Consider the following 53,812-nt stretch of genomic DNA (forward strand, 5'->3'; position numbering starts at 1 on the left):
CCGCTGGCACCTGGCGAATGTAACCTTTGGCGTGGAGTATGCCGACTTGACCCGTTTTGGCGAGACCGTGATGTGGGGCGGCGGCGGCGGCGTCGTTGTGATGTTTGATCGCAATAATTCTCCACGGGGAGGAGCGGATTTCAACGTTGATGGGGATCTGACAATCCGTCGGGACTATTATCCGTGGTTGAGTGAAGCCTTTATTGGCGGCTATAGAAAACGCATCAGTCTTGCCGGGGAGGGCGATATTTATCTGATGTATCGGGCATTACAAGCTCGCAATGTGTACTTCGAACCCGTGTTTCACTCCGACTTCCTAGTAAAGTCAGAGGGCGTAAAGGTTAAGAGCGAGAGGAACTACATTACATTCACCTATCCCGACGGCAGTGTCGTATCCGATCGCCGATCACAACCCGACTTCTTAAAACTCCAAACCCTACGCACCGGCCGCGCCCGCGAGTGTTTTTCCATCATTCGCTACTACAAATGCCCTGACCGCCGCCCCCAACTCTTACCCGAATGGCTCCCTGACCCCGACAAACCCGGCTTCGGCCGTTACTTCATCGCGGACGAATGGGGCAATGAACTGCCGCGTTACCACTATCGCCTGCTCGGCAAGAGCGGTCAGTCATTCCAGGGCCGGACGGATCCTTCGGGGCGCACACAGCCTTTGCCGGACAGCGCCCACCCACCGCTCGAAGTCCAGTTCCCCGAGCGGAAATGGTGACACCGACTATGCGAATCCAGGCACCCGAGCCCGTTGATACCCAGAAGGACCTCGCCATGTTCTCCCGCATGCCCATGCTGTTATGCGCACTGTTTTTTGGCCTAAGCGGTTGCCGTCAGGATTACAGCTTGTCACCGCCTGCCGACAGTGAAAAGGTCTCAGTAACGGTTAAGTTGCCAAAGGAGTTGGCGCTTAGAAGCTTACAGGTCATGTATCGCTCAGCCTCCTGCAAAAGAGCCTCTCGTGGCGCCAGCGGCCAGCCGCTTGAGGAAGATGGTTTTCACAGCATCGATATGCCACTTGAGCGTCAAGGACAAAGTGATCTTTACCAAGCCAGCCTGCCGGTGAATGGGGGTGGTGCTTGCAGTTGGCATTTGAGCAATGTGGTTTTTGGCGTTACTTATGGCATGCCGACTTTTTTTGGTGAGCGAGTAACGTGGGGGGCCGGCGGCGGAGTTTTAGTCAAATTTGATCGTAACCGTTCCATGAGAGGTTCTGGTTCTCCAGTTGTAGTGGATGGCGATTTGACGATAAGGAAAGACTACTACCCTTGGTTGCATGAAAGGTTTTTAGGTGGGTACGCCAAGACCATCAGTTTGGCGAGAGAGGGCGATATTTTTCTGGAGTATCAGGCGTTGCAGGCTCGCCAAGTATACTTCGAACCCATGTTTCACTCCGACTTCCTAGTAAAGTCAGAGGGCGTAAAGGTTAAGAGCGAGAGGAACTACATTACATTCACCTATCCCGACGGCAGTGTCGTATCCGATCGCCGATCACAACCCGACTTCTTAAAACTCCAAACCCTACGCACCGGCCGCGCCCGCGAGTGTTTTTCTATCATTCGCTACTACAAATGCCCGGACCGCCGCCCCCAACTCTTACCCGAATGGCTCCCTGACCCCGACAAACCCGGCTTCGGCCGTTACTTCATCGCGGACGAATGGGGCAATGAACTGCCGCGTTACCACTACCGCCTGCTCGGCAAGAGCGGTCAGTCATTCCAGGGCAGGACGGATCCTTCGGGGCGCACACAACCTTTGCCGGACAGCGCCCACCCACCACTCGAAGTTCAGTTTCCCGAGCGGAAATGGTGAGTACTTCCCCCACTGAAGCAGGCTGAAATTACTCGTGCCAACTTAAACGCACTGTTTGACCCACGGAGTTCAAACCTTATGTCACAAGGACTGGTTTTATTAGGTGATAAGACGACCCACGGCGGAGAAGTGATATCGGCTTCCTCCACAACCATCGTCAACGGCAAGCGAGCAGCGTTGGTTGGCGATAAAGTGCGTTGCCCGCTACCCGGACATGGTGTCAATCGAATTATCGAAGGCTGCCCGGACTGGTCCGAAGAGGGGCGGGCGATGGTGGTCAACGGTTGTCGGAGTGAGTGCGGTTGCCAGGTCATCTCCAGCGCTCCTGATTGTGGGGTTATCTAGTCATGGGCTGGGATCGTCGGACCCCTTTGGGGGTGAAAGCGCCAGTGCCGCCTGTGTTGGGGCGTTGGGTGTTCGCGGCAATCGTGGCGGTGCTGGTCGGTGTGCTGCTGTTTTTGCTGCATGCCGCCGAACGCCTGTGGTTACTGCAAACCCTTGATATCTGGTCTTTGTCCGCTACGCCACTGTTGGCCTGGACCCTGGCGTTTGGTGCAAAGGCCTATACCTACGGCAGCGCGTTGAGCCATTACCGGTTTCTGGAAGAGGAGGCGCAAAACGCGCAGCGATCCTGGCAGGACTGGGCACAGCGTTACCTGGCGGTGTCCGCCAGTTGTGTGCTGCTGCCGGATCAAGTATCGGCCGGCGTAATGATGCGTTCCTCCTCTGGTTTGCCCCCTCGCACAGGGCTGGTCCTGCGTATTGCGGCGCTGCCCGCGCAGGCGGAGCGGGCCCAGGTCGGATTGCAGCGGTTGATCCAGGCCATCGCGCCCGCGCTTGAGGCATTGCCGCTGGAGCAAGAACTGCGGGTGACCCTGCTGAGTGACGTTGCTCCCGCTCAGTACGATGGCTTACGCAGTGACTGGCAGCGGCTCTGGAGCAGCACGATGAGCCGGACTGCGCCCGCTACGGTCACCTTGGCCGGCGAATTGTCCTACCGCTGGGGCGATGACACGTTGAAGGCCGCCAGTGCCGCCGTTGACCTGCTCCTGGTCCTTCAGGTGCACGGCAAGGGCGCTTACTCCGACGGGCTTGCGGCGCTGCTCCTATGCCCGGACAGCCTGGCACACGCGTTGAAGTTGCCGATAACCGCTGGCTTGTTACGGCCAATGCCACTGGATATCGATGCACCGGAGCGCGAGTTTTCGCTCTTCCTCGAAACCCAACTACAAGCTTGTCAGGCAACGGGCCTCTTGGCCGACGATACGGGCTGGCAGCCACTGATCGGCAAAGTGCTGGCGGCCACAAGCACGCAGGGCGCATCGCTTAAAGCGGATCAGCAATGGATTCTGGAACACCTGTGCGGGCGACCTGGGCCGCTCGGTCACTGGCTGGTGACCGCGCTTGGTGTGGAAATGGTCCGGCATCAGCGTAGGCCTTTGTTGGTGTTGGCCCGAGAAGCGTCGCGGTATTGGGTGGGTACTGTCAGTACAGGGGAGTTGGCATGAACGTATGGAGCAATGCATGGCGCCGCGCCGGCGCCGCAATCTGGATCATTGCACTATTGGCCGTGCTTGCCTGGCTGATCTGGCGATTCGGTACGCCGATAGGTCTGGTGGAGAACCGCCATAAGCTGCTGGTTTTTTTGCTGGTCATCCTCATCGTCATAGCGGCCCGCCTGCTGCCCCGGCTGCTGGCACATCTGAAACGGCAAAGCCACCGCGAGAGAGGACAGGCAGAAAAGGTCTATGCCCCGTCAGAGCAGAAAATCAGCATGCCTCGGCAACCCGCGTTTGACGTTTCGGCCTTACGTGACCGCTTACGTGATCAGCATGGTGTGTTCTGGCGCCGCAGAGTTCGCCTGCTATTGGTCATCGGCGAGCCTGATCAAATCCACGCCATCGCCCCGACATTGGCCAGCCGTTTATGCCTGGAAGGGCAAGGAACCGTGCTGTTGTGGGGCGGTAGTGCTCAGACGATGCTGGATCAGCCTTTCCTGCAGCAATGGGCCGAGCTATGCCGCTGGCGCGCGCTGGACGGTGTGGTCTGGGCGCTGAACAAAACCCAGCTTGCCGATGACACCTTGATGGGCGAGGGCGCACAGCAAGTACAGCGCCTGGCCAATGCCCTACGCTGGCACCTCCCCCTACACCTCTGGCAAATCACCACCCCCCCATTTCCCCAACCCACCCGCAATCGCCAACCCATCGGCTGCCTCCTCCCGCCACGCCTCACCCCCGAGGTATTGGCAAGCAGCCTGGAAAACCTTCTCGACCCTCTGCGTAGCGCCGGTCTGGCGCAGATGCAGGAGGCCTCTCATCATGACTTCCTCCTCCGCCTGTCCCGGGACTTGCAGGCCGAGGGCATTGCCCGTTGGCGCCAGGCCCTGACCCCGCTGCTGGGCGTATTTTCCCGAGGCGTGCCGTTGCGCGGCCTGTGGTTCAGCCCGCCGTTGCCGCCTACCGGGAGCAGCTTCGAGATGGACAAGGCCTGGCAAGGCGTTTTCAGCGACAAACCCGTCAAGCGCCGACTGGGCTGGGGTACCTACCGAATCGCCTACACCCTGACCCTATCCCTGACGCTGCTGTGGACCGCAGGCCTGCTCCTGTCCTTCACCCACAACCGTACGCAGATCACGCGCGTACAAACTGTTCTCCACACCCTGCAAAGCACTCCCCAAGGCGACGCCCAACTACCGGCCCTCAACGATCTGGCCCACGAACTAGCCCGCCTGGACTACCGCGCCGCCCACGGCACGCCTTGGTATCAACGTTTCGGCCTCAATCAAAATCAACTACTGCTGGAAACCCTCTGGCCCCATTACGTCGAAGCCAACAACCGCCTGATCCGCGATCCCTTGGCCGCGATCCTGCACCAGCAGCTCACTGCGCTGCTCAAACTGGCACCGGACAACCCCGGGCGGACAAAGGATGCCTACGCCAAGCTCAAGGCCTACCTGATGATGGCGCGCCCCGAAAAAACCGACGCCACATTCTTGCTCAAAACCCTCAACGCACTTGACCCCGCACGCCCAGGCATGCCGCCCGGCCTGCGCCAGTTCTATGCCGAGCACCTGCCCGCCAACCCATCGTGGCGCATCCCGCTCGACCCCCGCCTGGTCGCGCAAGTCCGGCAGCTTTTGCTGCGCCAGCTGGGCCAACGCAACGCCGAGGCCAGCCTCTACCAGCAAGTCCTCGATGATGCCGTCCATCACTATCCCGCACTGGGCCTGCGCCAATTGGTGGGCGACACCGAGGCCTTCGCGCTGTTCGCCACCGACGCCAGCGTGCCCGGCGTGTTCACCCGCCAGGCCTGGGAAGGGCAGGTGCGTGATGCCATCGACAGGATCGCCGAGGCGCGGCGTGAGGAGATCGACTGGGTACTCAGTGACCACCCCGCTGACCTCGACACTCGATTGAGCCCGGCGCAACTGCGCGAGCGCCTCACCGAGCGCTATTTCCAGGATTACGCCAGCGCCTGGCTGGACATGCTCAACAGCCTGCGCTGGCAGGCGGCGGGCAGTCTTGATGAGGTGATCGACCAGTTGACGTTGATGAGCGATGTACGCCAATCGCCGTTGATAGCGTTGATGAACACCCTCGCTTACCAGGGGCAGGCAGGGGCGCGGACGCAGGCCTTGGCGGATGCGCTGGTGAAGTCCGCACAAAAGCTCATCGGGCAAGACAAGGCGCCGCGGATCGACCCATTGGCCGATGTGCCCGGCAGCCCGCTGGACGCAACCTTCGGCCCGCTCCTGGCACTGCTCGACAAGCGCAACGATGACGGCTTGAGCCTGCAAACCTTCCTCACCCGCGTGACCCGGGTACGCCTGAAGCTGCAACAAGTCAGCACTGCACCTGATCCGCTGGAAATGACCCAAACGTTGGCGCAAAGCGTGTTTCAGGGCCGCAGCATCGACCTCACCGACACCCAGTCCTACGGCAGCCTGCTGGCCGCCAGCCTTGGTGCGCAGTGGGGCGGGGTGGCGCAAACCGTGTTTGTGCAGCCGCTTGAGCAAGCCTGGCAGCGCGTGCTGCAACCCTCGGCGGCCGGGCTCAACAGCCAATGGCAACGCTCCATCGTCAATCATTGGGACAGCGCTTTTGCCCGCCGCTATCCGTTTGCGGCCACTGCCAGCGACGCGTCCTTGCCCATGCTCGGGCAGATGATCCGCGCCGACTCTGGGCGCATCGAACAGTTCTTGCAGCAGCAATTGAGCGGCGTATTACGCAAAGAGGGCAACCGCTGGCTGGCCGATCCGCGCCACAGCCAGGGCCTGCGTTTCAATCCGCAGTTCCTCAGTGCGATCAACCAACTCAGCGAACTGGCCGACGTGCTCTACACCGATGGCGGCATGGGCCTGCGCTTTGAGCTGCAAGGCAAGCCGGTGCGCGATGTGGTGCAAACCCGCTTCATCCTCAATGGCGAAACACATGACTATTTCAACCAAAAGGAAAGCTGGCAGCGCTTCAACTGGCCGGGGCGAGGTGACTATCCCGGCGCCAGCCTGAGCTGGACCAGCGTGCATACCGGCGAGCGCTTGTTCGGCGATTACCCCGGCACCTGGGGCCTGTTGCGCCTGCTGGAAAAAGCCCAGGTCACGCCGCTGGACGATGCCGACAGCCGCTACCGCGTGGTGCTCAAGGCGCCGGATGGCTTGAATCTGGTCTGGCATCTGCGCACCGAACTGCAGGCAGGGCCGTTCGCACTGCTCAAGTTGCGAGGGTTCAAATTGCCCCGGCAGATCTTTCTCCGCGAGCAAGGGATGGACACGCCCTATGCGCAAAACGGGAGCGTGCCATGAGCCTGCAAAACCTGATCGATCGCTGCCTGGGTGAGGCTGACGCGTTGTCCATTGCCCGGGCCGAGGCAGGCCATTGGCAGCCCTGGTTGTTGCCGATCAACGCTGACTGCGCCGTTGGCGAAGACCCGGCCTATAACGACGACTTCCAACGCATGCGCGAAGAGGTTAACAAGCTCTCGGGGGCGGATGCCGAACAGGTTGCCGAGCTGGCGCAGAACTTGTTGCTCCACCATTGCAAGGACCTGCGCGTGGCCACGTACTACTTGTGGGCGCGCTTGCAGCAGGGCGGCGAAGCCGGGCTGGCCGACGGTCTCTGTTTGCTGGCGGCACTGGTGGAACGCTTCGGCGCCGAGGTGTTGCCCACTCGCGCCAACAGCCGCAAGCTGGCACTGGAATGGCTGGCCAGCGCCAAGGTGCTGGACACGCTGTTGCTGTACCCGGAAGTGGTCAAGGCCGAGGCCAGCCGTACCGCCGCGGCGCTGGCCTGGCTGGAGCGGGGCGTGAGTGCGTGGCCGCAGGCGCAGCGGCCGGTGCTGGGCCCGCTCTATGTTGCGTTGACCGCCCGGCTGACGCAGTCCGGTGGCATGGACGCACTGGTGCCGCAGAACAGCGCCAGCCCGGCGTCGCCCGCGCCGATGATCCGCTCCGGTCGTGACCTGCTGGACAGCGGCCGCGCCTTGGCGGGTTACCTGCGCGAGCAACCCCAGGGCTGGCTGGCCGCCCACCGTCTGATGAAAAGCCTGCGCTGGGACACGGTGCATCAGGCGCCCCCGCAAGAGGCCAATGGCAACACCCGCCTGGCGCCGCCGCGGGGGGACTATCGTGCCCAGCTCAAGCGCCTGTACCTGCAACAGGGCTGGAGCGAGCTGCTCGATCAGGTCGAGCGGATCTACGCCGAGGGCGTGAACCATTTCTGGCTCGACCTGCAATGGTATCTGTACCAGGCCCTGAGCCGGCAACCGCCGCCCCAGGATGGCTGGGCGGAGATTGCCAAGCGTGACCTGGGCATGTTCCTTGAGCGCCTGCCGGGGTTGGAAGACCTGCGCTGGAGCGACGCCAGCCCGTTCGCCGATGAGACCACCCGCGAGTGGATCGCCCAGCACGTCTGCGGCAATCGCCCCCAGGCCTGGCTTCCGGTTGCACCCGTCGCGCCAACGACGGACGCCGCCGACATCCTGCTGCTGGAGAGCGAAGCACTGGCCCAGGCCGACAGCGACGGCGTGGACCAGGCCCTGGCCTGGCTGGCGGCTCGCCCAGGCATCAACACCGGGCGCCAGCGCTGGTTGCTGCGGCTGTTGATGGCGCGTGTCGCCGAGCAACACGGCAAGGGCGACCTGGCCATCCACCTGCTGGGCGAACTGGATGCCACCGCGCAACGCCAGGCCCTGGCCGAGTGGGAGCCCGAGCTGCACTTCGAGGTCAAGGCGCGGCTGCTCAAGCTGCTGCGCATCAAAGCCCAGCGCAACGACGCCGACAAACCCAGCCTGGCCCGCCGGATGGAAGCCTTGCTGGCGGCGCTGGTGGTCATCGACCCGGTACGCGCCGCCGTGCTGTGTGGCTGAACGTCAACAATCAGGAGGATAGCGATGGACATGGACAATCTGACACTGCGCTACTTCGACGCCGAGATGCGCTACCTGCGCGAGGCGGGCAAGGAGTTCGCCGACGCGTTTCCAGACCGCGCGGCGCAACTCAACCTGGATCGGCCGGGCGCGCAGGACCCTTATGTGGAGCGCCTGTTCGAAGGCTTCGCATTCTTGATGGGGCGCCTGCGGGAAAAGCTCGACGACGATCTGCCGGAACTGACCGAAGGCCTGGTCAGCCTGTTATGGCCGCACTACCTGCGCACGATTCCGTCGCTGTCGGTAATCGAACTGGTGCCCGAACTGGAACAGATGAAGCGCAGTGAATCCATCGCCCAGGGCTTTGAAGTGCTGTCGCAGCCGATTGGGCCGCAGGGTACCCGGTGTCGTTACACCACCACCCAGGACCTGACCCTGCGGCCGCTGGCCCTGACGACAGTAGGGCGCGGCTACGACGCCGACGGCCGCTCACGCCTGCGCCTGCGGTTTGCCTGCGGGCCGCAAAGCGATTGGAGCCAGATCGACCTGGGCTGCCTGCCGTTGTACCTCAACGCCGACGCGCCGCTGGCCAGCGCGCTGCACCAGGCGCTGACCCTCAATGTCCAAGGGGTGTATGTGCGTTGGCCGGGCCAGACCGAACGTCAACCGCTGGCGGGGCATTTCAGCCCCAAGGGCTTTGCCGATGAGGACCGGTTGTGGCCCAAGGGCGACAGCGCCTTCAGCGGTTACCAGTTGTTGTTGGAGTACTTCGCCTTTCGCGAGAAGTTCATGTTCGTGACCCTGTGCGGGCTGGAGCAAATGCAGATCACACCCGGCACCGCCTGGTTCGAACTGGAAGTGGTGCTGCGCGAGCCTTGGCCGGCCACGTTCGAGCTGAACAGCGAACATATCCGCCTGCACGCCGTGCCGGTGATCAATCTGTTTACGCTGGAAGCGGACCCGCTGACCCTGGCGCCGCTGCAAACCGACTACCTGCTGCGCCCTATGCGGGTCCAGGACGGCCACACGGAAATCTATTCGGTGGATCGGGTCACCGTCTCGGAAAACGCCGAGCGCGAGGATTACGTGCCGTTCACCAGCTTTCGGCACAAGGGCGGCATGTTGCGCGACGAAGCGCCCGAGCGGTATTTCCATTCGCGCCTCAAGCGGGCGCCCAATGGCCTGCACGACACCTGGTTGATCCTCGGCGGCGAGGGCTTCGACAAGGACCGTTTGCTGGCGCACAAAAGCCTGTCGTTGCGCCTCACCGGCACCCACGGCCAACTGCCCCGCAAGGCCCTGCAAAGCACCTTGCTCGACACCGTGGTGCAATCCACCCAGGCCGGCGTGCGCGTGCGCAACCTGTGTGCGCCGACCATGCCCTGTTATCCGCCGAACCGCGACCGCTTCCACTGGCGGGTGCTCAGCCACCTGGGTTCGAACTTCCTGCCGATGCTCGACAACGCCGAAGTGCTGCGCGGCACGCTGGCGCTCTATGACTGGACGGGCAGCGAGCTGAATCGGCGACGCCTGGCGGCGATTGCCGAGGTCCGCCATCACCTGGTGCAGCGCTTTGAAAAGGGCTTCCTGCTACGCGGCGTAGATATCGAAATCGTCCTGGATGCCAACGGCTTTTCAGGGGAGGGCGATATCAGCCTGTTTGGCGAAATGCTCAACCGCTTTTTCGCGCTCTACGCGGATGTGCATTTGTACACCCAGCTCACACTGGTCCTGCAACCCACCGGAAAGTGCCTGCGATGGAACGAGAACCACAATCAACGTATTCCCGGCTGACCGCCAGCGGTTTGCTGCAGGTGCTGCGCGGGCCGGTGGCCGAAGCCAACCTGTACCGGTTTTGCCAGTTGCTGGAGCAGGCCTTGCCCGGCCATCCGCCCCTGGGCAGTACGGCGCATCCGGGCGATGACGCGGTGCGCTTTCGGCCCGACCCCGGCATGGGCTTTCCCGGCGGTGAGTTGCGGGGGATTGAAACGGATGCCGATCACCCCGAACGCCCGGCCACGGTGCGCACCCGCCTGCTTGGCTTGTACGGGGTGGATTCACCGCTGCCGGGCACCTATCTGGATGACATTGCACAACGCCGTGAAGGGCATGAGGCGCTGGAAGCCTTCCTGGACATGTTCAACCACCGCATCTTCACCCAGTTCTATCGGATCTGGCGCAAGTACTCCTACCCGGCCACCTTTGAGCCGGGGGGTGTAGATGCGACCTCACAGTGCCTGCTGGGGCTTATCGGCCTGGGCATTCCCGGCACCGCCGAACAGGTCGGCACGCCGCTTTCGCGTTTCCTGGCCTTGCTCAGCGTGATGCGCCTGCCCACGCGCAATGCCGAAGGCATCCGTGCGTTGGTCAAGTTGCTGGCCCCCAACACCCGGGTGCACGTCACCGCGCATTGGCCCCAGGACATCGTGCTTGCGTGGCCCGCAAGTCTTTGCCCACAGCGTCCGGTGCGCCTGACCCAGCAAGCCCCCCTGGGCCGTGTCGGCCGCGATGCCAACAGCCAGTTGCGGCTGGAAATCAACTCCGACGACCCACAGGAAGCGCGTGATTGGTTGCCAGCGGGCCCGTTGCACAAGGATCTGCTGGTGCTGTTGCGCGTCTACCTGGGGTGGCGCTGTACGGCGAAGCTGCAACTGACCCTGCCGCTGCGCAGCTTGCCGGTACCGCTGCTGGGGCACGCGCCGATCCGGCTGGGCATGACCGCTGTGCTGGGCCTGGGCGCCGATGCCTGGCAAGCGCCAGAGCAGCAGCGCCTGACCATCAACCTGGGCCGCTACCAGGGCCTGTCGATAAACCCTTGCAAGCGGGAGACTCAGCATGTCGCGTACTCTTTTTAGCCTGATCATGCTTGCGCTACCCCTCGGTGGCTGTGGGCTGGTCCAGACCGTGGCCGACGGCACGGCCGCCACCACCCAGGCGATTTTCTACAAGCAGGTGAAAACCCTGCACCTGGATTTCAGTGCACGCGCGGCCCTGAACACCGACGGCGGTGACATGAATGCCTTGTCGGTGCCGACCCTGGTGCGGGTGTACCAATTGCGTGACGACACCGCCGTGGCGCAAGCGACCTACGACCGCTTGCTGGGCGATGACGCGCAACTGCTGGCAGGCGCGTTACTGGACAAACGCACGGTGGTGGTCAAGCCCGAAGCGGGTGCGCCGCTCAGCGTGCCCATGGACAAAGAGGCACGGTTCGTCACGGTGGTGGCGCTGTTTCGCAGCCCGGATACCCGCACAAACAGCTGGCGCCTGACACTGGCCCGCGCCGACCTGAACCCTGACCGGCCACGGGTGATTGAACTGGCGGATAACCGCTTGACCCTGCGCCCATTGGCGGAGGACTGACCGATGGGCGAATCCAACCCGTCCCTGTACGAGTTGCTGTTGCAAAATTTTGCTGGTGAGTTGCCCCTGCATCACGCCAGCGAAGCCGACCAGTACAGCCTGTCAGTCCTGGACAACCTGCAACGCATCCTCAACAGCCGTGCAGGTGCGCTCAGCCATTTGCCCGACTACGGCCTGCCGGACATGAGCCTGATCCTGCAAGGCCTGCCCGCCACGGCCCACAGCCTGATGGGGATCATGCGCGACACCTTGCTCAAGCACGAACCGCGCCTGGAGGCGCTCGCCATTGAGCTGCTGCCCCAGGTGTTGCCGGGGCATCTTGAATACGCCCTGGAGCTGCAATTGAAGGACGGGCAGCACGTGAGTGTGGGCACCACCCTGGCGCCAGCGGGCAAAGTCACGCTCAACCGATAAGGACGGTCGAATGACGGCACTGTTTGAAATGCATATCCAGGTCGGTGGCGACCCACGCCACCGCGCCGAATTCACGGCCGTGCACAGCGAGATGGCAAAGCTCGGCCATCCTGCCCGGCCCGATGTGGACTGGGCAAAAGTCGAGCAAGGCTGCCTGGCGCTGTTCAAGGAACATGGTGTGGAGCTCAATAGCGCGTGCTTCTACACCCTGGCGCGCGGCCAGCGATACGGGCCCGAGGGCGCACTCCAAGGTGTGGTGTTGATCGCGGCACTGAGCGGTGAGTGGTCACGGGTTTGGCCGCCCATGGCCACGGTGCGCGTGGGGCTGCTTGAATGGCTGTTCGAGCATCTGCACCTGCTGTTGCGCAGCCACGCGGTGACGTCGCCAAGCGTTGCCGTGCTGGTGCAACTGGACGCCGAACTGGCGCGTTTGCAAGCGTGCTTGTCTCCTCAGCTCAGTGCGCCGTTGGTGAAATTGGCGGCACTGCGGCAGCACATCAGCCAGATGAGCCAACGCTTGGAACCACCGCCCGCCCCAGGCGAACTACCCTTGGCGCCGGTGGTGGTCCTGCCACCGCCCACCCTGACCACGCGCACATCGCGCCGTGGCCTGTGGCTGTGCGCCGGCGCGCTCGCTATCGCGATGGGGGCTGGATGGCAGCTATGGCGCACGCCCGCGGTGACTGAAACCCCGATGCCCGAACCGATCCGGCTGGACAGCCTGGCGCTGTTCGAAGGCGGCAGCTCAACCCTGAAACCGGGCTCGACCAAGGTCCTGATCAACGCCCTGGTCGGCATCAAGGCCCGGCCGGGCTGGTTGATCGTCATTGCCGGGCATACCGATGGGAGCGGTGCGCTTGAGCACAACCTGGCCCTGTCCCACGCCCGCGCCGCGGCGGTGCGGGACTGGATGCAACGCATGGGCGACCTCGCCGACAGCTGCTTTGCGGTGCAAGGGTTGGCCGCGAGCCAACCGATTGCGAGCAACCAAACCGAGGCCGGGCGCGCGGCCAATCGGCGCGTGGATATTCAGCTGGTGCCGCAGCTGGGGGCATGCGAATAACCTCGGCGCTGCGCCGAATTCCCCTTGTCCCCGCTTCCCATGTCACCTCCGTCCCGCCAAATCCCTTAGTTTTTCACCCCTACCGGAAGCCCTTTCAGGCACCCGGCTGCGTCCGCATTTTTTAATCGATACCCCGAACCAAGCGGCAGCTGAAAACGGACTTTCTCCTCAACCGTGACTTACCAGGCAGGTTACCCCCATGCAGTTCAGCGAATTATTGGCAGTGATTTCCACCCATGCGATCCGGCTGCAACGGGAAGACGACGACCTGATCGTGCTGGGTGACGACGAGGCACTGGAGGAGGGCGTTTGGGACCAGCTGATCGCCCACAAGCCCCGGCTGCTGGCGCTGGTGGCCGAGCATGGCGGCGACTGGCTGAGCCCGGCGTATCGCATCACCCCGGACATGCTCGCGCTGGTCAGCCTCGACCAGGCCGCCCTCGACCGCATCGTCGCCGCCATCCCCGGTGGCGCGGCGAACGTGCAGGACATCTACCCGCTGGCGCCGCTCCAAGAGGGCATGCTCTATCACCACCTATCGGCGCAGCAGGGCGACCCCTACGTGTTGCACGCGCAGTTTGTGTTCGACAGCCGCGCCCGTCTGCACGCCTTTGCCGAGGCGCTGCAATGGGTGATCGACCGCCACGACATCCTGCGCACCTCGATGGCCTGGGAGCGCCTCGACGAGCCGCTGCAAGTGGTGTGGCGCAAGGCGCCACTGGTGTGCGAAGCGGCGCACGTTGACCCACGCAACGTGCGCCTGGACCTCGGCCAGGCACCGCTGTTGCGCCTGGTGTACCGCGAAACCCCCGGCAACGCTCGTGTGGACGCGATGCTGTTGTTCCACCACACCATCCTCGATCACACCGCGCTTGATGTGGTGCGCGAAGAAATCCAGCTGTACCTCGCGGGCCAGCAAGCGCAAGCGGCCGAGCCCGTGCCGTTTCGCAACTACATCGCCCAAGTGCGCAATGGTGTCAGCGAGCAGGCCCATGAAGGGTTTTTCCGCGAGATGCTGGCAGACATCGACGCGCCAACGCTGCCCTTCGGTTTGCAGGATGTGCAGGGCGACGGCCGCGGCATCAACGAAGCGCGCATCCCCGTCGATAGCAGCCTGAGCCGGCGCCTGCGCGCCCTGGCACGTCCGCTGGGCGTCAGCGTGGCGAGCATGATGCACCTGGCGTTCGCCCGTGTCCTGGGAGTGGTGTGCGCGCGCGACGCCGTGGTCTTCGGCACTGTGATGCTCGGCCGCATGGGTGCCGGCGCAGGCGGTGAACGGGCCTTGGGCATGTTCATCAACACTTTGCCGCTGCGCGTGGATGTGGGCGGGCAGGGCGTGCGCGCCGGGGTCCAGGCGACCCATGCGCGCCTCACCACCTTGCTCCAGCACGAGCACGCGTCCCTGGCGCTGGCCCAGCGTTGCAGCGGCGTGGTGGCCCCCGCGCCGTTGTTCAGCGCCATGCTCAATTACCGTCACAGCGCGGCCACGGACATGGCGGCCATCATCGAGGTCGCCGCAGGCATCCAGGTGCTGGGCGCCGAAGAACGCACCAACTACCCGCTGACGGTCAATGTCGACGACCTCGGGGAAGATTTTGCGCTGACGGTGATGGTGCACGCGTCCCTCGATGCCCGGCAGGTTGCCGGTTACCTGCACACGGCCCTCGACAGCCTTGCGGAGGCGCTAGAGCAACGCCCGGATACGCCCTTGGACAGCCTGGCGATCCTCACTCAAGACCAACGCCAGCACCTGCTGCACAGCTTCAATCACAGCCCTGAAGCCTACGCCGACACCCCGCTGATCCACCAACAAATCGAAGCCCACGCCGCCGCCCACCCCGACGCCATCGCCCTGCGTTTCGAACAACAGCGCCTCACGTACCGCCAACTCAACGAACGCGCCAACCAGGTCGCCCATCGCCTGCTGGCCCAAGGCGTGCGTGCCGATGACCGCGTCGCGATCTGTGTGGAGCGCGGCCCGGAGATGATTATCGGCCTGCTGGGCATCCTCAAGGCCGGCGCTGGTTATGTGCCGGTGGACCCGGCCTACCCACGGGAACGCATCGCCTACACCCTGCAAGACAGCGCGCCGCTGGCGGTGCTGGTGCAAGCCAACACCCGCCATCTGGTGGGCGCGCTGGCGCAGATCGACCTCAACGGCCTGCGCGACGAATCCATCGTCAACCCGCGACAGGACTTGAGCCCGGCCAACCTCGCCTATGTGATCTACACCTCCGGCTCCACCGGCCAGCCCAAGGGCGTGATGATCGAACACCGCCAGGTCGCGCGGCTGTTCAGCGCCACGCAGCATTGGTTCGGCTTCAACCGTAACGATGTGTGGGCGCTGTTCCACTCCTTCGCCTTCGACTTCTCGGTATGGGAAATCTGGGGCGCACTGACCCACGGCGGTCAGTTGCTGATCGTGCCGCAACTGGTCAGCCGCGCGCCGGATGAGTGCTATGCGCTGCTGTGTGACGCCGGCGTGAGCATCCTCAACCAGACGCCCAGCGCGTTCCGCCAGTTGATCGCGGCGCAACAGCACAACCCGCAGTCCCATTCCCTGCGCCAGGTGATCTTCGGTGGTGAAGCCCTGGAGCCGGGGATGCTCAAGGCGTGGTATGCCCGCGCGCTCAATGCCGGCACGCAATTGGTCAACATGTACGGCATCACCGAGACCACCGTGCACGTGACCTATCGCGCCCTGGAAGCGGCGGATGCGCAGCGGGTCGGCGTCAGCCCGATTGGCGTGGCCATCCCCGATTTGCAGCTGTACGTGCTGGACGCGCGCCGCGAGCCGGTGCCGTTTGGCGTGGTGGGCGAGCTGTACGTCGGCGGCGCCGGCGTGGCGCGCGGTTACCTCAACCGTGAGGCGCTGACCGCCGAACGCTTCCTCACCGACCCCGCCAGCGGCCAGCGCCTGTACAAGACCGGCGACCTTGGCCGCCGCTGTGCGGACGGCAGCGTCGACTACCTGGGGCGCAACGATGATCAGGTGAAGATCCGCGGTTTCCGTATCGAACTGGGTGAAATCGAAGCCCATCTGGCCACCGCCGAGGGCGTGCGTGAGGCCATCGTCATTGCCCGCGAAGACGAACCGGGCGACCAGCGCCTGGTGGCCTACGTGATTGCCGAGGGCACATTCAGCGCAGGCGCCTTGCGTGAGCACCTGCTGCGCAGCCTCGCCGACTACATGCTGCCCAGTGCCTTTGTGCAACTCGATGCCTTCCCGCTGACCACCCACGGCAAGCTCGACCGCAAGGCCTTGCCCGCACCGGACGCCCAGGCGTTGGCCCGCCGCGACTACCAGGCACCCGAGGGCGCGGCGCAAATCGCCATTGCCGCCATCTGGCAAGACCTGCTGAAAATCGACCGCGTGGGTCGCGACGACAATTTCTTCGAGCTGGGCGGCCATTCGCTGTTGGCGGTCAAACTGATCGAACGCATGCGTCAGGTGGACCTGCGCGCCGACGTGCGCGTGCTGTTCGGCCAACCCACGCTGGCTGCGCTGGCCGCAGCGGTGGGCGACGAGGTGCACGTTCCGGCCAACCGCATTACCGAGGCCAGCACGCGCATTACCCCCGAGATGCTGCCTCTGGTTGATCTGGACCAGGCCGCCATCGACCACATCCTCAACCGCGTGCCCGGCGGCCTGGCCAATGTGCAGGACATCTACGGCCTTGCCCCATTGCAGGCGGGGATCTTGTACCACCACCTGGCAACCACCGAGGGCGATCCCTATGGGTTGCAGGTGCAGTTCAGCTTTGCCGACCAAGCGGCGGTGGACGCGTTTATTCACGCCCTGCACAGCGTGATCGAGCGCCACGACATCCTGCGCACGGCGATCCTCTGGGACGGCCTCGACGAACCGGTGCAAGTGGTCCTGCGCCAGGCGTCGTTGACCGTCGAGCGTATCGACGAACCCCTTACGCAGCTGCAACAACGCTTCGACCCCCGGCACTTTCGCCTCGACCTGTCCCGCGCCCCGCTGATGCACTTCGCCTACAGCGAACAGCAGGGCCGTTTTGTCGGCATCTTGCTGCTGCACCATATCCTGCTCGACCACACCGCCTTGCAGGTGCTGGTGCAAGAAATGAGCGCCAGCCTGGACGGGCGCAGTACGCACTTGCCCGTGGCGGTGCCGTATCGCAACTACGTGGCGCAGGCGCGGCTCGGGGTCAGCCAGGCGCAGCACGAAGCGTTCTTCAGCGCGATGCTCGGCGATATCGACGAACCCACCCTGGCTTTTGGTCTGCACGACGTGAACCTCGACGGCAGCGGCATCGTCGAAGCGCACCTGGCGCTGGAAGCCGAACTGAGCCTGGGCCTGCGCGAACAGGCGCGGCAACTGGGCGTTAGCCCGGCGAGCCTGGTCCACCTGGCCTGGGCGCAAGTGTTGGCGCAGGTTTCCGGCCAGCAGGAGGTGGTGTTCGGCACCGTGTTGCTGGGGCGTATGCAGGGCGGCGAGGGCGCTGACCGGGCGCTGGGCATGTTCATCAACACCTTGCCGCTGCGCGTCAGCCTCGGCGCGGTGGGCGTGCAAGCCGGCGTGCGCGCTACCCACGGGCGGCTTGCGCAATTGCTTGGGCATGAGCACGCGTCGTTGTCCCTGGCCCAGCGTTGCAGCGGCGTGCCGGGTTCGCTGCCGCTGTTCAGCACCTTGCTCAACTATCGTCACAGTGCGGCGGACGACGCGCCGGGCGCCAACCCGTTCGCGGCGCGGGGCATCGAGATCCTCAGTTCCGAGGAGCGCAGCAATTACCCGCTGGTAATCAACGTCGATGACCTCGGCGCAGGTTTTGCGCTCACCGTGCAAGGCGTGGCGACCCTCGACGTGCAACGTGTCGGCCACTACCTGCTCACTGCGCTGCGCCACTTGGTGACGGCGCTGCAACAGGCGCCAACCACGCCGTTGCAAGCGGTGTCGATCCTGCCACCCGCCGAACGTCACCAACTGCTGGTGGACTTCAACGCCACCGCCCGCGACTACCCAGCGCACCGCACCGTGCACGCATTGTTCGAAGCCCAGGCCCTGGCGCACCCCAAAGCCGTGGCGGCGGTGCATGGCCCGTTGTCCCTGAGCTACGGCGACCTCAACCGCCGCGCCAACCGCCTGGCGCACTACCTGATCGGCGAAGGCGTACAGCCGGGTGAAAGCGTGGCGATTGCCCTGCCGCGGGGCCTGGACCTGCTGGTTTGCGAACTGGCGATCCTCAAATGTGCGGCCGTCTACGTACCGCTGGACATCAACGCCCCGGCCGAGCGCCAGGCCTTTATCGTGCAGGACAGCGGCGCCCGCCGGGTACTCGACGACCTCAGCGTGCTCGCGCTGGAGACACAGTCGTCACGCAATCCTGAGCTGGACCAGTCCCCGGAAAGCGTCGCCTACATCCTCTACACCTCCGGCTCCACCGGCACGCCGAAGGGCGTGCAAGTGCCGCACCGCGCGATCTCGCGCTTGGTGCTCAACAACGGCTATGCCGATTTCAATGCGCGTGACCGCGTGGCCTTCGCCTCCAACCCGGCGTTCGATGCGAGCACCCTCGACGTGTGGGCGCCGTTGCTCAATGGCGGTTGCGTGGTGGTGGTCGAGCAGGCGGTGCTGTTGTCCCAGGCCGCCTTCGCCGTGTTGCTAGAAGAACAGGCCGTCAGCGTGTTGTGGATGACTGCCGGGTTGTTCCATCAGTACGCCGATGCCTTGTTGCCGGTGTTCCGCCAACTGCGCTACCTGATCGTCGGCGGCGATGTGCTCGACCCGCTGGTGATCAGCCGCGTACTCGCCCATGGCAAGCCGCAGCACCTGCTCAATGGCTACGGGCCGACCGAGGCGACGACGTTTTCCACCACCTTTGAAATCACCACGGCGGGCACGGCGGCGATTCCCATTGGACGGCCGTTGGCGAACGCCCAGGCTTTTGTGCTGGACGCGCACCAACAACCCGTGCCGCTGGGTGTGACCGGCGAGCTGTACATCGGCGGCGCGGGTGTGGCGTTGGGGTATCTGAACCAGCCGCAACTGACCGCCGAAAAATTCATCGCCAACCCTTTCGGCGACGGCGTGCTGTACCGCACCGGCGACCTCGCATGCTGGCAGGCCGACGGTAACCTGCAGTACCAGGGGCGCAGTGACCTGCAAGTGAAGATTCGCGGTTTTCGCATCGAGCCCGGGGAAATCGAAACCTGCCTCGCCGCCTTCCCCGGCGTGAAAGACGTGGTGGTACTGGCCCGCGAAGACGTGCCCGGCGACAAACGCCTGGTGGCCTACTACACCGCCCCAGAAACGCTGGAAATCCAAGCCCTGCGCGCCCACCTGCAAGGCCGCTTGCCGGACTATATGGTGCCATCGGCCTATGTGTGGCTGGCCCTGTTGCCGCTCACCGCCAACGGCAAGCTCGACCGCAAAGGCCTGCCGGTGCCCGACGCGAGCGCATTGCTCAGCCGAGGCTTCGAGGCGCCGGAAGGCGAAGTGGAAACCTTGCTCGCGCAGATCTGGCAGGACGTGCTCAAGCTGGATCGCGTGGGTCGGCACGATCATTTCTTCGAACTGGGTGGCCACTCGTTGCTGGCGGTCAGCCTGATCGAACGCATGCGCCAGGTCGGCCTGAGCTGCGACGTACGCGTGCTGTTCAGCCAGCCAAGCCTGGCGGCGTTGGCAGCGGCGGTGGGCAGCGGGCGCGAGGTGGTGGTGCCGGCCAATGGCATTGCCGCCGGTTGCGCGCAGATCACGCCGTCGATGCTGACCCTGCTGCAACTGGATCAGCCGGCCATCGAGCGTATCGTTGCGAGCGTCCCCGGTGGCGCGGCGAATGTGCAGGATATCTACCCGCTGGCGCCGTTGCAGGAAGGCATCCTTTACCACCATCTCAGCGCCGAGCAAGGCGATCCGTACCTGCTGCAATCGCGCATGGCCTTCGACAGCCTGGAGCGCTTGCACGGTTTTATGGGCGCGCTGCAACAGGTGGTGGCGCGCCACGACATCCTGCGCACCGGCGTGGTCTGGGAAGGCCTGGACAGCCCGGTGCAAGTGGTGTGGCGTGACGCCCAGCTGAGTGTGCAGGCGGTGGCCCTGGACCCGGCCGACGGCGACGTCATCGCCCAACTGCACGGGCGGTTCGATGCCCGTCACTACCGGCTGGACCTCACCCAGGCGCCGCTGTTGCGCATGGTCTACGCCGAGGACCCGGCCAACGGCCGTGTGGCGGCGATCCTGCTGTTCCACCACTTGGCGCTGGACCACACCGCCATGGAGGTGGTCGGCGAGGAGATGCAAGCGCTCCTGTGCAACCAGGCGGCTGGGTTGCCGGCGGCAGCGCCGTTTCGCAACTACGTGGCCCAGGCGCGCCTGGGTGTCAGCGAGGCGCAGCACGAGCAGTTTTTTCGCGAGATGCTCGCCGACATCGATGAACCGAGCCTGCCGTTTGGCGTGCGGGATGTGCAGGGCGACGGGCGTGATATCGAAGAGGCCGAGCAAGCCCTGGACGCGGCGCTGGCCCAGCGGGTTCGCGAGCAGGCACGCCGTTGCGGCGTCAGTGCGGCGAGCCTGATGCACCTGGCGTGGGCGCAGGTATTGGGGCTGGTGTGCGGGCGTGATGAGGTAGTGTTCGGCACCGTGTTGATGGGCCGCCTGCAAGCGGGTGACGGTGCGGACCGGGCGCTGGGCATGTTCATCAACACCTTGCCGCTGCGGGTGGACCTGGCGGCGAGCGCAACATCGGCAGTCAAGGCGACCCACGCGCGGCTGAGCGCCTTGCTCGGCCATGAGCATGCCTCGCTGGCCCTGGCCCAGCGTTGCAGCGGCGTGGCAGCGGGGTCGCCGTTGTTCAGCAGCCTGCTCAATTATCGCCACAGCAGCCCCGACGCCATGGCCCGCGACGGTCACGGTATCTGGGCTGGCGTGCAGTTGCTGGGCGGCGAAGAGCGCAGCAATTACCCGCTGACCTTGAGCGTAGACGACTTCGGCACAGGCTTTGGCCTGACGGTGCTGGCGCTGCCGCAGATCGGCGCGCAGCGCCTGTGCGGTTACATGCACAACGCCGTGGAGCAGTTGGTGGTCAGCCTGGAAAACGCAACGCCGGCCGTGCTCAGTCAACTGCCGATCTTGCCGGACGCGGAGCGCGACACCCTGCTGCGCGAGTTCAACGCCAGTCAGTCCGATTTCCCCAAGGGCCACACCGTGCACGGCGCCTTCGAAGTCCAGGCTGAACGCCAGCCGGACGCGGTGGCCGTGATGCAAGACGGCGCTTCCCTGACCTATCAGCAGCTCAACCGGCGCGCCAACCAACTGGCCCATCACCTGCTGGCGCTGGGCGTGCAGCCCGACGACCGTGTCGCAATCTGCTGCCGTCGTGGCCCGCAGATGCTGGTGGGCTTGCTCGGCATCCTCAAGGCGGGCGCCGGTTACGTGCCCATCGACCCGGCGTATCCCGCCGAGCGCATTGCCTATCTGCTGCAAGACAGCGCCCCGGTGGCCGTGCTGGCCGAGGCCAGCACCCGCGCGCTGTTGGGCGGATTTGCGCCTGTCGACCTGCATGCTCACGGTCTGGACCAGCCCACCCACAACCCGCAACTCAGCGCGCTGACCCCGGCGCACCTGGCCTACGTGATCTACACCTCCGGCTCCACCGGCCAGCCCAAGGGCGTGATGGTCGAGCACCACACCGTGGAAAACCTGGTGCACTGGCATTGCGACGCCTTTGGCGTGGATGCCCGCAGCCACACCAGCAGCGTCGCCGGGTTCGGCTTTGATGCGATGGCCTGGGAAGTCTGGCCGGCGCTGTGTGTCGGTGCGACCCTGCACCTGCCGCCCGCCGAGGTGGGCAATGAACAGATCGACGCGCTGCTCGCCTGGTGGCTGGCGCAGCCGCTGGACGTGAGCTTCCTGCCGACGCCGGTGGCCGAGTACGCCTTCAGCCAGCAGCTGCTGCACCCGACGTTACGCATCCTGCTGATCGGCGGCGACCGCCTGCGCCAGTTCAATCAGGAACGGCGCTTTGCCGTGATCAACAACTACGGCCCCACCGAAGCCACGGTGGTCGCCACCTCTGGCCGCGTGCGTGCCGGGCAGGCGTTGCATATCGGCCGGCCCATGGCGAACGCCAGCGTCTACCTGCTGGACGCGCACTTGCGCCCGGTGCCGTTGGGCGTGGCCGGCGAATTGTATGTGGGCGGCAGCGGCGTGGCGCGGGGTTACTTGAACCGCCCGGACCTGACCGCCGAACGCTTCCTGGAGGACCCGTTCAACGGCGGGCGCATGTACCGCAGCGGCGACCTGGCGCGCTGGTTGCCCGATGGCAACATCGAGTACCTGGGCCGTAACGATGATCAAGTGAAGTTGCGTGGCATACGCGTGGAGCTGGGCGAAATCGAAAGCCATCTCGCCGCACTCGACGGTGTTGGCGAAGCGGTGGTGCTGGTGCGCGAAGAGCGCTTGATCGCCTGGTTCACCGCCCGGCAACCGCTTGAAATCGAGCACTTGCGCACGCAACTGCAAGCGCAACTCCCCGCCGCCCTGGTGCCGGTGGCCTATGTGCAGGTGCACGCGCTGCCCCTGACCGCCAACGGCAAGCTCGACCGCAAGGCGCTGCCTGAACCAGATCAGGGCGCGTTGCTTAGCCGTGAGTACGCCGCGCCGCAAGGGGCCGTCGAAACCACTTTGGCGGCGATCTGGGCCGAGGTGTTGCAGGTGGAACAGGTCGGCCGGCATGACCACTTCTTTGAACTGGGCGGCCATTCCCTGCTGGCCGTCAGCCTGATTGAACGCATGCGCCAGGCCGGTCTCAGTGCCGATGTGCGCGTGCTGTTCAGCCAGCCGACCCTGGCGGCCCTGGCCGCTGCCGTCGGCAGTGGTCGCGATGTAGAGGTGCCGGCCAATCGCATTTCTGTCGATTGCCAACGCATCACCCCGGACCTGCTGTCGCTGGTTGCGCTGGACCAACAGACGATTGATCAAGTAGTCGCCCAGGTCCCCGGTGGCGCCGCCAATGTGCAGGATATCTACCCGCTGGCGCCGTTGCAGGAGGGCATCCTTTACCACCACATCACGGCCGGGCAGGGCGATCCGTACCTGCTGCAATCGCACCTGGCCTTTGCCAGCCTGGAACGCCTGCAGGCCTTTGCCCAGGCGCTGCAACAGGTGATCGACCGCCACGATATCCTGCGCACCGCCGTGGTCTGGGAAGGCCTGGCGCAACCGCTGCAAGTGGTGTGGCGCAAGGCGCAGTTGCACGTGCAGGCCGGTGACCTGCTGGGCTTTGACCCGCGTCACTACCGCGTGCCGCTGGATCAGGCGCCGTTGATCCGTTTGGTGTACGCCCAGGACCCGGATCAGCAACGGGTGAATGCACTTCTGTTGTTCCACCACATCGCCCTCGACCACACCGCCCTCGACCGCGTGCGCCACGAGATGCAAGCCAGCCTGCTCGGGCAGCCGCAGCCGGTCGGGGACGCCACGCCGTACCGCAACTACGTGGCCCAGGCGCGCCTGGGGGTGAGTGAGCAGGAACACGAACAATTCTTCCGCGAGATGCTCGCTGATATCGATGAGCCGACCCTGCCGTTCGGCCTGCAGGATGTGCGCGGCGACGGCACGGCCATCGAAGAGGCCCAGCAGCACCTGACGCCTGAGCTCAACCAACGCCTGCGGGCCCAGGCGCGCTTGCTTGGGGTCAGCGCGGCCAGCCTGTTCCACCTGGCCTGGGCGCGGGTGCTCGCCAGCACGTCCGGCCAGGAACAGGTGGTGTTCGGCACCGTGTTGTTGGGCCGCATGCAGGGCGGCAAAGGCAGTGATCGGGCGCTGGGCATGTTCATCAACACCTTGCCATTGCGGGTGGATATCGACTTAACCGGCGTACGCGTTGCGGTCAAGCACACCCATGGGCGGCTGAGCGCGCTGCTCGGGCATGAACACGCCTCGCTGGCGCTGGCCCAGCGTTGCAGCGGTGTCGCTGCGCCGCAGCCGTTGTTCAGCGCGATGCTCAATTACCGTCACAGTGACAGCCGGCAGGCGCCGGTGTCCGCGGCCTGGCAGGGCATCGAGACACTGGCCAGCGAAGAACGCACCAACTACCCGTTGACGCTTAACGTGGATGACCAGGGCGACGGTTTCCGCCTGACTGCCCTGGCGGCGACGCCGATTGGCGCGCAACGCTTCTGCGGCTATGTGCAAGTGACCCTGCAGGGCCTGGTGGAAGCGCTGGAGCAGGCGCCGCAGTTGCCGGTCAATCGCCTGCCGGTGCTGGAAGCCCAGGAACGCCAGCAAGTGCTCGGCGCGTTCAACGCCACCGAAGTGGCGTATGACCTCGATCAGACCCTGCATGGCATGTTCGAACGGCAGGTGGCACGTACACCGGATGCGATTGCGGTGAAGGCGGGCGACGTCGCATTGACCTACGCCGAGCTGAACGCGCGAGCCAACCAGCTGGCGCACCACCTGTTGGTGCTGGGCGTGCAGCCGGATTCCCGCGTGGCGATCTGCGTGGAGCGCGGCCTGGACATGGTCGTTGGCCTGTACGCGATCCTCAAGGCCGGCGCGGCCTATGTGCCGCTGGACCCGGCGTATCCGCCAGAACGCCTGGCCTACATGCTGGCAGACAGCGCGCCCGTGGTGGTGTTGGCCCAGGGCTCGACGCGTGGGTTGCTGGGGGCGGTGCCGATGATCGATCTGGAGCAGCCGACCTGGTTGCAGCAACCCCTCGACAACCCGCAGGTAGACGCCGTGGGCGCCTACGTGATCTACACCTCCGGCTCCACCGGCCAACCCAAGGGCGTGATCAACGACCACGCCGGGGTGGTCAACCGCTTGCTGTGGATGCAGGACGCCTATGGTCTCAAGCCCCACGACCGGGTCTTGCAGAAAACCCCGTTCAGCTTCGACGTGTCGGTGTGGGAGTTCTTCTGGCCGCTGTTCACCGGCGCGCGGCTGGTGATGGCGCGCCCCGGTGGGCACAAAGACCCGCTGTACCTGTGCGAAGTGATCGAGGCTGAACAGATCACCACGCTGCACTTTGTGCCGTCGATGCTCGACGTGTTCCTCGCCCACGGCGATGTGCGCCAGGCGGCCGGTTTGGTGCGCGTGATGTGCAGCGGCGAAGCCTTGCCCGGCAGCCTGGTGCGGCGCTTCAAACAGCAATTGCCGGGGATCGGCCTGTACAACCTGTACGGCCCCACCGAAGCAGCGGTGGACGTGACCGCGTGGAACTGCGCGCGCCCCGAGGTGGCGGACAACACGCCAATCGGCAAACCCATCGCCAATACGCGGATGTACGTACTGGACGCGCAGTTGCAACCGGTGCCGCTGGGGATGGTCGGCGAGTTGTTCATTGGCGGCGTGCAAGTGGCACGGGGTTACCTGAACCGGCCTGAACTGACGGCCGAGCGCTTCCTCAAGGACCCGTTCAGCCACGGGCGCATGTACCGCACCGGCGACCTCGGGCGCTTCCTGCCCGACGGCAATCTGGAATACCTGGGCCGCAACGATGACCAGGTGAAAATCCGTGGCCTGCGCATCGAGCTGGGGGAAATCCAGGCGCGCCTGCTGGATCATCCTCAGGTCAACGAAGCGGCCGTGATCGCCCGTGACGAACGCCTCGTCGCCTATTACACCGGCACGCGGGTCGGCGACCTGCGTGAGCACCTGTTGCGGCACTTGCCGGACTTCATGGTGCCCGCGCTGTTTGTGCACCTCGACGCCTTACCCTTGAGCCCCAACGGCAAGCTCGACCGCAAGGCCCTGCCGGCACCGGACGCCGAGGCGCTGAATGCGCGTGAGTACGAAGCGCCCGAGGGCGACACCGAGATTCTGCTGGCGCAACTGTGGGCCGAACTGCTCAAGGTGGAGCGGGTCGGTCGCCAGGACAATTTCTTTGAACTGGGCGGGCACTCGCTGCTCGCCGTGAGCTTGATCGGGCGCTTGCGCCAGGTGGGCATGGAAGCCGATGTGCGCGCGTTGTTCGAACAGCCGACCCTGGCGGGCTACGCCGCAATAACTGAACGAATGGAGATCGTCCTGTGAGCATCCTCGAACTGCTGGCGACACTGAAAACCAAGGATGTACAACTGGCGCTCAAGGGCGAGCAATTGTCGGTGCAAGGCAACAAGCAGGCGTTGAGCGACCCCTTGATCCTCGCCGCCTTGCGTGAACACAAACCGGCGTTGATCGAGCTGCTGAAAGCCGGTGAATACGCGGCCGCCAATGAGGTGCCGGCCAACGCCATCCCGGCCGATGCCGAGCACATCACGCCGGCCATGCTGACCTTGTCCAGCCTGAGCCAGGACGAAATCGAGCGCATTGTCGCCAGCGTCGACGGCGGCGTGGCGAATATCCAGGACATCTACCCCCTGGCGCCGTTGCAGGAAGGCATCCTGTTCCACCATGTGCGCACCGCGCAGGGCGACCCCTATGTGATGCAGTCGCAGTTCGCCTTTGACAGCACCGAGCGTTTCGACGCGTTTGCCCAAGCCCTGCAAGGCGTGATCGAGCGCCACGACATCCTGCGCACCGGGGTGGTGTGGGAGGGCGTGCAGCAGCCGTCGCAAGTGGTGTGGCGCAAGGCGAGCCTGCCGGTGCAGGCGGTTGAACTGGACCCGGCCGACGGCGATATCGCCGCACAACTGCACGCCCGTTTCGACGCGCGCCATTACCGCCTGGACGTGACCCAGGCGCCGCTCTTGCGCCTGGCCTGGGCGGCGGACCCGTCGCAGCAGCGCATTGTCGCGATGCTGCTGTTCCATCACATGGCCCTCGACCACAGCGCCCTGGAGGTGGTGCGCCATGAAATGCAGGCGTTCCTGCAAGGGCAGGGCGGGCAGTTGGGCGCGGCGGTGCCGTTTCGCGACTACGTGGCCCAGGCGCGGTTGGGGGTGAGCGAGCAGGAACACGAGGCGTTCTTCCGGCAGATGCTCGGGGATGTGGTCGAGCCGACCTTGCCCTTTGGCTTGCAGGATGTGCAGGGCGATGGCCGCGGGATCAACGAACTCGACTGGCCGCTAGAGGATGCACTCAACCAGCGCCTGCGCGCCCAGGCGCGGCTGCTGGGGGTGAGCGTCGCAAGCCTGTTCCACCTGGGCTGGGCGCGGGTGTTGAGCGCGCTGGCGGGCAAGTCCCAGGTGGTGTTCGGCACGGTGCTGATGGGCCGCATGCACGGCGGGCACACCACGGAGCGCGCCTTGGGGATTTTCATCAATACCTTGCCGTTTCGCCTGGATGTGGGCGGTGAGGACGTGCGCAGCGCCGTCAAGACCACCCACGCCCGCCTCACCGGCCTGCTGCGCCATGAGCACGCACCGCTGGCCCTGGCCCAGCGGTGCAGCGACGTGCTGGCGCCGACGCCGTTGTTCAGCACCTTGCTCAACTATCGCCACAGCGCCACCGGCAACAGTGAAGCGCAGGCGGCGTGGCAGGGCATCACGACGCTGCGCTCGGATGAGCGCACCAATTACCCGCTGACCCTGAGTGTGGATGACCTGGGTGACGGCTTTATCCTGCGGCTGCTGGCGACCACTGAGGTCGATCCGCAGCGTGTCTGCGCCTACCTGCAAACCACCCTCGAAAACCTGGTGACGGCATTGGAGCAGGCGCCGCTGACGGCGCTTGATCAGGTCGCGGTGGTGCCCGCCGCCGAGCAGCAGTTGCTGCTGGAACAGTTCAACGCCACCGGCGCCGATTTCCCCCAGGGCAGCACGCTGCACGCGCGCATCGAAGCCCAGGCCGCCCTCACGCCGGATGCCATCGCCGTCGTGCAACAAGGTCGGCAACTGACCTATAGCGAGCTGAATCAACAAGCCAACCTCCTGGCCCACCACTTGCTGGCGCTGGGCGTGAAGCCTGACGAGCGCGTGGCCGTCGTCGCCCGCCGTGGCCTCGACACCCTGGCCGGCTTGCTCGCGGTGCTCAAGGCGGGCGCCTGTTATGTACCGGTGGACCCGTCGCACCCGGCCGAACGCCTGCACTACCTGCTCAGCGACAGCGCGCCGGTGGCGGTGCTGACCCAGCAGGCGTTGCTGGAGCGCTTACCGGCCCTCGATGTGCCGGTGATCCACCTCGACCGCTACACCTGGCAGCACCACTCGGCGTGTAACCCCGAGGTAGCGATGACGCCGGCGCACCTCGCCTATGTGATCTACACCTCCGGCTCCACCGGCCAGCCCAAAGGCGTGATGGTGGAACACCACACGGTGGCCAACCTGGTGGATTGGCATTGCCACGCCTTCGACCTGCGCGCCGGGCGCCACAGCGCCAGCGTCGCCGGTTTCGGCTTTGACGCGATGGCCTGGGAGGTGTGGCCGGCCCTGTGCGTGGGCGCGATCCTGCACCTGCCACCGGCCCAGGACGGCAATGAGGACATCGACGCGCTGCTGGCCTGGTGGTGCGCGCAGCCGTTGGATGTGAGCTTCCTGCCGACGCCGGTAGCCGAGTACGCCTTCAGCCAGCGCATCGAGCACCCGACGTTGCGCACCTTGCTGATCGGCGGTGATCGCCTGCGTCAGTTTGGCCGTGGCCAGCGCTTCGAGGTGATCAACAACTACGGCCCCACCGAGGCCACGGTGGTGGCCACGTCCGGAAAGGTCGAGGCGGGGCAGCCGTTGCATATCGGCAAACCTATCGCGAATGCCACGGTGTACCTGTTGGATGAACAACTGCGCCCGGTGCCGTTGGGGGTGGCGGGGGAGTTGTATGTGGGCGGCAAGGGCGTGGCACGCGGCTATCTGCACCGCCCGCAGCTGACCGCCGAACGCTTTCTGCAAGACCCGTTCAACGCCGGGCGCATGTACCGCACGGGCGACCTGGCGCGTTGGTTGCCCGATGGCAACCTTGAGTACCTGGGGCGCAACGACGATCAGGTGAAAATTCGCGGGGTGCGCATCGAACTGGGGGAAATCGAAAGCCAGTTCAACCAACTGCCGAGCGTCCAGGAGGTGGTGGTGCTGGTGCGCGAAGAACGCTTGGTGGCCTACTTCACCGAGAACCCGCAGCTGGACCCGCTGACCGTCGCAGAACTGCGCGCCCACCTGGTGGCGCACCTGCCGGCCGCCATGGTGCCGGTAGCCTACGTAAAACTGCCCGCACTGCCCCTGACCGCCAACGGCAAGCTCGACCGCAAGGCCTTGCCTGCGCCGGACATGGCCGCCGTATTCAGCCGCGAGTACGCGGCGCCTGAGGGCGAGATCGAAACAGTGCTGGCGCAGATTTGGGCCGATGTGCTGCAAGTGGAGCGGGTTGGGCGACGGGATCACTTTTTTGAATTGGGCGGGCATTCGTTGCTGGCGATGCGCATGGTCTCGCAGGTGCGCCAGCGCCTCGGTGTGGAGTTGTTGCTCGGCGACCTGTTCGCCAACGCAGAACTGGCCGCCGTCGCCGACGTGCTGGCCAGCGCCGGGCGCAGCACCTTGCCGGACATCCTCCCGGCCAATCGCGACGAAGCCGTGCCGCTGTCGTTCGCCCAGCAACGCCTATGGTTCCTCGCGCTGTTGGAAGGGGCCAACACCGCCTACAACATTCCCATCGGCCTGCGTTTGCGTGGGCAATTGCATGTGGAGGCGCTGCAACGGGCGCTGGCGCGGATCGTCGCGCGGCATGAAACCCTGCGCAGCCGCTTCGCCCAGCACGGCGACGAAGCGCGGGTGCTGATCCTGCCGCCAGAAGACGTGCTGCCCCTGCAAGTGCAGGACCTGCGCCGCCACCCGCAACCCCAGCAGGCGCTGGAGGCATTGATCCACGGCGAGGCGTCGGCGCCGTTTGACCTGGAGCGCGGCCCGCTGCTGCGTGGGCGTTTGATCGTGCTGGCCGACGATCACCATGTGCTGTTGCTGACCCTGCACCATATCGTCTCCGACGGCGGCTCCATGGGCGTGCTCACCCGCGAGCTGATGGCGTTGTACAAGGCCTTCAGCCTGGGCCAGGCCGATCCGTTGCCGCCGCTGGCGATCCAGTACGGCGACTTTGCCGTGTGGCAGCGCCTGTGGCTCAGCGGTGAAGTGCTGCATCGGCAAAGTGTTTACTGGCAGCAAGCGCTGGCCGGTGCGCCGGTGTTGCTCACCTTGCCCACCGACCGCCCGCGCCCGGCGCGGCAGGACTATGCCGGCAGCAGCGTCGAGGTGCGCCTGGATGAGCGCCTGACCGCTGGGCTCAAGGCCCTGGGCCAACGCCATGGCAGCACGCTCTACATGATCATGATGACGGCGTGGGCATCGTTGCTGACGCGGCTGTCCGGGCAGCAGGAGGTGGTGATCGGCTCCCCCGTGGCCAATCGCAATCGCGTCGAGGTAGAAGGGCTGATCGGCCTGTTCGTCAACACCCTGGCGGTGCGCATCGACACCTCGGGCGAGGTGAGCAGCGAAGTGCTGTTGGCGCGGGTCAAGGCCCAGGCGCTGGCCGCCCAGGCCCATCAGGACCTGCCGTTTGAACAAGTGGTGGAAATCACCCGGCCCACCCGCAGCCTGGCCCACAGCCCGCTGTTCCAGACCCTGCTCACCTGGCAGGACAGCAGCGCGCCGGCCCTGGCCCTCGGCGACCTGGCCCTGGAAGGCATCCTGGAACACAGCCACTTCGCCAAGTTCGACCTGTCCCTGGGCCTGGGCGAAGTGCAGGGCGCCATTCTCGGCGCGCTGGAATATGCGCAGGCCTTGTTCGATGAAGCGACCGTGCGCCGTTATGCCGGTTACCTCACCCGCGTGTTGCAGGCCATGGTCGATAACGATCAGGCGGTGCTGGCCCATGCGCCGTTGGTGGACGAGCGTGAGCGCCAGCAACTGTTGGTTGAGTTCAACGCGACAGCGGTGGACTACAATCTCGAGCAGACCTTGCACGGGATGTTCGAAGCGCAGGTGGCACGCACGCCGCAGGCCATTGCGCTCAAGGCGGGCGACCATGTGTTGACCTATGCGGAGCTGAACGCTCGGGCCAACCAGTTGGCGCATCACCTGCTGGAGCAGGGGGTACAAGTGGATTCGCGGGTGGCGATCTGCGTGGAGCGTGGCCTGGAGATGGTGGTCGGCCTGTACGCGATCCTCAAGGCCGGCGCCGCCTATGTGCCGCTGGACCCGACGTACCCGCCCGAGCGCATCGCCTACATGCTTGAAGACAGCGCACCGCTGGTGGTGCTGGCTCAGGGCTCGACGCGCACGTTGCTGGGCACAGTGCCGGTGATCGACCTGGAGCAGCCGACCTGGTCGCACCAGCCCGTCGACAACCCGCAGGTCAACGCCGTGGGCGCCTATGTGATCTACACCTCCGGCTCCACCGGCCAGCCCAAGGGTGTGATCAACGACCACGCCGGGGTGGTCAACCGCTTGCTGTGGATGCAGGACGCCTACGGTCTGAGTGCCGCTGACACGGTCTTGCAGAAAACCCCGTTCAGCTTCGACGTGTCGGTGTGGGAGTTCTTCTGGCCGCTGTTCACCGGCGCGCGGCTGGTGATGGCACGCCCCGGCGGGCACAAAGACCCGCTGTACCTGTGTGAAGTGATCGAGGCCGAGCACATCACCACGCTGCACTTCGTGCCGTCGATGCTCGACGTGTTTCTTGCCCACGGCGACCTGGCCCGGGCCGCTGGCCTGGTGCGCGTGATGTGCAGCGGCGAAGCCTTGCCCGGCAGTCTGGTGCGGCGCTTCAAGCAGCAGTTGCCGGGCAGCGAGTTGCACAACCTGTATGGCCCGACTGAAGCGGCGGTGGATGTGACCGCCTGGCCCTGCGCGGGCGCTGTTACGCCGGACAACACGCCCATCGGCAAACCCATCGCCAACACGCGCATGTACGTGCTGGACACGCAGTTGCAACCGGTGCCGCTGGGGGTGGTGGGCGAGCTGTTTATCGGTGGCGTGCAAGTGGCGCGGGGTTATCTGAACCGGCCTGAGCTGACGGCCGAACGCTTCCTCAAGGACCCGTTCACCGGCGCGCGCATGTACCGCACGGGCGACCTTGGCCGCTATTTGCCCGACGGCACTATTGAATACCTTGGGCGTAACGACGACCAGGTGAAAATCCGTGGCCTGCGCATCGAGCTGGGGGAAATCCACGCGCGTCTTATCGACTATCTGGGCGTCGATGAAGCCGCCGTGATCGCCCGCGACGAGCGCCTGGTGGCGTACTACACCGGCGTGCGCAGCGAGATCGACGCCCTGCGCGGCCATCTGTTGCAACACCTGCCGGACTTCATGGTGCCGTCGCTGTTCGTGCACCTCGACGCGCTGCCCCTGAGCCCCAACGGCAAGCTCGACCGCAAGGCCTTGCCCGCGCCGGGCGCGGATTCAGTGATCACACGCGACTACGAAGCGCCCCAGGGCGATACGGAAATCGCCCTGGCCAGCCTGTGGGCCGAGTTGCTCAACGTGGAGCGCGTAGGGCGTCACGACAACTTCTTCGAACTGGGCGGGCACTCGCTGCTGGCGGTGAGCCTGGTGGGGCGCATGCGCCGTCTCGGGCTGTCGGCGGATGTGAAAGTGTTGTTTGGCCAGCCGACGTTGGCAGCGTTGGCTGCCGCGCTGGGCGGCGGGCGCGAGGTCGCGGTGCCGGCCAATCGCATTGCGCAAGATTGCACGCACATCACCCCGGGCCTGCTGGCGCTGATCACCCTCGATCAAGCGGCCATCGACCGGGTTGTTGCCTGCATCCCCGGTGGTGCAGCGAATGTGCAGGACATCTACCCGCTGGCGCCGTTGCAGGCCGGCATGCTCTACCACCACCGCGCCGCGCAGGGCAGCGACGACTATGTGCTGCGCGCGCAGTTCGCCTTCGACAGCCGCGCGCGTCTGGACGCGTTTGCCCAGGCCTTGCAGGCGGTGATCCAGCGCCATGACGCGTTGCGTTCGTCGTTCCATTGGGATGGCCTGGAAGAACCGCTGCAAGTGGTGTGGCGCGAGGCCGCGCTGCGCGTCGAAACCGGGCCGTTGCCGCCACGCCTGGACCTGGCCCAGGCGCCGTTGATGCGCCTGGTGTACGTCGAGGAGCCGCAGCGCGTGGTCGCCACCTTGCTGTTCCATCACCTGGTAATGGACCACATCGCCCTGGACATCCTGCAGCACGAAATGCAGGCGTTCCTGCTGGGCACAGCGCACACCCTCGGCGCGGCCGTGCCGTATCGCAACTATGTGGCCCAGACCCGCCTGGGCGTGGATGATCACGCGGCGTTCTTTAGCGAGATGCTCGGCGCCATCGATGAGCCGACCGACGTCGAAGCGCTGGGCGCCGATGAGCATGTCCAGCGGCTGATTGATGCACCGTTGAGCCAGCGCCTGCGGGTGCAGGTGCGGCAAGCGGGCGTCAGCGCCGCGAGCCTGATGCACCTGGCCTGGGCCCATGTGCTGGGCAAGGTTGCGGGCCGCGATCAGGTGGTGTTCGGCACGGTAATGCTCGGCCGCTTGCACGGTGGTGAAGGGGCCGAGCGCGCCATTGGGGTGTTTATCAATACCTTGCCGCTGCGGGTCGATCTGGGGGAGCGCAGCGTACTTGAAGCGTTGCGCGCGACCCACGGGCGCCTGACCCAGTTGCTCAGCCATGAACACGCGCCGCTGGCGCTGGCCCAGCGTTGCAGCGGCGTGCCGGTGGGTACGCCGTTGTTTGGCACGCTGTTCAACTATCGCCACAGCGCCACGCCGGTGGGCAGCGAGGGCTGGCAGGGCATTCAGCTGCTCAAGGCCGAGGAACACAGTAATTACGGCTTGTCCCTGAGTGTTGATGACCTGGCGGACGGTTTCGCCTTGAAGGCCGTGGGGCAGGGCGCGCGGCGTCTCTGCGACTACCTGCACACCGCCGTGGAGCAACTGGTGCAGGCGTTGGAGCACGACAGCGAGGTTGTCATCGGCCACTTGCCGATCCTGTCGATTGCCGAGCGCCGGCAGTTGGCCGGATTCAATGCCACCACGCGCGTGTTTCCGCGGGAGCACACGGTGCAGCGCCTGTTCGAAGCCCAGGCCCAGGCGCGTCCCGACGCGCTGGCCGTGGTGGAGGGCGCGCAAGGGCTGAGTTATGGCGAGCTGAACCGCCGCGCCAACCGTCTGGCCCATCATCTGCTGGGGCTGGGGGTGCGTGCCGGCGATAACGTTGCGCTGCTGTTGCCGCGCTCCGTGGACCTGCTGGTCAGCCAACTGGCCGTGCTCAAGTGCGCGGCTGCCTATGTGCCGCTGGATATCCACGCGCCTGCCGAACGCCAGGGGTTCATGCTGCAAGACAGTGCGGCCGCCTGCGTGTTGACGCGCAGCGATACCGTTGTCGATGGCGCGGTTCAACGGTTGGACCTGGACAGCCTGACCCTCGACCCGCAACCGAGCCACAACCCCGGCCTGTCGCAGTCGTCGGAAAGCGTGGCGTACATCATGTACACCTCCGGCTCCACCGGCACGCCCAAAGGTGTGTTGGTGCCCCATCGCGGCATCACGCGGCTGGTGCTCAACAATGGCTATGCCGACTTCAATGCCAGCGACCGCGTGGCGTTCGCCTCCAACCCGGCGTTCGACGCCAGCACCATGGACGTGTGGGGGCCGTTGCTCAACGGTGGGCAGATCCAGGTGATCGACCACGCCACCGTGCTCGACCCGGTGGCGTTTGGCGCGGCTTTGGCCGAGGTGACGGTGCTGTTCGTGACCACGGCGTTGTTCAACCACTATGTGCAACTGATCCCCGAGGCCCTGGCAGGCTTGCGCATCTTGCTGTGCGGCGGCGAGCGGGCTGACCCGGCGGCGTTTCGCCGGCTGTTGGCGCGGGCACCGGCACTGCGCCTGGTGCATTGCTACGGGCCGACGGAAAGCACCACCTACGCCACCACCCATGAGGTGCGCGCGTTGGCCGATGGCGCCGACAGCGTGCCCGTCGGCCGGCCGATTTCCAACACCCAGGTGCATGTGTTGGATGCGCACTTGCAGCCCGTGCCGTTGGGCGTGGCCGGGGAAATCTGCATCGGTGGCGATGGCGTGGCCCTGGGCTATTTGAATCGCCCGGCGTTGACTGCCGAAAAGTTTGTCGCCGACCCGTTCAATGGCGGCGCGCTGCTGTACCGCACCGGCGACCTTGGCCGCTGGACGGCGGACGGCCTGCTGGAGTGCATCGGGCGTAATGACGACCAGGTCAAGATCCGCGGTTTCCGCATTGAACTGGGCGAGATTGAAGCGCGCCTGGGCACCTTGGCGGGTATCCAGGACGTGGTGGTGCTGGCCCGCGAGGACGTGCCGGGAGACAAGCGCCTGGTGGCGTATTTCACCTGGGCGACGCAGCCCCTGGAGATCGACCAGCTGCGCGCCCATCTGCTCGACCAATTGCCGGAGTACATGCTGCCGTCGGCCTATGTGGCATTGGCAAGGCTGCCGTTGACCGGCAATGGCAAGGTGGATCGCAAAGCCTTGCCCGTGCCGCCGTTGCAGGCGCTGATCAGCCGTGAATTCGAAGCGCCGGCCGATGCACTGGAGCACGCCCTTGCACAGCACTGGGCCGAGGTGCTGAAGCTGGAACAGGTGGGGCGGCATGACAGCTTCTTTGAGCTGGGTGGGCATTCGTTGCTGGCGATCCGGTTGGTGAACGTGTTGGAGGAAGCGGGGTTGCCGGTTTCCCTGGCGGAGCTGTTCCAGCATGCCAATGTCGCCGCCGTTGCGGCGCTGTTGCGTCAGCGTAGCGACGAACCGTTGCGCGATAGTCCGGTGATTACCGTGCGCAGCGCTGGCAGCCAGGCGCCGTTGTTCCTGGTCCACGAGTTCAGCGGTATGGACGTGTATTTTCCGGCGCTGGGCCAGCATCTGCCCGGCGACTATCCGATCTATGGCCTGCCGGGCGTGGCCCTCGGCGAGCCGCACCTGAACAGCATGGAAGGCCTGGCCGCGCGGCTGGTCGGCTTGATCCGCAGCATCCAGCCCCATGGCCCGTATCGGCTGGCCGGCTGGTCGTTTGGCGGCGTGCTGGCCTATGAAGTGGCGATGCAGTTGCTGGGTGCGGATGAGCCGGTCGCGTTCCTCGGTTTGCTCGACAGCTACGTGCCGCGCCTGACCGATCAAGGCAAGGCGCGCTGGAGCGGGGCGGATGCGCTCAAGCGCCAGTTGCTGTTGCAGTGCACGGCGTACTGGAAAAGCCAGGGCCGGGAAGATTTGTTGGCGAGCCTTGGGCAGTTGGACGCGGACCTTGCACAGCTGGACTTTGCCGAGTTGCTGCAACGCTGCCGCGCGGCCGGTTTGCTGCACGCACAAATGGCGGCGGCGACGGATGCCGACTTGGCGAACTATTTGGCACGGGAAGTCGGGCATGGGCATGCGCTGGCGCATTACAGCCTGTTCCCGTTACCGATACCGGTGCATCTGTTCAGCGCGCAAGAGCGCCCCACCGAATTGGCGCGGGGTAGCGATTCGCTCGGCTGGGCAGACGCACTGGCGCCGGGGCAGTTGTGCCAGGTGCCAGTGCCGGGTGATCACCAGAGCATGATGCAGGCGCCGCATATCCAGGCGCTGGGCCATGCAATCACAGAGGCATTGGCGACCTGCGGACCCGTGGCACAGGCGGCACATTCGCCCTTGCTGCGCATTCAGAGCGGGCGTGCCGGGCATGCGCCGCTGTTTTGCGTACCGGGGGCGGGGGACAGCGTCACCGGCTTTGTCGGGTTGAGCGAAGCCCTGGGGCGCGACTGGCCGCTGTTTGGCTTGCAGCCCCGTGGCCTGGATGGCGAGGCGGTGCCCCACAGCCAGGTGGAAGCGGCGGCGCGCGCGAATCTGGCGGCGCTGGCGCAGGAAAGTGCGCACGGCCCGGTGCACTTGGTCGGGCATTCGTTTGGCGGCTGGGTCGCGCTGGAGATGGCGTTGCAGCTGCAGGCGCAAGGGCGCGAGGTGGCGTCGCTCACGGTGATCGACAGCGAAGCGCCGGGCGGCACGGGCCGCGCGTACACGACCACGGCGGCGTTGCTGCGCTTGATCGAGTCGATGCAGCTGGCGGCGGGCAAGTCCTTGGGGATCGAGCCGTTGGACTTCGCCGGGCGCGATGAGGTGGCGCAGCGCCAAAGCTTGCATGCCGGCATGGTCGCGGTTGGCTTGTTGCCGGCGCGGGCCAGCGTGGCGGCGATGGACGGGCCGGCCCGCACCTATGGGGCGGCGTTGCGCACGGTGTACCGGCCGGGCCGGCGCTTTGACGGCGTGGTGCGCTTGGTGTTGGCGCAAGACCCGGCGCTGGATGCGGCCGGCAATCAGCGGGAGCAGGGCTTGATGATCGAAGGCTGGCGCCGCCAGGGCAGGGAGCTGGAGGTGTGGTATGGCGGCGGCAATCACTTCACCTTGCTCAAGGCGCCGAATGTGCAGGGGCTTGCCCAGTGGTGGTTACAAGGTGCGGTGATGCGAGAGGGCGTTTCGTGACGGATGTACACCGAACCCAGTGTGGGAGCGGGCTTGCTCGCGAATGCGTTGGTTCAGTTGGAACATCTTTGACTGACACACCGCTTTCGCGAGCAAGCCCGCTCCCACATTTTTGAACCGTGCCCGCGTTAGAGCGCATTTCACCCCTTGTTTATGGTCATTTATGCACACTTCAAAATTTCGCAAAGCGGGTCTGTTCAGCGTGTTGGCCATTGCCATTGGCCTGATTGTCTACACCGTGCAAGCCCCCGCCGAGGGGCCGCAATACCTCACCGCCACGGCCGAGCGCGGTGATATCGAAAACGCCGTGTTGGCCACCGGCTTGCTGGAGGGCATCAAGCAGGTCGATGTCGGCGCCCAGGTGTCCGGGCAGTTGAAGTCGCTCAAGGTCAAGGTCGGCGACAAGGTGAAGCAGGGCCAGTGGCTGGCGGAAATCGATCCGCAGATTCTGCAGAACACCCTGCGCAAGGCCCAGGTCGATGAAGAAAACCTCCAGGCCCAGCGCCGCGCCACGGCGGCGCAGCTCAAGCAGGCGCGGGCGGTGTATGAGCGCTACAAGGGCTTGCAGGATGACGAGTCGGTGTCGCGCCAGGATTTCGAGAGTGCCGAGTCGACGTTCCAGGTGCAGCAGGCCAACTTGTTGTCCCTGGATGCGCAGATCAAGAGCGCGCATATCCAGATCGACACTGCCAAGATCAACCTGGCCTACACCCGTATCGTCGCGCCCATCGATGGCGACGTGGTGGGTATTGTTACCCAGGAAGGCCAGACGGTGATCGCCAGCCAACTGGCGCCGGTGCTGCTGAAACTGGCAGACCTGGACACCATGACCGTCAAGGCCCAGGTCTCGGAGGCGGATGTGATCCATATCAGCCCTGGCCAGAAGGTGTATTTCACCATCCTGGGCGAGGCCGACAAGCGCTACTACGCCACGTTGCGCGGCACGGAGCCGGCACCGCAGAACTTCCTCGAAACCCAGGCTGCCGGCACGCCCAAGCAGAACACGGCGGTGTTCTACAACGCGCTGTTCGACGTGCCCAACCCCGACCATCGCCTGCGCATTGCCATGACTGCCCAGGTGCGCATCGTGCTCGCCACCGCCCAGGCCGCATTGATCGTACCGGTGGCCGCGCTCGGTGCGCGTAACAACGACGGCCGCTATGCTGTGCGGGTGCTGGACGCCAAAGGTCGGGCGCAGTCCCGCGAGGTGAAGACCGGTATCAACAATAACGTCAAGGTGCAGATCCTCGACGGCCTGACCGAGGGCGACACCGTGGTGATCGGCGACGCCACGCCCGCCGTGGCGGGGAACTGACGGATGAGCCAGCCACTGTTGGAACTCAAGGGCATCACCCGCAGTTTCATGGCCGGCGAGCGTGAATTCATTGCGCTCAAGGGCATCGACCTGACGATCGAGGCCGGTGAAATGCTGGCGATCATCGGCGCATCGGGTTCGGGTAAATCCACCCTGATGAATATCCTCGGCGGCCTGGATTACGCCACGGCCGGCAGCTACAAGATCAATGGCATCGAGACCCGTTCATTGGGCGACGAGCAGTTGGCCGAACTGCGCCGCGACTACTTCGGGTTCATCTTTCAGCGTTACCACCTGCTGACGCACCTGAGTGCGTTGCACAACGTGGAAATGCCGGCGATCTACGCGGGTACGCCGCAAACCCAACGCCACAGCCGCGCGCGGGAGTTGCTCGCGCGCCTGGGCCTGGCTGGCCACGTTAGCCATCGCCCCAGCCAGCTCTCTGGCGGGCAGCAACAGCGGGTGAGTATCGCCCGCGCGTTGATGAACGGCGGTGAAGTGATCCTCGCCGACGAACCCACCGGCGCCCTCGACACGGCGAGTGGCAAGGAGGTCATGCAGATCCTCGCCGAGCTGCACGCGGCCGGGCACACGGTGATTATCGTCACCCATGATCCCAAGGTGGCGGCCAATGCCCAGCGCATCGTCGAGGTCAGTGATGGGGAGATCGTCAGTGACACGCGCAATACCGGACTGGAGCTGCCCAGCGATGCACCGATTGAGCCCAAGCGCAGCGGCGCGCGACGCCTGGTGGCGAGCCTGGGGTTGTTCAAGGAAGCGTTCAACATGGCCTGGGTCGCGCTGGTGTCCCACCGCATGCGCACCTTGCTGACCATGCTGGGGATTGTCATCGGCATCACCTCGGTGGTGTCGATCTCGGCCATCGGCGAAGGCGCCAAGCGCTATGTGCTCAAGGACATCCAGGCGATTGGCAGCAACACCATCGATATCTTTCCCGGCAGCAGTTTCGGCGACAGCCGCGCGTCGGCCATCGAGACGTTGCTGCCCTCGGACGTGGACGCGCTGAACCAGCTGTATTACGTGGACAGCGCCACGCCGGTGGTGGGCCGCCACCTGTTGCTGCGTTTTGGCAATATCGACCTGGATGCGCAGGTCAATGGCGTCAGCGACCGTTACTTCAAGGTCAAGGGCCTGAAGCTTGAAGCCGGCATCGCCTTCAGCGAAAGCGATGCGCGGCGCCAGGCGCAGGTGGTGGTGATCGACCACAACACCCGCCAGCGCCTGTTTGGTGCAAACGTTGACCCGTTGGGCCAGGTGATCCTGGTGGGCAACCTGCCGTGCACTGTGATTGGTGTGACCGCCGACAACAAGAACATGTTTGCCGCAAGCAAAGCGTTGAACGTGTGGGTGCCGTATGAAACGGCGGCGGGGCGGTTGCTCGGGCAGCGCCATCTGGACAGCATCACCGTGCGCATCAAGGACGGCCAGCCGAGCAAGGTGGTGGAAGACAACGTCAACCAGTTGATGCTGCAACGCCACGGCACCAAGGACTTCTTCACCAACAACCTCGACAGCATCATGCAGACGGTGCAGAAAACCAGCCGCTCGCTGGCGTTGCTGCTGTCGTTGATCGCGGTGATTTCCTTGCTGGTGGGCGGCATCGGGGTGATGAACATCATGTTGGTGTCGGTGACGGAGCGCACCCGCGAGATCGGCATTCGCATGGCAGTGGGGGCGCGGCAGTCGGATATTCGGCAGCAGTTCCTGGTGGAGGCGGTGATGGTGTGTTTGATCGGCGGGATCATCGGGATCGCGCTGTCGTATGCGTTGGGTGGGTTGTTTTCGCTGTTTGTGAAGGAGTGGGAAATGGTGTTTTCCCTGGGCTCGGTGGTGACGGCGTTTGCCTGTTCGACATTGATCGGGATTGTGTTTGGGTTTGTGCCGGCGCGGAATGCGGCGCGGCTGGACCCGATTGAGGCGTTGGCGCGGGATTGAGCCGGACGAGATTTTCTGAACAATGAAAGTCAAAAATGTGGGAGCGGGCTTGCTCGCGAAGGCGGCGTGTCAGTCACCGAAAATAGCGACTGATGTACCGCTTTCGCGAGCAAGCCCGCTCCCACACAAGCCCGCTCTCACATTTAGAGATGGGTTGGCTTAGAGGTCTCGGGTGTCTTCTGTTGCATACATCCACCGCAACAACGAATGCCGCCCGCTGATCCCCAGCTTGATCGACGCGCGCTTGAGGTAGCTTTCAATGGTGTTGACCTTCAACGCCAACTGCTCCGCCAGCTCCGGCGCAGTGCGCCCCGCCAGCAGGCCGACGCACACTTCCAGCTCACGCCTGGACAAGGTCAGCCCCGATTGCACCAGGCGTTCTTCGATGCGTCGGCGCAGGGTTTCGATGCCCTGGTTCTGTGCCATTACCGAATCGTTGTCGAGCCGGCACGGTTGGATCGCGGCGATGTGTTTTTCCACCATGGGCAGCAGCAGTGTGGAGAAGTCCTGCAACATGCTGCGTTCCTGGGGCGAGAAATTTTCCGAAGGGTGTGAGCGGTACACCGAGAGCACGTAGCGCACATCGTCCTTGTGGCGCGTGAGGTGCAGTTGGGCGGCGGGTTGCTCTTCACCCATGGCCGCCACTGAGTCGGTGTAGACCGGGCTGATCGCGCGGCGGGTGTGCCCTTCGGAACTGACCCGCAGCTGGGTGATATGGGTGGCGTCCACGGCCAGTTGAGTGAGGATCAGGTCATGCAGCATACGTGGGAAATGGCGACTGCCGGTGCTGGCGATGACGTTGCCTATATGTGGGAACAGATGTGAGTTCATCTACTTCGTCCATGAGTTTCGAGTGCAGGTATTCAGCCATGACGCGACGGGAATCAACTAGTGCGAATACCCCACGATGAGAGCGCTTCCCGCCGAGACGTATGCTAGTACAGCGGGGCGGCGGGAAGGGGATCCAATCCGGATTAATCTAGATTAAAACTGCATAACGGTAGTCGGAGCGATCCGACCACCGATGTAGGAAAGAATAACGTCGGGTCTATGGTCTATTTCAACGCGTGCTCGACCCTGGCGGCGTGGCGCGGTGCTGTGCGCGTGCTTTTGGCCAGCGCCTGGTGCACATCCGCCAACAGGTCGGCGACATCCTCCAGGCCGACCGACAACCGCACCAGGCCTTCGCTGATGCCGTGGTGCGCGCGCTGCTCCGGGGTGTAGGTGGAATGGGTCATGCTGGCCGGGTGCTGGGCCAGTGACTCGGCATCCCCGAGGCTGACGGCGCGGGTGAACAGTTGCAGCGCGTTCATGAAGCGGCGCCCGCCGTCGATGCCACCCTTGAGTTCGAACGCGATCATGCCACCGGGCATTTTCATCTGGCGCTGTGCCAATTCGTATTGTGGGAAAGATCGTAGCCCGGGGTAGGTCACCCACTGCACGGCCGGGTGGGCCTGCAAGGCTTCGGCCACGGCCTGGGCGTTGGCGCAATGGCGGTCCATGCGCAGGGCCAGGGTCTTCAGGCCGCGCATCAGCAAGGACGCATCCTGCGGCGACATCACCGCGCCGGTCAGGTCCTTGAGCCCTTGCAGGCGGATGCGTTGCGCCAGGGCGTGGCTGCTCACGGCAATGCCGGCGGTGATATCGCCGTGCCCGCTGAGGTACTTGGTGGCCGAATGCACCACCACATCGGCGCCCAGTTCCAGCGGACGTTGCAGGTACGGCGTGCAGTAGGTGTTGTCGACCACCACGGTGATATTCGGCTGTGCATGGGCCAGGGCGGCCACGGCGGCGATATCCACCAGTTGCAGGGTGGGGTTGGCCGGGGTTTCGCAGTAGATCATGCGGGTGGCGGGGTTGAGGGCCGCGCGCAGCGCGTCCAGGTCGGTCAGGTCAACGTGGCGCACCTTGATGCCGAACTCGCCGATGCCATGGTGCAGCAGGGCGAAGGTGCAGCCGTAAAGCGTCTGGCTGACGATCACCTCATCACCGGGGCGCAGCAAGGTCCAGAACGTCGCGGCAATCGCGCCCATGCCGGAGCTGAACGCGACGGCGGCTTCGCCGTTTTCCAGGGTGGCCATGCGCGATTCCAGCAGGGCGAGGGTCGGGTTGGAAATACGCGTGTAGAAGTGCCCGTTTTCCTCACCGGCAAAGCAGGCGGCACCGTATTCGGCGGTAGGAAAGGCGAAGGTGGCGGATAGGTAAATAGGCGGCACGAGGGCGCCATGGTGGTCCTGAGGGTCGTAGCCGTGGTGGATGGCGCGGGTGGAAAAGCCGAATGCATTGTGTTTATTGTTCATGTCGGACGCTCCTTATTTCCTACAATGCTATGCTCATAACCACAGATGAACGTTGCAAAGTTTGCTGACATTTCCCACACCAGTGAACGAAAAGCCCATAAAAATAATGATTAGAGGCACGTTATGCCCGTAAGCCTGGACCGTACCGACAAAGCCCTTTTAAACGCGCTGCAAGGCAATGCCCGCCTGACGGTGGCCGAGTTGGCCGACCGCGTCTCCCTGACCACCTCGCCGTGCTGGCGGCGGGTGCGCAACCTGGAGGAGAGCGGGGTGATCAGCGGCTACCAGGCGATCCTGTCGCCCAAGGCGCTGGGGTATGGGGTGACCGCGTTTGTGAACATCATGATGGAGAGCCACACCCAGGAAATCGCCCGCGCGTTTGAACAGCGCTTGTTGGAGATCCCGGAGATTGTGGCGTGCCATAACGTGTCGGGGCGCTATGACTTTTTGCTGGAAGTGGTGGCCAAGGATTTGGAGTCCTTTGGCGAGTTTGCGCGGGAGGTGTTGCAAACGCTTCCGTGCGTCAAAGAGATTTATTCAAGTTTTTCGTATAAGTCGGTAAGGCCGTTGCGGGTGATTCCGTTGCCGGGATAACGCCGTACCGACGCCTTATTCAAGCGGTTACCGAGAGGTATCAGCCTCCTTGAATTTCTTTGGGGTGTAGAGTTGTCGAATGATTTTTTTATCGCCCTCGGAGAGCTCGGTCTTTGGCGGGTACTCTTTCTTGTCTTCGGTGGTGTCGGCGTCGAACTCATAATGCATGATCGAATGTTCATCGTAGTCAGTGACTAGCCGATTCTCCGCCGGCCACTGCCAGACAATATGGTTTTCGATATCGTCGTCTGCAACCCCCGCATTTCTGAATGATTCATACAGGCTTTTCTCGTCGAATTTGATCGTGCGGTCTGGATGTTGATGTTCGTGCTCCAAGCCCAGAGCATGGCCAAATTCGTGCAAGGCGATGTTATGGGCCAGCGTTAAGTCGTCCTGCCTTTTCAAATGCAGAGTGGGTTGGTCTTTGGGTACGAGCTTCGCATCCGTGCCAATGACAGACCAGTCGCCTTTTGTCTGCTCGTCGCCGGAAATTCTGATGTCTCCCTGTTTGCCCGAGACAATGTTGAACTTGAGGGCGGGTGTATGTTTTTCCCACTCCCGTATTGCACTGGTTACGACAGCCCTGCTCCAGATATCGTCGATATCTATCGCAACGGTGAGCACGCCATCAGGCCAGCGCTTGCTGGATTCTGCGATCCCTCTCTTCGAACGTCCTGCCCGCTCGGACTGAGTGCCTTCGTCGGCTGAGGGTGACGGCGCGAAGTAAGGTTGAGGTGGGGTGCTGTTTATCGTGCTCATCATGATCGCTCGTTGGGCTTGGTACCTCGTAGTGGTGGTTTGTACGGTTTGGTTCCTTGGCCTGTGGGCCGTACCTACCCGACTAAGCTAATGCTAAAAAGGTATTTATTACGATTTTTTAAGATCATTTAGATTGGTCGCTCCAACCCAAGACGTTCATGGAGTGAGCCGCCGATGTCGCAGCTTCAGTCAATCACCACCTTGCCGCTGCTGGACTTGTCACAGCTCGACGCCGGCCCCCAGCAACGCCAGCAGTTCCTCGACGAGCTGCGTTCTGCCGCGCGGCATATCGGTTTTTTCTACCTCACCGGCCACGGCATCGACCCGGCGCTGCTCGCCCAGGTGCAGCAGCAGGCGCGGGCATTTTTTGCCTTGCCCGAAGCCGACAAACTCGCTGTGGGCATGATCCATTCGCCACATTTTCGCGGTTATAACCGCGCCGCCTCGGAGATCACCCGCGGCCAGCCAGACCTGCGCGAACAGTTCGATGTGGGCGCCGAGCGCGAGCCGCTGGATGTGCAACAACACCCCGCCGCCTGGGCCCGCCTGCAAGGCCCCAACCTGTGGCCGCAGACGTTGCCCGACCTCAAGCCGTTGGTGCTCGCCTGGCAGCAGGCGATGACGCAAATGGCCCTGCGCCTGTTGCGCGCGTTTGCCCAGGCCTTGTCCCTGCCGGAAAACGCCTTCGATGCGCTGTACGGCAGCAAACCCAACGAACATATCAAGTTGATCCGCTACCCCGGCCGCCATGCGCAGCAAAGTCGCCAAGGCGTCGGCGCGCATAAGGACTCCGGTTTCTTGAGCTTCCTGCTGCAAGACCAGCAAGCCGGCTTGCAGGTGGAAGTGGAAGAGGGCCGCTGGATCGATGCGTCGCCGCGTCCTGACACGCTGGTGGTGAATATCGGCGAATTGCTGGAGCTGGCCAGCAACGGTTACCTGCGTGCCACCGTGCACCGTGTGGTCTCGCCACCGGTGGGCAGTGAACGCTTGTCCCTGGCGTTTTTCCTCGGCGCGCAGTTGGACGCGGTGGTGCCGGTGTACCAGCTCGCCCCCGAGCTGCTGCGTGACGCCCACGGCCCCGAGAGCGACCCGCGCAACCCGCTGCTGCGCGACGTTGGCTGGAATTACCTGAAAGGCCGCCTGCGTTCGCACCCCGATGTCGCCCAACGTTTCTACGCCGACGCCACACTTCCCCAAGCACTGTCCGCCTGATCTGGAGCTCACCCATGTTGAAGAAATCCGCCCTTACCCTGGCAGTGTTGCTGGCCTCATTTCACGTGTCGGCCGCCGATGCCTTGCGCGTCGCTGCCGACCCGATTCCCCACGCGCAGATCCTCGAATACGTGCAGAAACTCGACCCGAGCCTGAAGCTGAAAATCATCGAGATCCCCAGCGGCGTGAACTCCAACGAGTTGCTGGCCCATGGTGATGTGGACGCCAATTACTTCCAGCACCTGCCGTACCTCAATTCCCAGGAGCAAGCGCTGGGGCAGAAATTCACCGTGGCCGCCACCGTACACATTGAGCCGCTGGGCATTTATTCGCGCCGCCACAAAAGCTTCGACCAGGTGCCGGACAAAGGCACCGTCGCCGTGCCGAACAACGTCACCAACCTGAGCCGCGCCCTGTACCTGTTGCAAGCCAATGGCTTGATCAAGCTCAAGCCGGGTTTCAATGATGCGGCCAAGGACCAGGCCACGCCCAAGGACATCGCCGAAAACCCCAAGCACTTGAAGATCCTTGAAATCGAATCGCCACAGATCCCCCGCGCCCTGGATGATGTGGACCTGGCGGTGATCAACGGCAACTTCGCCCTGGAAGCAGGCCTGGAGCCGGCCAAGGATGCGTTGGGCCTGGAAGCGGCGAAGGGCAATCCCTACGCGAATATCCTGGTGACCACGCCGAAACTGGCGCAAGACCCGCGCATCGAGCAATTGGCCAAGGACCTGCGCTCGCCGCAGGTGGCCAAGTTCATTACCGAGAAGTATGCCGGCTCGGTGATCCCGGTGGCGGTCGAATGATCGTCGTCGAGGGCGTCAGCAAAACCTATGCCGACGGCCAGCCGCCGGCGTTGGATAACGTCTCGCTGCATATCGCCGAAGGCTCGATCTTTGGCATCGTCGGGCGCAGTGGCGCGGGCAAAAGCACTTTGCTGCGCTGCCTCAATTTGCTGGAACGGCCGAGCAGCGGGCGCATCCTGCTGGACGGACGGGACCTCACGCAACTCACCGGCAAGGCCCTGCGCGAGCAACGCCAGCGTATCGGCATGATCTTCCAGGGCTTCAACCTGCTGCATTCGCGCAACGTGGCGGATAACGTCGCGGTGCCGCTGGAGATCGGCAACGTGCCCAAGGCCGAGCGCGCGGCGCGGGTCGCCGAGTTGTTGGCGTTGGTGGGGTTGAGTGACAAGGCCCAGGCGTTTCCTTCGCAGCTGTCGGGCGGGCAGAAACAACGTGTAGGCATCGCCCGTGCGCTGGCGGCGCGGCCGGCGTATTTGCTGTCGGACGAAGCCACCAGTGCGCTAGACCCGGAAACCACGGCGTCAATCCTGGAGCTGTTGCGCGACATCAATCGCAAGCTGGGGGTGACCATTGTGCTGATTACCCACGAGCTGGAAGTGGTCAAGGCGATTTGCGACAGCGCGGTGTCCCTGGCCGATGGCCGCGTGGTGGAAAGCGGCACGTTGGTGCAACTGCAAGCCGATCCGGCGTCGCGCCTGGGTCGTTCGCTTGCCCCCAGCCTGCAAGTGGTGAGGGCGGTATGAAGACCGATTGGAACGACATTCTGCAACTGCTGCTCAACGCCACCGGCGAAACCCTGTACATGGTGCTGTTGGCCGGTTTGTTTACCTTATTGATCGGCTTGCCGCTGGGCGTGTTGCTGTTTATCAGCCGACGCGGGGGGTTGTTGCCATTGCCACGCCTGAACCGTGGGCTGGGTGCTGTGATCAACCTCGGGCGCTCGCTGCCGTTTGTGGTGATGCTGATCGCGTTGATCCCGCTGACGCGCCTGATCGTCGGCACCACCCTGGGCAGCACCGCCGCCGTGGTGCCGATCACCATTGGCGCGTTTCCATTTTTTGCGCGCATCGTCGAAACCGCGCTGGACGAAGTGGACAAGGGCCGCATCGAAGCCATCGTGGCCATGGGCGGCGATATCCGCCATGTGATCCTCAAGGTGTTGCTGCCCGAAGCTCTGCCGGCGCTGGTGGCCGGGGTGACGTTGACCCTGGTGATGCTGATCGGCTTTTCGTCGATGGCCGGGGTGATTGGCGGCGGTGGGCTGGGCGACCTGGCGATTCGCTACGGCTACCAGCGCTTCAACAACGAGATCATGGTGGTGACGGTGGTTGTGCTGGTGTTGCTGGTGCAGGGCGTGCAGAGCCTGGGGGATCGTTGCGTGCGCTCGCTGGCCCATCGCCGCTAGCGCGGTGCTTGCGCAGCAGCGCTTCGAACACCTGGTGCACCTGTGGCGCATCACTGTGGGCCACATTGAAGCGCATCGCCTCCGGCAGCGCCGGGTCGTAGCCAAACAGCGTGCCCGGCGCCAGTACCATGCCTTGCTTCAAGGCGTCCTGGGCCAATAGCTCGCCGTTCACCCCCGGCGGCAGGTGCGCCCAGATAAACATCCCGCCTTCATAACCCATCGGCAACACGCAACCGCAACGCTTGAGCCATTGCTCGACGCGCCCGCCGGCCTCCATCAAGCGCTGCTGCATGCGCTTGCGATGCTTGGCGTAACTGCCTTCGCTGAGCATGCGGTACACCACCTGTTCAAACAGCTCCGAGGTGATGCCGCCGCTCATCAGCTTCATGTTGGTCAGGTTGGCGGCCAGTTGCGGCGCGGCCACCACGTAGCTGACGCGGGTGTTGGCGCTGAGGATCTTGGAGAAACCCGACAGGTACGTCACCTGGTCCAGGCCGGCGAGGGCGGCCAGGCGCGGTGGCGGGTTGGGGTGCAGGTCGCCGTAGAGGTCATCCTCGATAATGTGGCACTGGTACTGGCGCGTCAGTTGCAACAGCCGGAACGCCTGGCCGGGGCTGAACGAATGCCCGGTCGGGTTGTGCAGCACGCCTGTGGTGAGGTACAGGCTGGGGCGATGTTCGGCCAGCAGCTGTTCGAGGGCGACAAAGTCGAAACGGTCGGGGCGCCGCTCGATGGTAAGCACTTTGACTCCGTGCAGGGCGAGGTTGGCGTGGAAGTTGAAGTAGCACGGCGCATCGAGCAGCACCGTGTCGCCGGGGCGCGCGAGCAGGCGCATCAGCATGTCCAGGCCCTGCACGGTGTTGGGGGTGGTGATGATTTGCTCCACTGGCACCGACAAGCCTTCGCCGTGCAACTTTTGCTGCAAGGCCTGCCGCAGCGGCAACAGCCCAGCCGGCGTGCCCAGCCCGGCGATGCGCAATGACGGCGCGCGCACCACACTGCGCAGGGTTTGGCGGATGGCGTCGCTGTCCAGCCAGTCTTCCGGCAAGTGCCCGCCACCGGGGCGCAGGTCGCCGTAGACGGTGGCGAGGGGGCGGCGCAGTACGCTGAGCAGGTCCTGGGGCAACAGCTCGACCCAGGCCGATGACGCCGGGCGAGCGCTGTCCACCGCGACGAAATAGCCACGACCCTGGCTGGAGGTGAGCAGGTTGCGCCCGCGCAGGCGGTCGAGGGCTTCATTGAGGGTGAACTTGCTCACGCCCAAGGTCTGGCCCAGTTCCCGTACCGACGGCAACTTGCTGCCCGGCGCCCACTCGCCATTCTCAATGGCTTGGCTGAACGCCTCGACGATCTGTTGCACCTTGGGTATGCCTGGCACAAAGGCGATGGCGGAGACGAACATGGGGCTTCCTTATCTTTGCCGGTGATTTTACCGGTGAAGTTCGGGCGGATTAGGCCGTACTTTACCTGCCTTGCGCAAGGCCGCTTGCCTAGACTGCGAGCCTTCTCCTTCAAGGTCCACGGCCATGACCAGCGCATTGACGCTCTCTTCGTTTCTCTATTTCCTGCTGTTTTGCGCGACCCTGACCTTCAGCCCCGGCCCCATGACCATGCTGCTGTTGAGCCTGGGCTTGAAGGACGGCCTGCGCCGATCGATCCCCGCACAGATCGGCGCCAGTGTGTCGTACCTGATTTCCATCCTGATCTTTGCCGTGGGTTTTTCAGAGTTGATCAAGGGCAATGTCGCGATTACCCAGGGTATCCAACTGGTCGGCGTGGCCTACATCCTTTACCTGGCGTACAAGCAGTGGACCAGCAGCGGCGTGCCACTCGACAAGGCCGGCGCCGTGGAGGGCGCGCGCAGCCTGTTCGGCAAGGGCTTGCTGACGGGGTTTTCCAACCCCAAGGCGATCATCATGTTCAGCGCCGTGTTCCCACAGTTTGCCGGGGGAGGGGAGCACAACTCGGCGTCGGACATCGCCATCCTTGGCCTGACCTTCCTGGTGCTGCAGTTTGCCAGCGGCTGCCTGTACTGCTATTTCGGCCAACGCATCAAGCACGTCCTGGAAAACCCCGCGCGGCGCGTACTGCTGCAACGGGTCACCGCGGTGTTGCTGTTGGGGGTTGCCTTGATGCTGGCGCGGGGCTTTTCCCACTGAGGGCCTTCAGCTTATGAGCGGTAGTGGCGATTTGCCGTTGCCCTGATAGACTCCGAGCATCACCTCAGGATCGCACCCCACCATGGCAGCCGTCGGAGGAAAGGGACTTCCGCTTGCTTCGCGCTTGTACAAATCCCGCACCCTGGGGCTGACACTCGGCTTTGTGTGCGTGGCGTTTGCGATGTACCCGCTGAATCCGCACCCTTGGGTGTGGGCGCTGATGCTGACCAACGCCTTCATTTGGCCGCACGTGGCCTTCCTGATCTCGCGACGCTCCGAACACGCACTGCGCAGCGAGCGGCGCAATTTGCTGATCGACTCCTTTTGCGGCGGCTTCTGGGTCGGCGCCATGCACTTCAACCCGCTGCCCGGTGTGACCACCCTGTCGATGATGACCATGAACAACGTGGCCATCGGCGGGCTGCGTTTCATGCTCGCCGGCTGGCTCGCCCAAGGCCTCGGTATCGGCACCGCGCTATTGGTGTTTGCCCCAGCGTTTATCGGCGTGACCACTCAGGCGCAGCTTTACGCCTGCTTGCCAATCCTGATGTTGTACCCCCTGGCCCTTGGCTGGATCTGCTACCGCCAGGCCGTCACCCTGGCCTCGCATAAACGCGAACTGCTGGCCCTGAGCCGCACCGACAGCCTGTCCGGCCTGCTCAACCACGGCGCGTGGAAAGACCAACTGGAACTCGAATTCCAACGCTGCCGCCGCGGCCAGACCGGCGCCGCCATTGCACTGATCGACATCGACCACTTCAAGACCATCAACGACACCTACGGCCACGTTACCGGCGACATCGTCCTGCGCCGGCTGAGCAAAGTCCTACGCCAGAACCTGCGCGCCACCGACCTGGCCGGGCGCTACGGGGGGGATGAGTTCTGCGTGATCCTGCCCGATATGCCCCTCAATCGCGCCACTGAAGTGATGGACGCGTTGCGGGATCGCTTCAATGCGCTGGCGTATGCGCAGGACCCGACGTTGCGCGCGAGCTTGAGCATTGGGTTGGCGCCTTACCAACTGGGGCATGTGGATTCCACCAGTTGGTTGAATGATGCGGATTTGGCGTTGTATGAGGCGAAGAGTGGAGGGAGGAATCGGGTGAGTTCGGTGCAGGATAGTTGGTTGAGGTCGGTGTAGGGACCTGCTTGCTAGAAGCGAATATAGAGCTCTCTAACGGTTACGTGCTGTAGCTTTTTAGGCAATTGAGTAGCACTTTCATAAATTCCCTTTTGTTGTTTATTTCTTGTTCGAAATATGTGTCGAGTAAATAAAATACGGACTCAAAGTTTTCGTCCGTAGACAGATAGTGTTGGAGGGTGTCTATGAACCACTCTTGCTCATCTTTTCGGTATGAGAGAAATTCTGGCTTGGTTAACGTATCAAAAAGTTCTGAAAGCTCAGTTTTGTTGTTGATGTCTTTCGAGACTATTATTTCTTCTCGCTCTCGATCCTCGGTGTTTTCTATGCTGTAGGTAAATAGCAGGCCTTTGAGTATTTCTAGGTTTGGACCCTTTTTCATTTTCAGAACTCCGTATACGCAGTGATTGGCTTTCCGTCTTGATTTAAATGTACGGTCGCTTTAGTTTGCTTTCCATATTCTAACCCATCTCTTTTATATCCTTCACCGACGACTTTTCCCATGTTCATCGGTTTCTGAATTTCTGCTCGACCATTCAGTTTGAAAATTAAAATAGCGCGATCAATTGTGTTTAATTGGTCTCGGTGGCTGAGGAAGTGTGTAGCGGCACTGGGAAGCCTTGGTTGTCCCGCTCTCCTTCCTCTATCGAAGATCTCAATTTCCCCAGTAGTGGGGTTTTTAGCTGTCTGTACTCGTTCAAGTTGTGATTCTAACGACGTTTGGGCACCGTGCTTTTCTACGAAGTGTGCTCCAGGGATTGATGCCTCAAGTTCCAATAAACGTCGATGAGCGTTTGATTCTGCGAGCTCATCAATTTTCGCCTGTCGCTCCGCACGTGACAGCTGAGGAGTCGTAGGTTCGCCGTGATTAACGCTTTCCGCAGAGGGGCGAACGGTTGTACTCGGTTTGCAACCGTCGCCACTAGGACAAGTGTTCAACCCTAACGGATCAACCCACCCGGTAGGATTAGGCACATACCTATACCCATTGATCCCCCCCGCCAACTTCACCGGGTCCGGCGTCAGGTAGCGACCAATATCGGGATTGTAGTAGCGATGCCGGTTGTAGTGCAGCCCGCTCTCTGCGTCGAAGTACTGGCCCTGGAAACGCATTGGGTTGTCGATTGTTCCGACGTCTAGGCGGGTGATTTCGCCGTAGGCGCGGTAGTGGGCGGACCAGACGATTTCGCCGTTGGGGGTTGTCAGTTCCTGGGGTGTGCCGAGGTGGTCCAGTTGGTAGTGGTAGGGCCGGGTGGCTTTTGGGCCGAAGCCTTCCAGCAGGGCCAGTGGGCGGAAGCTGTTGGGTTCGTAGAGGTAGCTGCGATGGCGATCCGCATGGTGTTCGGCGATCAGCTTGTCGCCTTGCCAGAAGAACTCGGTCGTCAGGTCGTCAACGGTTTTGCTGATGCGCCGGCCAAACGGGTCGTAGCGGTAGCTGGCGGTTTGTCCGTTCGGTGTTGTAACGGCGATCAGCCGATGCTGGCAGTCGTAGCGGTATTCGGTGACGAGTTGGTGGCCTTTGCCGCGTCGCTCGCGGATCAGGTTGCCGAACGCGTCATAGTCGTAGTGCCGATCCCCCTGGATCATCAACCGATTGCCCGCGACGATGTCTGGGCCGGGGCGGTTTTGCATGAGCAGGTTGCCCGCTGGGTCGTGGGCGAAGTGCTCTTGGTTGGAGCGAACTAGGCGATTTAGCGGGTCGTAGCTGTAGTGCTGTTCGCCTTTGCGGGTGTCGAGAATTCGGCTTAGGTTGCCGGTTTTGTCGTAGTCGTATTGGCGACGGTACAGGTGGTTTTGCTGTTGGGTGACGGTGTGGGCGTGCAGGCGCTGCTGGTCGTCGTAGTGGTAGTGGCTGAGCAGTTGGCCTTGTTGGCGCTGATGCTCCTGGCCGGCTTTGAACAGGTGGGAGGTGAGGGTTTCACCGTTCAGTTCGACCGTGGCGAGGTGACCGCCTTTGCCATGGTTGAAGGTGATGCGGTTGTTGTCGGGCAGGCGCAGGTGCTGCAGTTGGCCGCAGGCGTCGTAGCCGTAGCGCAAGGTGCCCCAGCCTTGGTGTTCGGCGGTGAGGCGGTTTTGTCGGTCGTATTCGTAGGCTAACGACCAGTGGCCGTCTTCGACACCCAGGAGGTTGCCTTGGCGGTCGTAGGTGTAATCCACAACTCCGCCATCGGGCAGGGTTTTTCGTACGAGGCGGCCGGCGAAGTCGCGCTCGTAGCGGGTGACGAGCTGACTGCCGTCATCGCCGTATTCGGTTTTTTCCTGCAGGTTGCCGTTGAGGTCGTAGAGGTAGGCCGTGCGCTGGCCGTCGAAGCCGGTTTCCTGCTGGATCAGGCCGTTGGGGTGGTACTGCAACCCATAGATTTCGCCGACTTCGTTTTCGATCTCGGTCAGCAGTAATCGCACGTTGTCGTAGCGGTATTTGACCTGGGTGCCGTCAGCGTTAATCCGCCGACTGATCAGGTGTAGGCCATCGGCGTATTCATAGCGGGTGACGTGGCCCAACTCATCGCATTCAGCGGTGATTTTTCCGTAAGCGTTATAGCTGTATTCCCGCGTGGCACCGCCTGGCAAAACCACACGAATCAACCGACCCACGCTGTCCCACTGGTACTGGGTCAGCGCTCCGTGCTCATCCTCTCGCGCAACTTGCCGGCCAACATCGTCATGGCGATAACGCCTGACGCCGCCATCGGGCAACTGTTCCTCAACCAACTGCCCACGTTCATTCCACACCAGCCGATGGCAGCTGTGATCGGGATACCAAACCCCTGTCAGTTGCCCGTATTGGTTGTAGCTGTAGTCCGTCACATTGCCGTCTGGATCAGTCCT

28 protein-coding genes are annotated in these 53,812 nt (G+C 63.9%); 22 read left to right on the forward strand and 6 right to left on the reverse strand.

Features of this window, described 5'->3' with window-relative positions; translation table 11 throughout:
- The 15 genes from DBR46_RS23640 to DBR46_RS23710 all read left to right on the forward strand — a co-directional run.
- The coding region (locus tag DBR46_RS23640) for a hypothetical protein (protein ID WP_124528157.1) at window positions 1–727 on the forward strand (727 nt) is incomplete at its 5' end.
- Window positions 728–783: 56 nt separating this feature from the next.
- Complete coding sequence (locus DBR46_RS23645; RefSeq protein WP_124528158.1) at window positions 784–1,821, forward strand: hypothetical protein; 1,038 nt, start codon at window positions 784–786, stop codon at window positions 1,819–1,821.
- A 78-nt stretch (window positions 1,822–1,899) separates the two neighbouring features.
- A complete protein-coding gene (locus DBR46_RS23650) occupies window positions 1,900–2,166 on the forward strand; it encodes a PAAR domain-containing protein (RefSeq protein ID WP_124528159.1) in 267 nt (88 codons plus the stop codon).
- Between the two features lie 32 nt (window positions 2,167–2,198).
- Window positions 2,199–3,329: a hypothetical protein gene (locus DBR46_RS23655; RefSeq protein ID WP_256659383.1), complete on the forward strand. Its 1,131-nt coding sequence runs from the start codon at window positions 2,199–2,201 to the stop codon at window positions 3,327–3,329.
- The gene (locus DBR46_RS23660) at window positions 3,326–6,625 is read left to right on the forward strand and encodes an ImcF-related family protein (protein WP_256659384.1); all 3,300 of its coding nucleotides are present in this window, start codon (window positions 3,326–3,328) and stop codon (window positions 6,623–6,625) included. The genes DBR46_RS23655 and DBR46_RS23660 overlap by 4 nt, the downstream gene beginning before the upstream one ends.
- Complete coding sequence (tssA, locus tag DBR46_RS23665) at window positions 6,622–8,187, forward strand: type VI secretion system protein TssA (RefSeq protein WP_124528160.1); 1,566 nt, start codon at window positions 6,622–6,624, stop codon at window positions 8,185–8,187. The genes DBR46_RS23660 and tssA overlap by 4 nt, the downstream gene beginning before the upstream one ends.
- Before the next feature lie 24 nt (window positions 8,188–8,211).
- The gene (gene tssF / locus DBR46_RS23670; RefSeq protein WP_124528161.1) at window positions 8,212–9,981 is read left to right on the forward strand and encodes a type VI secretion system baseplate subunit TssF; all 1,770 of its coding nucleotides are present in this window, start codon (window positions 8,212–8,214) and stop codon (window positions 9,979–9,981) included.
- Window positions 9,945–11,042, forward strand: coding sequence for a type VI secretion system baseplate subunit TssG (gene tssG / locus DBR46_RS23675; protein ID WP_124528162.1), 1,098 nt, complete (start codon window positions 9,945–9,947; stop codon window positions 11,040–11,042). The genes tssF and tssG overlap by 37 nt, the downstream gene beginning before the upstream one ends.
- Window positions 11,023–11,550: a type VI secretion system lipoprotein TssJ gene (tssJ, locus tag DBR46_RS23680; protein WP_124528163.1), complete on the forward strand. Its 528-nt coding sequence runs from the start codon at window positions 11,023–11,025 to the stop codon at window positions 11,548–11,550. Before tssG ends, tssJ begins: the two co-directional genes overlap by 20 nt.
- Window positions 11,551–11,553: 3 nt before the next feature.
- Window positions 11,554–11,964, forward strand: coding sequence for a type VI secretion system baseplate subunit TssE (tssE, locus tag DBR46_RS23685; RefSeq protein WP_124528164.1), 411 nt, complete (start codon window positions 11,554–11,556; stop codon window positions 11,962–11,964).
- 10 nt (window positions 11,965–11,974) lie between these two features.
- Entirely contained in the window at window positions 11,975–13,027 is a 1,053-nt protein-coding gene (locus tag DBR46_RS23690) for a type VI secretion system ImpA family N-terminal domain-containing protein (RefSeq protein ID WP_124528165.1), read from the forward strand.
- A gap of 199 nt (window positions 13,028–13,226) precedes the next feature.
- Window positions 13,227–26,033 carry a non-ribosomal peptide synthetase gene (locus DBR46_RS23695; protein ID WP_124528166.1) on the forward strand — a complete coding sequence of 4,269 codons (12,807 nt, stop codon included), beginning with the start codon at window positions 13,227–13,229 and terminating at the stop codon, window positions 26,031–26,033.
- Complete coding sequence (locus DBR46_RS23700; RefSeq protein WP_124528167.1) at window positions 26,030–37,333, forward strand: non-ribosomal peptide synthetase; 11,304 nt, start codon at window positions 26,030–26,032, stop codon at window positions 37,331–37,333. Before DBR46_RS23695 ends, DBR46_RS23700 begins: the two co-directional genes overlap by 4 nt.
- A gap of 163 nt (window positions 37,334–37,496) precedes the next feature.
- A complete protein-coding gene (gene macA, locus DBR46_RS23705) occupies window positions 37,497–38,648 on the forward strand; it encodes a macrolide transporter subunit MacA (protein WP_124528168.1) in 1,152 nt (383 codons plus the stop codon).
- A gap of 3 nt (window positions 38,649–38,651) precedes the next feature.
- The gene (locus tag DBR46_RS23710; protein ID WP_124528169.1) at window positions 38,652–40,604 is read left to right on the forward strand and encodes a MacB family efflux pump subunit; all 1,953 of its coding nucleotides are present in this window, start codon (window positions 38,652–38,654) and stop codon (window positions 40,602–40,604) included.
- A 159-nt stretch (window positions 40,605–40,763) separates the two neighbouring features.
- On the opposite strand, the gene DBR46_RS23715 is transcribed toward DBR46_RS23710, so the two are convergent.
- Window positions 40,764–41,435, reverse strand: coding sequence for a LuxR C-terminal-related transcriptional regulator (locus DBR46_RS23715; RefSeq protein ID WP_124528170.1), 672 nt, complete (start codon window positions 41,433–41,435; stop codon window positions 40,764–40,766).
- 224 nt (window positions 41,436–41,659) lie between these two features.
- Complete coding sequence (locus DBR46_RS23720; RefSeq protein WP_124528171.1) at window positions 41,660–42,904, reverse strand: methionine gamma-lyase; 1,245 nt, start codon at window positions 42,902–42,904, stop codon at window positions 41,660–41,662.
- A gap of 123 nt (window positions 42,905–43,027) precedes the next feature.
- Between DBR46_RS23720 and DBR46_RS23725 the strand changes: the two genes are divergently transcribed.
- Window positions 43,028–43,498, forward strand: coding sequence for an Lrp/AsnC family transcriptional regulator (locus DBR46_RS23725; protein ID WP_017739424.1), 471 nt, complete (start codon window positions 43,028–43,030; stop codon window positions 43,496–43,498).
- A 27-nt stretch (window positions 43,499–43,525) separates the two neighbouring features.
- On the opposite strand, the gene DBR46_RS23730 is transcribed toward DBR46_RS23725, so the two are convergent.
- The gene (locus DBR46_RS23730; protein ID WP_124528172.1) at window positions 43,526–44,257 is read right to left on the reverse strand and encodes a M12 family metallopeptidase; all 732 of its coding nucleotides are present in this window, start codon (window positions 44,255–44,257) and stop codon (window positions 43,526–43,528) included.
- 174 nt (window positions 44,258–44,431) lie between these two features.
- On the opposite strand from DBR46_RS23730, the gene DBR46_RS23735 reads away from it, so the two are divergent.
- From DBR46_RS23735 to DBR46_RS23750, 4 genes are read left to right on the forward strand one after another with little or no spacing between them, the layout of a single operon-like run.
- The gene (locus DBR46_RS23735; RefSeq protein WP_124528173.1) at window positions 44,432–45,469 is read left to right on the forward strand and encodes an isopenicillin N synthase family oxygenase; all 1,038 of its coding nucleotides are present in this window, start codon (window positions 44,432–44,434) and stop codon (window positions 45,467–45,469) included.
- Window positions 45,470–45,483: 14 nt separating this feature from the next.
- The gene (locus tag DBR46_RS23740) at window positions 45,484–46,278 is read left to right on the forward strand and encodes a MetQ/NlpA family ABC transporter substrate-binding protein (RefSeq protein WP_124528174.1); all 795 of its coding nucleotides are present in this window, start codon (window positions 45,484–45,486) and stop codon (window positions 46,276–46,278) included.
- Window positions 46,275–47,021, forward strand: coding sequence for a methionine ABC transporter ATP-binding protein (locus DBR46_RS23745; RefSeq protein WP_124528175.1), 747 nt, complete (start codon window positions 46,275–46,277; stop codon window positions 47,019–47,021). The genes DBR46_RS23740 and DBR46_RS23745 overlap by 4 nt, the downstream gene beginning before the upstream one ends.
- A complete protein-coding gene (locus tag DBR46_RS23750; RefSeq protein ID WP_124528176.1) occupies window positions 47,018–47,683 on the forward strand; it encodes a methionine ABC transporter permease in 666 nt (221 codons plus the stop codon). The genes DBR46_RS23745 and DBR46_RS23750 overlap by 4 nt, the downstream gene beginning before the upstream one ends.
- On the opposite strand, the gene DBR46_RS23755 is transcribed toward DBR46_RS23750, so the two are convergent.
- Complete coding sequence (locus DBR46_RS23755; RefSeq protein ID WP_124528177.1) at window positions 47,589–49,085, reverse strand: PLP-dependent aminotransferase family protein; 1,497 nt, start codon at window positions 49,083–49,085, stop codon at window positions 47,589–47,591. The two genes, DBR46_RS23750 and DBR46_RS23755, sit on opposite strands and share 95 nt — an antisense overlap.
- 124 nt (window positions 49,086–49,209) lie before the next feature.
- Here DBR46_RS23755 and DBR46_RS23760 point away from each other — a divergent pair, with 124 nt between their 5' ends.
- Both DBR46_RS23760 and DBR46_RS23765 read left to right on the forward strand, forming a co-directional pair.
- Window positions 49,210–49,842 carry a LysE family translocator gene (locus DBR46_RS23760; protein ID WP_124528178.1) on the forward strand — a complete coding sequence of 211 codons (633 nt, stop codon included), beginning with the start codon at window positions 49,210–49,212 and terminating at the stop codon, window positions 49,840–49,842.
- 82 nt (window positions 49,843–49,924) lie between these two features.
- Complete coding sequence (locus DBR46_RS23765) at window positions 49,925–50,983, forward strand: diguanylate cyclase (protein WP_124528179.1); 1,059 nt, start codon at window positions 49,925–49,927, stop codon at window positions 50,981–50,983.
- A gap of 40 nt (window positions 50,984–51,023) precedes the next feature.
- Here DBR46_RS23765 and DBR46_RS23770 read toward each other — a convergent pair whose 3' ends face one another.
- On the reverse strand, window positions 51,024–51,365 hold the full coding sequence (locus tag DBR46_RS23770; protein ID WP_124528180.1) for a hypothetical protein: 342 nt from the start codon (window positions 51,363–51,365) through the stop codon (window positions 51,024–51,026).
- Window positions 51,366–51,367: 2 nt separating this feature from the next.
- The coding region (locus DBR46_RS23775) for an RHS repeat-associated core domain-containing protein (protein ID WP_148090400.1) at window positions 51,368–53,812 on the reverse strand (2,445 nt) is incomplete at its 5' end.

The sequence above is a fragment of the Pseudomonas sp. KBW05 genome (assembly GCF_003852405.1).
Classification (GTDB): Bacteria; Pseudomonadota; Gammaproteobacteria; order Pseudomonadales; family Pseudomonadaceae; genus Aquipseudomonas.

Excerpts from the sequence above, each read along its gene's own strand:
- DBR46_RS23720 (WP_124528171.1), bottom strand. The coding sequence starts at position 42,904 with ATGAACAATAAACACAATGCATTCGGCTTTTCCACCCGCGCCATCCAC.
- DBR46_RS23690 (WP_124528165.1), top strand. The coding sequence starts at position 11,975 with ATGACGGCACTGTTTGAAATGCATATCCAGGTCGGTGGCGACCCACGC.
- DBR46_RS23765 (WP_124528179.1), top strand. The coding sequence starts at position 49,925 with ATGGCAGCCGTCGGAGGAAAGGGACTTCCGCTTGCTTCGCGCTTGTAC.
- DBR46_RS23725 (WP_017739424.1), top strand. The coding sequence starts at position 43,028 with ATGCCCGTAAGCCTGGACCGTACCGACAAAGCCCTTTTAAACGCGCTG.
- tssF (WP_124528161.1), top strand. The coding sequence starts at position 8,212 with ATGGACATGGACAATCTGACACTGCGCTACTTCGACGCCGAGATGCGC.
- DBR46_RS23660 (WP_256659384.1), top strand. The coding sequence starts at position 3,326 with ATGAACGTATGGAGCAATGCATGGCGCCGCGCCGGCGCCGCAATCTGG.
- DBR46_RS23740 (WP_124528174.1), top strand. The coding sequence starts at position 45,484 with ATGTTGAAGAAATCCGCCCTTACCCTGGCAGTGTTGCTGGCCTCATTT.
- DBR46_RS23715 (WP_124528170.1), bottom strand. The coding sequence starts at position 41,435 with ATGAACTCACATCTGTTCCCACATATAGGCAACGTCATCGCCAGCACC.
- DBR46_RS23730 (WP_124528172.1), bottom strand. The coding sequence starts at position 44,257 with ATGAGCACGATAAACAGCACCCCACCTCAACCTTACTTCGCGCCGTCA.
- macA (WP_124528168.1), top strand. The coding sequence starts at position 37,497 with ATGCACACTTCAAAATTTCGCAAAGCGGGTCTGTTCAGCGTGTTGGCC.
- DBR46_RS23760 (WP_124528178.1), top strand. The coding sequence starts at position 49,210 with ATGACCAGCGCATTGACGCTCTCTTCGTTTCTCTATTTCCTGCTGTTT.
- DBR46_RS23645 (WP_124528158.1), top strand. The coding sequence starts at position 784 with ATGTTCTCCCGCATGCCCATGCTGTTATGCGCACTGTTTTTTGGCCTA.
- DBR46_RS23650 (WP_124528159.1), top strand. The coding sequence starts at position 1,900 with ATGTCACAAGGACTGGTTTTATTAGGTGATAAGACGACCCACGGCGGA.
- DBR46_RS23710 (WP_124528169.1), top strand. The coding sequence starts at position 38,652 with ATGAGCCAGCCACTGTTGGAACTCAAGGGCATCACCCGCAGTTTCATG.
- DBR46_RS23750 (WP_124528176.1), top strand. The coding sequence starts at position 47,018 with ATGAAGACCGATTGGAACGACATTCTGCAACTGCTGCTCAACGCCACC.
- DBR46_RS23735 (WP_124528173.1), top strand. The coding sequence starts at position 44,432 with ATGTCGCAGCTTCAGTCAATCACCACCTTGCCGCTGCTGGACTTGTCA.
- tssG (WP_124528162.1), top strand. The coding sequence starts at position 9,945 with ATGGAACGAGAACCACAATCAACGTATTCCCGGCTGACCGCCAGCGGT.
- DBR46_RS23755 (WP_124528177.1), bottom strand. The coding sequence starts at position 49,085 with ATGTTCGTCTCCGCCATCGCCTTTGTGCCAGGCATACCCAAGGTGCAA.
- tssA (WP_124528160.1), top strand. The coding sequence starts at position 6,622 with ATGAGCCTGCAAAACCTGATCGATCGCTGCCTGGGTGAGGCTGACGCG.
- tssE (WP_124528164.1), top strand. The coding sequence starts at position 11,554 with ATGGGCGAATCCAACCCGTCCCTGTACGAGTTGCTGTTGCAAAATTTT.
- DBR46_RS23770 (WP_124528180.1), bottom strand. The coding sequence starts at position 51,365 with ATGAAAAAGGGTCCAAACCTAGAAATACTCAAAGGCCTGCTATTTACC.
- DBR46_RS23745 (WP_124528175.1), top strand. The coding sequence starts at position 46,275 with ATGATCGTCGTCGAGGGCGTCAGCAAAACCTATGCCGACGGCCAGCCG.
- tssJ (WP_124528163.1), top strand. The coding sequence starts at position 11,023 with ATGTCGCGTACTCTTTTTAGCCTGATCATGCTTGCGCTACCCCTCGGT.
- DBR46_RS23695 (WP_124528166.1), top strand. The coding sequence starts at position 13,227 with ATGCAGTTCAGCGAATTATTGGCAGTGATTTCCACCCATGCGATCCGG.